Source organism: Brevibacillus sp. (assembly GCF_003521185.1).
Taxonomy (GTDB): Bacteria; Bacillota; Bacilli; order Brevibacillales; family Brevibacillaceae; genus Brevibacillus; species Brevibacillus parabrevis.
On sequence record NZ_DOTK01000045.1, the window covers coordinates 99442 to 156357 of the forward strand.

At 51.0% G+C, this 56916-nt stretch carries 56 protein-coding genes, 1 pseudogene and 2 riboswitches (1 of these 59 only partly in view); of the genes and pseudogenes, 18 read left to right on the forward strand and 39 right to left on the reverse strand.

What is annotated here, in order from left to right:
• Positions 1–110: 110 nt before the first annotated feature.
• Both DEP07_RS13780 and DEP07_RS13785 read right to left on the reverse strand, forming a co-directional pair.
• Positions 111–575: an NUDIX domain-containing protein gene (locus tag DEP07_RS13780; protein WP_122964461.1), complete on the reverse strand. Its 465-nt coding sequence runs from the start codon at positions 573–575 to the stop codon at positions 111–113.
• Positions 576–591: 16 nt separating this feature from the next.
• Positions 592–1128 (reverse strand): suppressor of fused domain protein, encoded by a 537-nt coding sequence (locus DEP07_RS13785; RefSeq protein ID WP_122964460.1) that lies wholly within the window; start codon positions 1126–1128, stop codon positions 592–594.
• A 292-nt stretch (positions 1129–1420) separates the two neighbouring features.
• On the opposite strand from DEP07_RS13785, the pseudogene DEP07_RS27810 reads away from it, so the two are divergent.
• Both DEP07_RS27810 and DEP07_RS27815 read left to right on the forward strand, forming a co-directional pair.
• Positions 1421–1870 (forward strand): annotated as a pseudogene (locus DEP07_RS27810) (protoglobin domain-containing protein); the annotation flags it as partial.
• A gap of 159 nt (positions 1871–2029) precedes the next feature.
• Complete coding sequence (locus DEP07_RS27815) at positions 2030–2392, forward strand: methyl-accepting chemotaxis protein (RefSeq protein ID WP_420840588.1); 363 nt, start codon at positions 2030–2032, stop codon at positions 2390–2392.
• 167 nt (positions 2393–2559) lie between these two features.
• Here DEP07_RS27815 and DEP07_RS13795 read toward each other — a convergent pair whose 3' ends face one another.
• The 3 genes from DEP07_RS13795 to DEP07_RS13805 all read right to left on the reverse strand — a co-directional run bounded on the left by DEP07_RS13795 (position 2560) and on the right by DEP07_RS13805 (position 5902).
• Positions 2560–3105 (reverse strand): hemoblobin-interacting domain-containing protein, encoded by a 546-nt coding sequence (locus tag DEP07_RS13795; RefSeq protein ID WP_173596723.1) that lies wholly within the window; start codon positions 3103–3105, stop codon positions 2560–2562.
• Positions 3106–3329: 224 nt separating this feature from the next.
• Positions 3330–5660: a M56 family metallopeptidase gene (locus tag DEP07_RS13800; protein WP_287102620.1), complete on the reverse strand. Its 2331-nt coding sequence runs from the start codon at positions 5658–5660 to the stop codon at positions 3330–3332.
• A 104-nt stretch (positions 5661–5764) separates the two neighbouring features.
• The gene (locus tag DEP07_RS13805; RefSeq protein WP_141254154.1) at positions 5765–5902 is read right to left on the reverse strand and encodes a BlaI/MecI/CopY family transcriptional regulator; all 138 of its coding nucleotides are present in this window, start codon (positions 5900–5902) and stop codon (positions 5765–5767) included.
• Positions 5903–6179: 277 nt separating this feature from the next.
• Here DEP07_RS13805 and DEP07_RS13810 point away from each other — a divergent pair, with 277 nt between their 5' ends.
• A complete protein-coding gene (locus DEP07_RS13810; protein ID WP_122964737.1) occupies positions 6180–7430 on the forward strand; it encodes a helix-turn-helix domain-containing protein in 1251 nt (416 codons plus the stop codon).
• Positions 7431–7453: 23 nt separating this feature from the next.
• Positions 7454–7576 carry a hypothetical protein gene (locus DEP07_RS13815; RefSeq protein WP_255679174.1) on the forward strand — a complete coding sequence of 41 codons (123 nt, stop codon included), beginning with the start codon at positions 7454–7456 and terminating at the stop codon, positions 7574–7576.
• Positions 7577–7847: 271 nt separating this feature from the next.
• On the opposite strand, the gene DEP07_RS13820 is transcribed toward DEP07_RS13815, so the two are convergent.
• The 3 genes from DEP07_RS13820 to DEP07_RS13830 form a co-directional block, all read right to left on the reverse strand.
• A complete protein-coding gene (locus DEP07_RS13820) occupies positions 7848–8447 on the reverse strand; it encodes a hypothetical protein (RefSeq protein WP_122964453.1) in 600 nt (199 codons plus the stop codon).
• A 34-nt stretch (positions 8448–8481) separates the two neighbouring features.
• Positions 8482–9078 (reverse strand): matrixin family metalloprotease, encoded by a 597-nt coding sequence (locus DEP07_RS13825; protein ID WP_280648572.1) that lies wholly within the window; start codon positions 9076–9078, stop codon positions 8482–8484.
• Positions 9079–9466: 388 nt separating this feature from the next.
• On the reverse strand, positions 9467–9763 hold the full coding sequence (locus DEP07_RS13830) for a hypothetical protein (RefSeq protein WP_281869648.1): 297 nt from the start codon (positions 9761–9763) through the stop codon (positions 9467–9469).
• A 260-nt stretch (positions 9764–10023) separates the two neighbouring features.
• On the opposite strand from DEP07_RS13830, the gene DEP07_RS13835 reads away from it, so the two are divergent.
• Positions 10024–10815, forward strand: coding sequence for a hypothetical protein (locus DEP07_RS13835; RefSeq protein ID WP_281869647.1), 792 nt, complete (start codon positions 10024–10026; stop codon positions 10813–10815).
• 295 nt (positions 10816–11110) lie between these two features.
• On the opposite strand, the gene sufB is transcribed toward DEP07_RS13835, so the two are convergent.
• The 10 genes from sufB to DEP07_RS13885 form a co-directional block, all read right to left on the reverse strand.
• Positions 11111–12508 (reverse strand): Fe-S cluster assembly protein SufB, encoded by a 1398-nt coding sequence (sufB, locus tag DEP07_RS13840; RefSeq protein ID WP_122964446.1) that lies wholly within the window; start codon positions 12506–12508, stop codon positions 11111–11113.
• Positions 12509–12547: 39 nt separating this feature from the next.
• Entirely contained in the window at positions 12548–12985 is a 438-nt protein-coding gene (sufU, locus tag DEP07_RS13845; RefSeq protein ID WP_122964445.1) for a Fe-S cluster assembly sulfur transfer protein SufU, read from the reverse strand.
• Positions 12972–14198 (reverse strand): cysteine desulfurase, encoded by a 1227-nt coding sequence (locus DEP07_RS13850; RefSeq protein ID WP_063227330.1) that lies wholly within the window; start codon positions 14196–14198, stop codon positions 12972–12974. Before DEP07_RS13850 ends, sufU begins: the two co-directional genes overlap by 14 nt.
• Positions 14198–15496: a Fe-S cluster assembly protein SufD gene (gene sufD / locus DEP07_RS13855; protein ID WP_280648575.1), complete on the reverse strand. Its 1299-nt coding sequence runs from the start codon at positions 15494–15496 to the stop codon at positions 14198–14200. Before sufD ends, DEP07_RS13850 begins: the two co-directional genes overlap by 1 nt.
• 21 nt (positions 15497–15517) lie before the next feature.
• Positions 15518–16306, reverse strand: coding sequence for a Fe-S cluster assembly ATPase SufC (gene sufC / locus DEP07_RS13860; RefSeq protein WP_122964443.1), 789 nt, complete (start codon positions 16304–16306; stop codon positions 15518–15520).
• Positions 16307–16736: 430 nt separating this feature from the next.
• Positions 16737–18317: a phosphoenolpyruvate carboxykinase (ATP) gene (gene pckA / locus DEP07_RS13865; RefSeq protein ID WP_122964442.1), complete on the reverse strand. Its 1581-nt coding sequence runs from the start codon at positions 18315–18317 to the stop codon at positions 16737–16739.
• A gap of 255 nt (positions 18318–18572) precedes the next feature.
• Positions 18573–19733, reverse strand: a complete 1161-nt coding sequence (locus tag DEP07_RS13870; protein ID WP_281869643.1) for a M20 peptidase aminoacylase family protein — start codon at positions 19731–19733, stop codon at positions 18573–18575.
• A gap of 89 nt (positions 19734–19822) precedes the next feature.
• Complete coding sequence (locus tag DEP07_RS13875; protein WP_229049746.1) at positions 19823–20302, reverse strand: SCP-2 sterol transfer family protein; 480 nt, start codon at positions 20300–20302, stop codon at positions 19823–19825.
• 47 nt (positions 20303–20349) lie between these two features.
• Positions 20350–20742: a VOC family protein gene (locus DEP07_RS13880; RefSeq protein WP_063227324.1), complete on the reverse strand. Its 393-nt coding sequence runs from the start codon at positions 20740–20742 to the stop codon at positions 20350–20352.
• 28 nt (positions 20743–20770) lie between these two features.
• Complete coding sequence (locus DEP07_RS13885; RefSeq protein WP_063227323.1) at positions 20771–21205, reverse strand: hypothetical protein; 435 nt, start codon at positions 21203–21205, stop codon at positions 20771–20773.
• A gap of 311 nt (positions 21206–21516) precedes the next feature.
• Here DEP07_RS13885 and DEP07_RS13890 point away from each other — a divergent pair, with 311 nt between their 5' ends.
• Entirely contained in the window at positions 21517–23571 is a 2055-nt protein-coding gene (locus DEP07_RS13890) for a methyl-accepting chemotaxis protein (protein WP_122964440.1), read from the forward strand.
• 443 nt (positions 23572–24014) lie between these two features.
• Here the strand turns inward: DEP07_RS13890 and gcvH are convergent, their stop codons facing one another.
• From gcvH to DEP07_RS13915, 5 genes are all read right to left on the reverse strand, one after another.
• Entirely contained in the window at positions 24015–24395 is a 381-nt protein-coding gene (gcvH, locus tag DEP07_RS13895) for a glycine cleavage system protein GcvH (protein ID WP_122964439.1), read from the reverse strand.
• 59 nt (positions 24396–24454) lie between these two features.
• A complete protein-coding gene (locus DEP07_RS13900; protein WP_063227320.1) occupies positions 24455–24907 on the reverse strand; it encodes a redoxin domain-containing protein in 453 nt (150 codons plus the stop codon).
• Positions 24908–25022: 115 nt separating this feature from the next.
• On the reverse strand, positions 25023–25571 hold the full coding sequence (locus DEP07_RS13905) for a peroxiredoxin (RefSeq protein WP_063227319.1): 549 nt from the start codon (positions 25569–25571) through the stop codon (positions 25023–25025).
• 168 nt (positions 25572–25739) lie between these two features.
• Entirely contained in the window at positions 25740–26927 is a 1188-nt protein-coding gene (locus DEP07_RS13910) for an aminotransferase class I/II-fold pyridoxal phosphate-dependent enzyme (protein ID WP_287102621.1), read from the reverse strand.
• Positions 26928–26930: 3 nt separating this feature from the next.
• Positions 26931–27293 carry an arsenate reductase family protein gene (locus tag DEP07_RS13915; protein WP_122964437.1) on the reverse strand — a complete coding sequence of 121 codons (363 nt, stop codon included), beginning with the start codon at positions 27291–27293 and terminating at the stop codon, positions 26931–26933.
• A 503-nt stretch (positions 27294–27796) separates the two neighbouring features.
• On the opposite strand from DEP07_RS13915, the gene DEP07_RS13920 reads away from it, so the two are divergent.
• Complete coding sequence (locus tag DEP07_RS13920) at positions 27797–28687, forward strand: GNAT family N-acetyltransferase (protein WP_287102622.1); 891 nt, start codon at positions 27797–27799, stop codon at positions 28685–28687.
• Positions 28688–28762: 75 nt separating this feature from the next.
• Here the strand turns inward: DEP07_RS13920 and DEP07_RS13925 are convergent, their stop codons facing one another.
• Both DEP07_RS13925 and DEP07_RS13930 read right to left on the reverse strand, forming a co-directional pair.
• Entirely contained in the window at positions 28763–28936 is a 174-nt protein-coding gene (locus DEP07_RS13925) for a hypothetical protein (RefSeq protein ID WP_173596716.1), read from the reverse strand.
• A 57-nt stretch (positions 28937–28993) separates the two neighbouring features.
• The gene (locus DEP07_RS13930; RefSeq protein ID WP_122964435.1) at positions 28994–29806 is read right to left on the reverse strand and encodes a DUF2797 domain-containing protein; all 813 of its coding nucleotides are present in this window, start codon (positions 29804–29806) and stop codon (positions 28994–28996) included.
• A gap of 141 nt (positions 29807–29947) precedes the next feature.
• Here DEP07_RS13930 and DEP07_RS13935 point away from each other — a divergent pair, with 141 nt between their 5' ends.
• A complete protein-coding gene (locus tag DEP07_RS13935; RefSeq protein ID WP_122964434.1) occupies positions 29948–30649 on the forward strand; it encodes a polysaccharide deacetylase family protein in 702 nt (233 codons plus the stop codon).
• Between the two features lie 48 nt (positions 30650–30697).
• Here the strand turns inward: DEP07_RS13935 and DEP07_RS13940 are convergent, their stop codons facing one another.
• Positions 30698–31426, reverse strand: a complete 729-nt coding sequence (locus DEP07_RS13940; RefSeq protein ID WP_083955624.1) for an amino acid ABC transporter ATP-binding protein — start codon at positions 31424–31426, stop codon at positions 30698–30700.
• A 184-nt stretch (positions 31427–31610) separates the two neighbouring features.
• Between DEP07_RS13940 and sppA the strand changes: the two genes are divergently transcribed.
• The 3 genes from sppA (at position 31611) to DEP07_RS13955 (ending at position 34211) form a co-directional block, all read left to right on the forward strand.
• Positions 31611–32582, forward strand: coding sequence for a signal peptide peptidase SppA (gene sppA / locus DEP07_RS13945; RefSeq protein WP_122964433.1), 972 nt, complete (start codon positions 31611–31613; stop codon positions 32580–32582).
• 16 nt (positions 32583–32598) lie between these two features.
• Positions 32599–33069 carry an RDD family protein gene (locus tag DEP07_RS13950; RefSeq protein WP_287102623.1) on the forward strand — a complete coding sequence of 157 codons (471 nt, stop codon included), beginning with the start codon at positions 32599–32601 and terminating at the stop codon, positions 33067–33069.
• 131 nt (positions 33070–33200) lie between these two features.
• A complete protein-coding gene (locus tag DEP07_RS13955; RefSeq protein ID WP_122964431.1) occupies positions 33201–34211 on the forward strand; it encodes a CAP domain-containing protein in 1011 nt (336 codons plus the stop codon).
• A gap of 151 nt (positions 34212–34362) precedes the next feature.
• Here DEP07_RS13955 and DEP07_RS13960 read toward each other — a convergent pair whose 3' ends face one another.
• The 9 genes from DEP07_RS13960 to DEP07_RS14000 all read right to left on the reverse strand — a co-directional run bounded on the left by DEP07_RS13960 (position 34363) and on the right by DEP07_RS14000 (position 44885).
• Positions 34363–34545, reverse strand: a complete 183-nt coding sequence (locus DEP07_RS13960) for a hypothetical protein (protein ID WP_122964430.1) — start codon at positions 34543–34545, stop codon at positions 34363–34365.
• 96 nt (positions 34546–34641) lie between these two features.
• Positions 34642–35862: an MFS transporter gene (locus DEP07_RS13965; RefSeq protein ID WP_255679265.1), complete on the reverse strand. Its 1221-nt coding sequence runs from the start codon at positions 35860–35862 to the stop codon at positions 34642–34644.
• Positions 35859–37955, reverse strand: a complete 2097-nt coding sequence (locus DEP07_RS13970) for an ABC transporter ATP-binding protein (RefSeq protein WP_280648580.1) — start codon at positions 37953–37955, stop codon at positions 35859–35861. Before DEP07_RS13970 ends, DEP07_RS13965 begins: the two co-directional genes overlap by 4 nt.
• Positions 37956–37983: 28 nt before the next feature.
• Positions 37984–39726, reverse strand: coding sequence for an ABC transporter ATP-binding protein (locus DEP07_RS13975; RefSeq protein ID WP_287102624.1), 1743 nt, complete (start codon positions 39724–39726; stop codon positions 37984–37986).
• Positions 39727–39823: 97 nt separating this feature from the next.
• Positions 39824–40387, reverse strand: a complete 564-nt coding sequence (locus tag DEP07_RS13980) for a GNAT family N-acetyltransferase (protein WP_122964426.1) — start codon at positions 40385–40387, stop codon at positions 39824–39826.
• Between the two features lie 153 nt (positions 40388–40540).
• On the reverse strand, positions 40541–41581 hold the full coding sequence (gene mtnA, locus DEP07_RS13985; protein WP_173596712.1) for an S-methyl-5-thioribose-1-phosphate isomerase: 1041 nt from the start codon (positions 41579–41581) through the stop codon (positions 40541–40543).
• On the reverse strand, positions 41578–42807 hold the full coding sequence (gene mtnK / locus DEP07_RS13990) for an S-methyl-5-thioribose kinase (RefSeq protein WP_122964424.1): 1230 nt from the start codon (positions 42805–42807) through the stop codon (positions 41578–41580). Before mtnK ends, mtnA begins: the two co-directional genes overlap by 4 nt.
• Before the next feature lie 149 nt (positions 42808–42956).
• Positions 42957–43102, reverse strand: a riboswitch (SAM riboswitch).
• 92 nt (positions 43103–43194) lie between these two features.
• On the reverse strand, positions 43195–44412 hold the full coding sequence (locus DEP07_RS13995; RefSeq protein ID WP_173596711.1) for an anti-sigma factor: 1218 nt from the start codon (positions 44410–44412) through the stop codon (positions 43195–43197).
• Entirely contained in the window at positions 44409–44885 is a 477-nt protein-coding gene (locus tag DEP07_RS14000) for a sigma-70 family RNA polymerase sigma factor (protein WP_287102635.1), read from the reverse strand. The genes DEP07_RS13995 and DEP07_RS14000 overlap by 4 nt, the downstream gene beginning before the upstream one ends.
• A gap of 200 nt (positions 44886–45085) precedes the next feature.
• Positions 45086–45187: riboswitch (SAM riboswitch) on the forward strand.
• Between the two features lie 168 nt (positions 45188–45355).
• Between DEP07_RS14000 and DEP07_RS14005 the strand changes: the two genes are divergently transcribed.
• Genes DEP07_RS14005 through DEP07_RS14020 form a run of 4 tightly spaced genes read left to right on the forward strand, consistent with a single transcriptional unit; the run spans position 45356 to position 48423 of the window.
• On the forward strand, positions 45356–46570 hold the full coding sequence (locus tag DEP07_RS14005) for a 2,3-diketo-5-methylthiopentyl-1-phosphate enolase (RefSeq protein WP_287102625.1): 1215 nt from the start codon (positions 45356–45358) through the stop codon (positions 46568–46570).
• A complete protein-coding gene (locus DEP07_RS14010) occupies positions 46567–47235 on the forward strand; it encodes a 2-hydroxy-3-keto-5-methylthiopentenyl-1-phosphate phosphatase (RefSeq protein WP_274874354.1) in 669 nt (222 codons plus the stop codon). Before DEP07_RS14005 ends, DEP07_RS14010 begins: the two co-directional genes overlap by 4 nt.
• Before the next feature lie 3 nt (positions 47236–47238).
• Positions 47239–47892, forward strand: a complete 654-nt coding sequence (locus DEP07_RS14015; RefSeq protein WP_122964420.1) for a methylthioribulose 1-phosphate dehydratase — start codon at positions 47239–47241, stop codon at positions 47890–47892.
• 18 nt (positions 47893–47910) lie between these two features.
• On the forward strand, positions 47911–48423 hold the full coding sequence (locus tag DEP07_RS14020; RefSeq protein WP_063227299.1) for a 1,2-dihydroxy-3-keto-5-methylthiopentene dioxygenase: 513 nt from the start codon (positions 47911–47913) through the stop codon (positions 48421–48423).
• A 72-nt stretch (positions 48424–48495) separates the two neighbouring features.
• Here DEP07_RS14020 and DEP07_RS14025 read toward each other — a convergent pair whose 3' ends face one another.
• Genes DEP07_RS14025 through DEP07_RS14035 form a run of 3 tightly spaced genes read right to left on the reverse strand, consistent with a single transcriptional unit; the run spans position 48496 to position 52252 of the window.
• Positions 48496–49611 (reverse strand): Ger(x)C family spore germination protein, encoded by a 1116-nt coding sequence (locus DEP07_RS14025; RefSeq protein WP_274874355.1) that lies wholly within the window; start codon positions 49609–49611, stop codon positions 48496–48498.
• Positions 49608–50708, reverse strand: a complete 1101-nt coding sequence (locus DEP07_RS14030) for a GerAB/ArcD/ProY family transporter (protein WP_122964418.1) — start codon at positions 50706–50708, stop codon at positions 49608–49610. The genes DEP07_RS14025 and DEP07_RS14030 overlap by 4 nt, the downstream gene beginning before the upstream one ends.
• Entirely contained in the window at positions 50705–52252 is a 1548-nt protein-coding gene (locus DEP07_RS14035; protein WP_122964417.1) for a spore germination protein, read from the reverse strand. Before DEP07_RS14035 ends, DEP07_RS14030 begins: the two co-directional genes overlap by 4 nt.
• A gap of 160 nt (positions 52253–52412) precedes the next feature.
• Between DEP07_RS14035 and DEP07_RS14040 the strand changes: the two genes are divergently transcribed.
• The 3 genes from DEP07_RS14040 to DEP07_RS14050 are packed head-to-tail and all read left to right on the forward strand — an operon-like array spanning position 52413 to position 56165.
• Positions 52413–53501: an endospore germination permease gene (locus DEP07_RS14040; protein ID WP_122964416.1), complete on the forward strand. Its 1089-nt coding sequence runs from the start codon at positions 52413–52415 to the stop codon at positions 53499–53501.
• A complete protein-coding gene (locus DEP07_RS14045) occupies positions 53488–55014 on the forward strand; it encodes a spore germination protein (protein ID WP_287102626.1) in 1527 nt (508 codons plus the stop codon). Before DEP07_RS14040 ends, DEP07_RS14045 begins: the two co-directional genes overlap by 14 nt.
• Positions 55011–56165 carry a Ger(x)C family spore germination protein gene (locus tag DEP07_RS14050; protein WP_229049748.1) on the forward strand — a complete coding sequence of 385 codons (1155 nt, stop codon included), beginning with the start codon at positions 55011–55013 and terminating at the stop codon, positions 56163–56165. Before DEP07_RS14045 ends, DEP07_RS14050 begins: the two co-directional genes overlap by 4 nt.
• Before the next feature lie 116 nt (positions 56166–56281).
• Here DEP07_RS14050 and DEP07_RS14055 read toward each other — a convergent pair whose 3' ends face one another.
• Positions 56282–56916 carry the end of an acyl-CoA dehydrogenase family protein gene (locus tag DEP07_RS14055; protein WP_122964414.1) on the reverse strand. 1144 nt of this gene lie beyond the right edge of the window, so 635 of the gene's 1779 nt are visible here — the last part of the coding sequence; the start codon falls outside the window, past its right edge; its stop codon occupies positions 56282–56284.

Here is a 56916-nt window from a genome sequence, read left to right on the forward strand (position 1 = left end):
GACTCCTTTCCACCAAGCTCACAGGCATCTTGTCTGCTGCGCATAAAAAAGCACCGCTCCCCGATGAAAAGGACGGTGCTTTTGCTGCTATCGTTCCATTAGCCAACTGGTCAATTCGTCTGATCCAGCATGTTTCCCATATATCCCGGGCGATAGACTGGATCGCTCAACGCTTGCAAAACCTGATCGGGCCGCGCGCTATGATACTGTGGCAACGTTCGCCACTCCTCCAGCGTCACCCAGCCTGCCCAATCGATCTCTTCGTCCTCCAGCCCGCCGGGAATCGGCGTCTTGTCCTCTCCCACCAGCTTGGCGAGGACAGCAATCCCCACCGTATGCTTGCCAGTGCCTTCCTGATCAATCCGGTCGTCCACCCAGAGCAGACGCTCCATTTCGACCAGCAGTCCGGTCTCTTCCCATACTTCCCGCCTCGTGGCGTCCGGGATGGCTTCCAAATACTCCACATTTCCACCCGGCAAGCTGTAACAGGTTCCGTTTTTGCCCTTTTCCCGAATCACCAGCACTTTTCCTTCGTGCCAGACCACTACTGTGACTCGCAAACGTATTTCTTTCATCCCGCTCGCTCCCTTCTCAGATGGCAGGGGTACGCATAACATGCAGGGAATCGACACCGGAGTGCGCAAAACATTCCTGCAAGGCATCCAGTCCAAAACGCTCGACATACCCGGCTTCCGATTCTGCGATCGCATGCAGCATCATGAAGCGGATGACGTCGGCGCCGTTCGTATAATATTCAAAGCCGACCTCTTCAAAATAGGCGGGGGTAAGCACGGCGTGATTCAGCACAGAGCCTTCGACAATCGCCTCTTCCAGCTTGAACAGCTCTCCTGCCTGCACGCGCTTCTGCTCCTGTTCCCACTGACGGATCACCGCCGACGCAATCGTCGCCAGATGCGCGATCATTCCTTTTTGAAACTGATAGGAATACAGCATGCATTCGCTCGCTCCGGTCTTGTGCAACTCCAGCGTCACGTATGTCCACCATCCGCGCCTGCGCGATGCCGGATAAACCGCAATCAGCACATCCGCCGCTTCGAGCTGATACAATTCTCCCCGACACCCGAAAAAACGCTCGCAATGATCGATCAGTTGCCCTGTTACTAGCATATGTATATCCTCGCTTCAACAAGAAAAAAATGTGCGGTTCACCCGAAAAAAGCATGCTCCGAATCGCAAGCATACTGAGCGTATCTTATTTCCGATCCAGCCCCTTGACCATACCTATTTATTTTATCATTGCCCCAAACGAATGTACATGTTCCCCAATTTCTTTCAGCAGCGGAACATTATGCAAAGTATTCACAAAATCATCGCATTTTCCTATAGATTTTCTGGTAAAATTTGAAAAGTGTTTTCTTAACCTATCAGACAATCAGACAAGAAAAAGGGGTCGGCAGCATTGATTGAAGTAGAAAAGAAGTGGAGAGAACTACTGGATTTTTACGCTTTGACGGAGGCGGATCTGGATTTGTTAGCTCGTCACAAAGAGTACGTCCAGACTCACCTGCACGAAATTGTTGACTGTTTTTACGAAGAACTGGAAAAGCATTCGCATCTGCGCAAGTTGATACAGGCGAATGCAGCGGTCGACAGACTGAAAAACATGCAGTATGACTACGTGGAATCGCTGACGAGCAATGTCATCGACGCCCACTACATCGCAAGTCGCCAACGGATCGGCTCCACTCATGCCAGAATCGGTTTGTCCGCTTCCTGGTTTTTGGGGGGCTATTCTCTTTATTTGCGGCTGTTTTCCCAAAGGCTGCACTCCCTCAGCGATCCGGATGCCTTTTACCAGGCGCTGTCCAAAAGGGTGTTCTTTGATTCCGCGATCATTCTGGAACAATACATAGGCGAAACTATGCGCGAAAATGCGATCTACCGCGAGAACATGGAGCAAATGGCTGCCGAGTTAAGCACGACTACCCAGGAAGCGTTGCGCATCTCCTCTGTGTTTGCCGAGTCTGCAACCAATCTTGCCGTATACAATGAAGAGATCGCCCAATCCATGCGCGTGCTCAAAGAGCAAAACGAAGAAATCGAGAAATTGAGCGGCTTCGTATCCGATGTGTCTGTGCAGACGAATTTGCTGGGCTTGAATGCAGCCATCGAAGCGGCACGGGCGGGAGAACACGGGCGCGGCTTTGGCGTCGTCGCCGATGAAGTGCGCAAGCTCGCGGACAAGTCAAACGCTTCTTCCAAAGAAATCAATCATTCGCTTGGCAGCATGGTTTCCCAACTGCAAAAAATCGAGCAACAGGTCACGCTTTCCGCGCAATCAGCCGATCAGCTCGACTCCACTTCCGAGCAATTATTATCGATTATCCAAGCCTTGGATGAGCTGTCTTGCCGATTGCAAAGCAGGCAATAGTCTTTTTCAGTCGACAGCCAAGCGGGGCGAACATGTCCCGACTGGCTGTTTTTTGCTCCCGGTGCGTCCCATTGCGGCTTTCATCGCAATCCCGGCAAGCCTTTTTCGGCAAAAGAAAACCCCCGGACTTTTCCCGGGGGCCGCTGATGGAGCTTTCATGCACAACATTATCGACGTTCTATGACCTCAAACTCCACGATGGCATTCGTGTATCCGTCTACCGTGATAGCAAATTCATACGTACCAGGCGCATAGTTTCTTCCCTGAACATTCATGATAACTTTTCCTGGCTGAGTGGTATCCAGCCGGAATCCGTCAATCCATCTTTCGTTCGAGCGATCCCATACTTTCGTGATGTGTTCGCGCCAGCTTGGATCGTCCGAAAACGTGATGTGAAATTCATGCTCACTCACGACCGTCCCTGTTAAGGCAGGGGGCGCCACTGGCGGAGCCACGTCAATCTCGACTGTCACATCCTGGTAGCCTGTTGCGGAAATGACAAATTCGTATCTCCCCGGCTCATAGACGTAGTTCGACTGATTCATCATGATTTTTCCGGCTTGTGTCGTATCGATGTCACTCTCAGCGATGATCCTGTTTTCTGTTTTGTTGCGGATACGGAAAATGTTCTCGCGCCAATTCAAGTTATCGGCAAACGCGATTTCAAACATGCCGTTGCTTTTGAGCACAACGTTCAAAGCAGGTGCCGGCAATCCGCTATTCTCGACTTGCTCCCATCTTTTGCGCGGGAGTTTTGTTCGAGCCTACACCGTGCGGGCGACTTTCATCGCACACGGCGTTCCATCAGCGGATAAGAAAAATTTTACAACGGGCACGATTATTGTAGGAGAAATCATCATTTCCCCTCCACTATCCAAGGTTAAGTGTTTGTTCATTGAAAAAGGAGCGTCCAGGTCGACGCCCCTTTTCTCCTGCCTTACTTCGGATCGGCGAGGTTCATCTTTTGTTGCTTCATCAAGTATTCCACCAACGCAGATTGATCGATATTCTTGTCCCAATCAGGATTGTTCTTCGATTTGACCAGGTTAAATCCGATTGCGTAGTATGCATTTTGCTCTGCCCAAGTGTAGCTGACATGAAGCATCTGTGGAGAGGCATTCTCCTGAAGCACTTCTGTTTTGATCACTTCTTTTCCAGCAATGGAGACAGAACTGGTTTTTCCTGTACGTTTCTCTGTGGAGCCGTCCAGGACCATTCCGGTTTTTTTGAACTGCTCCAACAAGTTAGCGTCTTTGAACTGCACAAACCAGAATTGGTAAATCCCTTCCTGGTTGATGTCCGCTCCCATGTACTCCATATTGAGCAGCTGGCTTTCACTTGCCTTGCCGTCCTTCTCCCCTAGATAAATTGCTGCTGGTTGAAGTTGAGCACGTTCGATCCGATACTTCCCGAGGGGCTGAACGGGAAATTTGGGTGCAAATCCGATCGCTTTTTGCACTTGCTGCAAATCGTCGGTGTCATAAATATCGCGGGACGCGCCTTTTCGTTGCACGGTGTATTGTTTGTAGGCCTGCTGATCAGGAGCTGTCATGCTAGTGATCATTTTGGCGAAATCGGCGTCTGGGATGTCTTTTCCAAGAACGCCATCCAGACGATTATGGATGCGATACTGTACGCCGTTATCCAGCCAGACGCTGTATTTGTCCACTTCCTTTTCCCTGTGGGCAGCCGCCTTTAGCACATTCACTCCTTGTACATTCAGCGTTTCCTTTTTCATCTCTTTGATGCTGCCGTCCCGGATGGGCCAGCCCAGCTCTTCTTCTTTGACAATTTCCGTGTAAGCGGCATCCAGCCCCACTCCGCCATGGATTGCGGTAATTTCCAGGCCGCCGTCAATGTAATCATGCTCTCCGTCATTTCCCATCTTTTGCAAATACATGCGAACCATTGTCCGTTTTTTGCCTGTATGTTTGTTCTCGTCTGATCCGTGCTTCATGACATCCTCAGGTCCTACATCGATGCCTAGCAACATATAGCCTTTTGGTAAAGCAGCGGGAACTTTAAACGGAAAATCCGCGACCTTGACTGCTCTCTCCAATTCCGTATAGCTTCGAATCGGCGCATCAACCAGCACTTCCTTTTTGTTCGCCGCCAAACTGCTCACAGCATGGCTCTCCTGTATGGTTCCTGCTCCCGGCTGGGCCGCATGGGTCAACGCCGCTGTCCCGATGCAAACGACGCACACGACAGCGATTGCCGACAAGCGGTAAGAGCCTTTTTTAAACGATTGGATCATCGTAATCCTCCTGAGAATTTCCTTTTTATCGTTCGATTCGAAAAAGAACAGCAACGGTTGCCGGCTCTGTTTCGTCGATGCATGCTTGAGAAACTCAATCATGGTCAGTCCATAAGGGATCGCCTCGGCTTCTCCCAACACTTCCAGCGCACATGCGTCACACGCAAGCTCTCCGTCTGTTTTCATCTTTTTCATGCACAACCAGACAAGCGGATTCATCCAGTGAATCGCCAGCGCCAAAACACTCAGCGTGTTCCACAGCGTATCCCGTCTTTTTACGTGCGCTACCTCATGCGCCAGAACGTGGGCGAGTTGAGCATGGTCCAACTCCTTTTCCATCGCTTGTGGCAAATACACCCGCGGAGTGACTATTCCGAAAACGTACGGGCCGATCAAATCGCTTCCCGTATACAAAGGAATCGGCTGCCTGATGCGGAACTTCCGGCGGCAATTGTTCATGACAGCCAGAGTCTGCTCGTCCGTAATCCGTTTGTATGTCCGAAACCGCCTCTTTATTTTTTGCGTATAGGCGAACAATGCGGCGATGATCGTCACGGAGCCGATCAGCCACACCAGCGAAATCAATTGCAAGGCAAGACCATGCCGGGATGCAGCAGGAGCTTGTTGCTGTTGAGCTTGTTCGGGAAGAACAGGCTTCGCGATCCCATGATTTTTCTCGTTCATCGTGGTAAAATGGTTTGGAGTAGATACATTTTCTTGGCTGTTTTGTGGTAATTCCTTGGACGTTTGCCCGTCCGCAAAAGGATTTAGCGCAAGAACAGCTCTTTTTATGTCGGAAGCATATGGCAGTCCGTGAAACATGCTGACAGGGCTGTCAGGGAAGTCAGGAAGCAGCAACCGAAGCAAGACGATCATCCACAGCAAATGGCGAAAGCGTGCACTCATGCGGCGATGAAACATTTTTTGCACAGCCATCACCAGCAAGGCAACAACGCTCGCGGTCAGTGTGGAATAAAAGAACCATAAAAAAACGTCAACTACCATATCCATGTCTTTTCCCTCTTTTTATAGTTTCCAGCCTTTGCTTAGGTCTGAGAACCGTTTCCTTTTTCTCTTTCTTCTCCTGTAGCACCTGTTGCAAAAGTTCGATCACCCTATCGAACCGCCTGGTCGCTCCACTCGCTGGAGTCGGACAAATAAATCGCAATCTGCTCAGCCGTGATCGGGCTTCTCTTCCAAATCTCTTTCATGTTTTCTGGTTCCGATTCAGATATTTTCGGCAATTCTCCCACGCATTCACTCCTTTAAATTTACAGTTGTAAACGATACGTTGATAATATTACATCTGTAAATTTAAATTGTCAATATGAGGAAATCGAAAATTTGCGAGTATAACCAACTTCAAAGTACAGTCCGCAAGGGAACAGCCGGGTGTCTTCTCAGCAAAGACTCCCTCCCCCTTTTTATTTTCTGATACGTTTGCCTATACTGGAAATTTATTGACCCGTCCAATTTATTTTGTGGTAAAGTGGGTATAGATACAGATAATGGAAAAGGAGGCTCGGTGTGGTGTCGCTTTCATTAGGTGAACTCATTAGCAGCCATCGTAGTCGACGCAATCTATCTCTTTCAGATCTCGCAGAAATGTCCGGGGTCAGCAAAAGTACCTTATCCTCCATTGAATCGGGGGAGACGAAGCGGCCCAGTTATACCACGTGGAAAAAAATAGCGGACGCTATGGATATAGCGCCTAGCACGATCATAAACGCTTTTGTAGACACGACCTATCATCCGAAAACGCTGGAAATTGTCCTGGCAGAGGTGATTCGGGAAGGCTGGGAAGCACTTGTCGCGAAAGTTGCCATTCGCTATTTGGAATCTCCCCGGATTGATACATTCAGAGCGTTGGATCATATCGACGGCACCGCCAGAGATACGGAGAACAAGCGAATCAAACGTATTTTATGCGATTCGATTATTACATTCACAAGAAGTCGGGGCATACCATCCTATCTCGCCAGCGCCCTGTATGAACGGTATTTGATCGAACGAGACGACTTCTCCCGTTTCGAGGAAACGTATCGTCGCGGGAAGGAGCTGCTCCTCTACACCGAGCATCTCTATACAGAAGATCGCATCGACTACTATTACAAAATGGGTGTTCACGCCAACATTCTGGGACTGCACGACGAAAGCATCGAGTTATGCAGGCTGGGCTTGCGCGAGGATCGGACGGATAGCAAGCAAAAAGCATCGGCCTACATCTCGCTGTTCAACTCATGTGTCTACTTCGGAGACATCCACGTCGCTGCCATCTACTTGAAAGAATACGAGAACAGCCAATACGCCGATTTTCGCAAAAATCATTTTCGCGCCACCCTCTTGGCGAAAAAAGGCCAGCACGAGGAGGCTATCGAGTTGTTCCGCGTCTGCTTGCAGGAGGCGAAAAAAGAAGGGCGGATATCCATCGTCGTCGACCTCATGGCATCTTACCTGGAGGCTGGAAAAACAGACGAGCTTTTGCGGCTGATCGAATCGGAAGATCAGTTTCTCCCGGAAGCCACGCCGCAACATCCTTATCGAATGAAAACATTGGCGCAATACTACAGGCGCAAGGCACTCTGCTTGATCTCGCTGGAGAAGTTCGATCAAGGATTTCACAGCCTGAGCGAAAGCATCAAATATTTCAAACAACTGGGCACAACCTCCGAGGTCATCGATGGCATCCGCCTGTTCCTCCGCCACCATCGCACAAACAACAAAAATCTATCTTTCAAAAATATGGAAATTCTTGAAGATATATGTGATAATATTATATAAACATAGAAAAGGAGGAAAGCTTCATGAAAAAGATTCTTTGGATTCTTGCTCTTGTCTTGTTCTTTTCCTCGCCCGTCGTATCAGAAGACGTCAGTGCCGCTGCAAAGCCAAAAGCGAAGCCTTATCTGGTGGAGCCGGATTGGTAATCGTTGTGAAAAGAGAGGCGATCATGCCTCTCTTTTTTTGTTTCGTGTCATTGTTATGTACGGGTTTGGTGGGGGTTTTGTCACGGGTGTTCTGGGTTTGTTGTTAGTTATGCTCTCACATGTATTTGTTTTTACGATATGAGTAATGCATCAAATCCAAGGAGTTCATAAAGAAAAGAGAATGACCTGTCGATATGAACTTTTGTAAAAAGAGAGTAACCCGCTAGTTAGATTCTCAACTAGCGGGTTACTCCTGTTAAAACGTCATGATTTACTGCTGCAAAGGATTTTTGTCATCTTTATGACTTTCAATTATGTCGACTATCTCATTTAATTGGAATTTCTCTCTTTTATTGTCAACTTTATCATTTTTAACTTTAAATTTTCCTTGGTAGGAACCCACTATTGCATAGTGATCAGTAGAGTTTGTTTTGTTCGCTGGTGAATCATCAACATTTAGAAATAGGAGGACTTTCTCGTTTTCAGTAAATTCTGGTGCATTTTCCATATCCATAATTACGTTTTCTGTTTCTCCACCGTAAACACGAACTACGACTTCGTCTAATTCCTTACCTTTATGCGTTTTGTTTACTTTTATTGTGATATCTCGATAAATTGCATCTGCATCCTCAATCACTTCTGGCTCATTTCCATCCTCTGTATTCCATTGTGGCTGTGTAATGTGATTAATTTTACCTTCAATGATTAAGGAACTTGCTGCAGCCAGTTCCTCAGGTGATAATTCGATTAACGTACCTTCAACACGAATTGTTGACTTGGTTACATTATATGTGTCGTAAACCACATAACCAAGGCCAAAAGCTAAAATCATAGAAGAAGCGATTATTCCGCTTTTAATGTTCATTTTCATTATTTTTACCTCCTGTTATTTTTAATCCTAGATGCTATTTAGAGTGGTTAATCACATAAGCATCTTTATCATATTTTGAGAGAGGAATTTTCACTTGATCCTTATCTAAAGTTGCATACATAACAGCCGGTTTATCTGCTAAATGACCAATCCCAAGTACATGTCCCATTTCGTGAGTCATGATGGTTCGTAGGTGGAATGTATTTGAATCAGGTTTAGATCCGGTCGAATAGGCAAAAGATTCGTTGACTACTATATCTGCTTCGATAACATAGTCATAACGGTTGATATAAGCTCTTGTTTCGGCAAGTTTACCACCAGTAGTCCCAAGAGAGGCTGTGTAGATTATGTTTATCGCATCTTTTTTTGACGAAGCAATGTCTGTTTTTACAGGACTTTCCTTTAGATAATAGACGGGATCATCAACATTGTTCCATTGGTTATCAGCTGTTATAATCGCAGTTCTCTCACTTTTAGTGATTGATTTATCCAATGTGTATTCATAATCCTTATTAGGGTCCCACTTTGCAAATGCAACATCAGCATTACTTGCTTCTGCAAAACCATAACCCAAAGCAAAAAAAGCTCCTAAACACGATGTTAACAAGATTGATTTCTTAAACAAATTCATGGTAACTCTCCTTTTTAATAATAATAAAAACAGCACAATTTAAAATATACCAACAAATACCAAATTTTGTAAGTATATGTTTTTTGCATTTTTCTACAATATATTACATATTATTCTTTTGGTTATTGTGTATCAATTAATGGGAAATCCGAAAAATCTATTCTTTAAAAAAAAATCGTGCCACTAGAATGCTTTTTAGTCTTGGATCATGCTACAATGCTGGATCAAGTAACAGAAAAAGCGACAACATAAGCGCGGAAGCCCTGCTTCGGATTTTGAGTCCAAGGTAGGGCTTTTCTATTATTCGGACAAATGTATGATTGTGAAAAAGTTAGGAGGAAATAAAAAAGCACCCTTTCAGGCGCTCTGAATTGAAACAAATTTTAGATTATTTTCGCAGTTCGTATTGCCATGACCCTTTGTCATACTTGATTTTGAAGGCCACCGTCTCTCCATCCTGTCTATTGAACATGAAATAGCCTTCTTTCAATGTCTCATCCAGAAGAATAGTCGGAATGGTATCGCAAGGTTTAGCGTACTCTTGCATAATTTCGTCCTGTACGCTAATAAACGGCCCAGCTACATCCTCCTCATATTTTTTCCTCATTTCTTCAATAAGTTTCGTACTTTTTGTAAATTCATTAAAGACCCATTCCTTGCCATTATCATCCGTTACCGTTTTCATAATGCCTAAATCTTTACTCAACTACTGAAGACCATTATTTAAAAATGACGTTTGAAACGTGGCTAGATAGATTAATTATTTCACAAGGTCCAAAGTTTTGGTTCTGGTAAAAAAATCGTCGGCACATCAAAATAACCTCAAAACTCTATCACTACAAACAGCCTCCTATTTATATCATTATAACAGTACAGGAAATTACTTATTGTGTAATAGATGGTATAATTAGGATTATTTCAAATAATTGGTAAAGAGGTGTTTTAATGTTTAAAAAAGTAGCGATACTTTCGTTAGTTGGAGTTGCATTATTTTCAGCAAGCAGTGCTTATGCTTACATCAAGAATTATTCTTCTTATATCTCCCTAGATAATCACACATCGACAAAATACTCAGTTCCATTCAAGGCAACCACCACAGCTTCTAAAACTTCATATTTAGTCAATGTTTCTAGCAACGTTTATTTTAATAGTGCCTATAAAACTAGTGACGACGCTAGTGGTAGTTTAACTGCAAAAGTCAATACAAGTACAACTGGGAAGTCTGGAACAAATGGAGAATGGGAGATTGAGTCATTCCATTACCAATGGTTGAGTGAAGATGATTTAGAAGATGCTCAGAATTCTACTGACTCAGTTTATTATGATAAAACTGATTGGGCATTGCTTAAATCTTCCAGTGACAAGGAAGCCAAAGCATTCACACAAAAAGTTGACAACGCGATTAATGAGTTTAAGGCGCAAACTGTGAAAAGTATTACAAATGATTTAAACCTTGATCTTACGGATTATAAAATAATTACTGTTCGAGATGCAATAGAACTAGATAAGACATTTACCTTGCTTAATGAGGTTAAGAAAGTGCTTGATAATCAAGAAGAAGGAGATATTAAACCTACGATTTACCTTCATGAATCAAAAGAAAAAGGCTATATCCTGCAAAAGAAGGCAAACGGAATAAGTAATGCTTTTGAATTAGTTAATGAAAACGGCAAATGGTACACAACCGATGAAAAAAGTAAGAAAGGAAAGAAATTGTTACTCCCAGAAATTGATTAAGATATATCCCCCTAACAAGGGGGATTTTTTATAGTGAAGTGCAAACTGTCATCGAAACGCACGCTTTAAGGCACTCCCGCGCGGGTCCATCTTCTCAAAACCGGCGCAAATATAAAATACGTGTCCGAGCGACTAGGACACGCACACAAGCGTCAAAGTCACAACGGACACGTATTTACACATCACTAATAAGATTGAGGACGAGTCGTTCGCCCTTTACGAGAGATACGCCCAAAATGGGGAAACCATGGGGCAACCAGCCCCGCAGGAGCAGGAAAAGCCTATAATATCAAGCTTAACCGATGCTTCCCTCCATCTCGAATTTTATCAATCGGTTCATCTCCACCGCATACTCCATCGGCAATTCTTTCGTGAATGGCTCGATGAAGCCCATGACGATCATTTCGGTTGCTTCTGCTTCCGACAGGCCGCGGCTTCGCAGGTAGAAAAGCTGATCCTCGGACACTTTGGATACAGTCGCTTCGTGCTCCAGCGTGATGTTGTCGTTCATGATCTCGTTGTACGGGATCGTGTCGGACGTGGACAGTTTATCGAGAATCAACGTGTCGCACTTGATGTTGGACTTGGAGCCTTCCGACTTGCGTCCAAACTGTGCCAGACCGCGATAGGTTACTTTTCCGCCGTCACGGGAGATCGATTTGGAAATGATTGTGGACGTGCAATCCGGTGCCAAGTGAATCATTTTGGCGCCTGCGTCCTGGTGCTGTCCTTTTCCTGCTACTGCGATGGAAAGAACCGTACCTTTGGCGCGTGGGCCTTTCATGATAACTGCCGGGTATTTCATCGTCAGCTTGGAACCGATGTTGCCATCGATCCATTCCATGTTTGCATCAGCGTAAGCAACCGCACGTTTGGTTACGAGGTTGTATACGTTGTTGGACCAGTTTTGGATCGTGGTGTAACGGCAACGCGCGCGCTCTTTGATGATGATTTCTACAACAGCGGAGTGCAAGGAATCCGTGCTGTAGATCGGAGCTGTACAGCCCTCTACGTAATGCACGAACGAATCTTCGTCCGCGATGATCAGCGTACGCTCGAATTGGCCCATGTTTTCCGAGTTGATACGGAAGTAGGCTTGCAGCGGAGTTTCCACTTTGATGCCTTTTGGCACGTAAATGAAGGAACCGCCGGACCATACTGCCGAGTTCAGTGCCGCAAACTTGTTGTCTGCTGGCGGGATTACGGTCGCGAAGTATTCCTTCACGATGTCAGGATACAGCTTTACTGCCGAATCCATGTCGCAGAAAAGAACGCCCAGTTTTTCCAGGTCTTCCTGCATGTTGTGGTAAACTACCTCGGATTCGTACTGAGCCGATACACCTGCGAGGAACTTTTGCTCCGCTTCCGGGATACCCAGCTTGTCAAAAGTTGCCTTGATTTCTTCCGGCACCTCATCCCAGCTGCGGCCTTGCTTTTCCGAAGGCTTTACATAGTAGGTGATGCTGTCGAAATCGAGGTCGTCCAGATCGCCGCCCCATTTTGGCATCGGCATGCTGTTGAAAATATCCAAAGCTTTCAAACGAAACTCCAGCATCCACGCCGGCTCGTCTTTGATCTTGGAAATTTCCTCGACGATCTCGCGGGTCAAACCCTTTTTCGTACGGAATACAGAAACGTCCTTATCGTGAAAGCCGTACTGGTAATCCTGTATCTCAGGGGCTTTTTTAGCCATCGTTGCTCACTCCTTCTTCATTCATGTCCTTACCTGATGCTATTTTTGCTCTGCCTGTTTGATGCCTTGCTCCAGCGCTTTCCAGGCCAGAGTGGCGCACTTGATCCGCGCAGGGAACTTGGCTACGCCTGACAAAGCTTCGATGTCACCCAAATCAATCGAGTCGTCGATTTCTTTGCCCTGCATCATCTCGGAGAACTTGTGCGCCAGTTCAAGTGCTTCCTCCACTGGCATGCCTTTGACCGCATCCGTCATCATCGAAGCCGATGACATGCTGATCGAACAGCCTTCGCCGAGAAACTTCGCATCTACCACCTTGCCCTCTTCCACTTTCAAAGAGAGCGAGATGCTGTCGCCACAAGTCGGGTTATTCAAATTAACAATGAGTCCGTCGGATTCTTCCAGCTTGCCGCGATTGCGCGGTTTCTGGTAGTGGTCCATGATCACGCGGCGGTATAAATCATCAAGAGAAGACATTGCCGAAATACTCCTTCGTCTTCTTCAATCCCGCTACCAGCACATCCACTTCTTCCTCTGTGTTGTACAGGTAGAAGCTTGCCCGAGCGGTAGCCGTCACATTCAGCCAGCGCATAAGCGGCTGTGCGCAGTGATGGCCTGCACGAACTGCGATCCCGTAGCTGTCCAGCACAGTAGCCAGGTCATGCGGATGCACCGTATCCAGATTGAATGTAATTAAACTGCTGCGGTCTTGCTGCGGTCCGTAAATTTTCAGTCCTTCGATCTCGCGCATTTGCTCCATGGCGTATTTCACCAGGTGCTTTTCATGACGCTCGATGTTTTCCATCCCGATTTCTTCCAGGAAGTCGATCGCAGCACCAAGTCCGATCGCGCCTGCGATGATCGGCGTTCCGCCCTCGAATTTCCACGGAAGCTCTTTCCACGTAGAATCGTACATATCCACGTAGTCGATCATTTCACCGCCAAATTCCATCGGCTCGACTTGCTCCAGCACCTCGCGCTTTCCGTACAAAACGCCGACTCCGGTAGGGCCAGCCATTTTGTGGGCAGAAAACGTGTAAAAATCGCAATCCAAATCCTGGACGTCGATTTTTTTGTGCGGAGCGCCCTGAGCGCCGTCCACGAACAAAAGGGCACCGTGCTGATGAGCAATCTGGGCAATTTCCTTGATCGGAGTAGTATCTCCAAGTACGTTGGAAATATGGTGAATGGCAACGATCTTGGTATTGTCTGTTACTGTTTCCTTGACCGCTTCGAGAGTGACGGTACCGTCCTCTGCCAGCGGAATGAACTTGAAGGTCGCTCCGGTAGCCTTGGCTGCCTGCTGCCACGGAATGAAATTGGCGTGGTGCTCGACTAGCGTGGTCACAATCTCATCCCCGGGCTTCAGAACCAGACGCGCGTAGCCGTAGGCAATCGTATTGATCGCCGACGTCGTACCGCGCGTAAAGACGATCTCCGCCGCTTCGCGGGCGTTGATGAAGGCGCGAACCTTCTCTCTCGCGCCCTCGTAGCCGTCTGTCGCCCGGTTGCCCAAGGTGTGCACGCCGCGGTGCACGTTGGAGTTGAACTCCTTGTAGTATTTATCCATCGCCTCAATTACCGGAAGCGGTTTTTGAGAGGTTGCTCCATTGTCTAGATAAACGAGCGGATGACCGTTTACCTCTTGGTGAAGGATGGGAAAATATTTCCGAAGCTCCTTGGCGTTCATTAGCCTAACTTCCTTTCAAGCGCCTGACGGAGTTTGTTTCTCACTTCTTCCACCGGAATCTCGGAAACGACCGGATCGAGGAAGCCGAGAATGATCAGACGTTCTGCGCCCTGACGGGAAATTCCACGCGACATCAAGTAGTAGATGGACTCTTCACTGAAGCGTCCTACCGAAGCAGCATGCCCCGCTTTGACGTCATCCTCATCGATCAAAAGGATCGGGTTGGCATCGCCACGAGCTTTTTCACTCAGCATCAGGATATTTTCCGCCTGCACACCGTTTGCCTTTTCAGCGCCTTTTTCGATTTTGGTGATACCGTTCAAAATGCTGACTGCTTCACCTGTCATAACAGCCTTGCTCACCATGTCAGACTCGGAGTGGGTTCCGATATGCTGCACCTGGGAAGTCAAGTTTTGACGCTGGGAACCTGTCCCTACCGAAATGGACTTGGTCAGTGCGTTCGAACCTGTTCCTTTGAGAACAGTAGTATTGTTGGCAACCGTGTTGCCATCGTTCATTTCGCCCAAAATCCATTCCATGTTTCCGTCACGATCAACGATTGCGCGACGGAAGCTGTAGTCGTGCACTTCTGTGGACAGGGAACGCACGGAAGCTACCTGCACGGATGCGCCAGCTCCTACGAACACTTCCGCAATGCTGTTCGCTACCATGCTTTTGCCTTCGCCAGATACGTATGTATCGACGTAGGTTACTTTGCTGTTCGCTTCTGCCACGATCAACACGTGAGGAGCCAACAGCGCATGGTCACCAGCGATTTCGTATACAACCTGAAGCGGTGCATCTACTTCTACATTTTTCGGAACGTAGAGGAAAACGCCGCCGTTTGCAACTGCGGCATGCAGCGCACTCAGTTTATGCTCGTCTTGCGCGATGACTTGATGCATGTATTTTTGAACGAGTTCGCCATGATTTTGCAAAGCGTCAGCCAGCGTTGTAAAAATCACGCCTTGTGCTTTCAGCTCGTCTGTCACGGCATGAAAAACGGTGGAGGCATTTTTTTGCACAACCAGGTTTTTCACGCTGTCCACATCTATTTGCCCTTTTACCAATTCGCTCAGCTCATTGGCCGACGCTACCTTGGCAGTGGTTTGAAACGGATCGAAATCAACAGTATTCCACTTGTCAATCTTCGTTTTCTCCAAAGCGGGAAGCGGAAGCTCTCCCGCCGCCTTCAGTCCGGCGAGGCGCTTTTCCAGGAACCAGGCAGGCTCCTGATTAGCTTTGGAGTACTCGGTGATCGCTTCGGAACCGAAGCGGAGCTGTACATCCACACTCATTTCACTGCTGCCTCCTTCTTCCTACACGTTGGCGTTTACGGTTTCGTCCTCGATGCCGAGCTCTTCTTTGATCCAGTCGTAGCCTTCTGCCTCCAGGCGCTCAGCCAATTCAGGACCACCGGACTTCACGATACGACCTTGCATCATGACGTGTACGAAGTCAGGCTTTACATAGTTCAGCAAACGTTGGTAGTGAGTGATGATCAAGAAACCGCGGTCAGCGGAACGCATTTCGTTTACACCATTGGCTACGATTTTCAGCGCGTCGATGTCCAGGCCGGAGTCAATCTCATCGAGGATACAGATGCTTGGCTCCAGGAGCATCATTTGCAAAATTTCATTGCGCTTTTTCTCCCCGCCGGAGAAACCTTCGTTCAGGTAGCGGTGAGCAAAAGAATCGTCCATTTCCAGCGTGTTCATTTTTTTGTCCATCTCGCGGATGAATTTCATCAGGGAGATTTCGTTGCCTTCGCCGCGACGCGCATTGATTGCGGAACGCAGGAAGTCAGAGTTCGTTACGCCACTGATTTCGGACGGGTATTGCATAGCCAGGAACAGACCTGCGCGTGCGCGCTCGTCTACTTCCATTTCCAAAAGGTCATCGCCATTGATCAGCACTTCGCCATCTGTTACCTCATATTTCGGGTGACCCATCAGCGTAGATGCCAGTGTCGATTTACCGGTACCATTCGGTCCCATGATCGCGTGCACTTCTCCGCCCTTGATTTCCAAATTCAGACCCTTGAGGATCTCTTTTTCTTCGATCTTGGCGCGAAGGTTTTTTATTTGCAAATGCGGTACTGCTGTCATCTGAATTCCCTCCATACACGTCAAAAGTGAGTTGGTAAATTCTCAATCCATTCTCAATAACTATCTTATAATAAGAATAATTATAAATCAAGGAATGAAACATATCTGTATTTTTTATATCATTATATATAGAAAGTACGCTTTTGCTTCCTATTTCCTTTCCAAATAGGGCACCCACCCAAGCATTTTTTCCCAGTTCGCTTCTTCCAATACCCTTTTCCAAATTCCTGAAAAAGTTTCTTGTCCTCAGTTGCCCGAGATTGTTCCCGAAATGGAAAAAGCCACACCCGATGGCTCGTGTAAAAGCCTGCCATTGGAAGCTTACCCGAGTGAATATCGCGCGTCAAATGGAAAAGCTGTGCCTGCCATAAAAAAACCCGTCAGCGGCAAACTGACGGGTTTCGCAATCAAGCTATAGGTATAGGTGCGCTTACGCTTTTGGACCTGCCGTAGCGATATCCGTTGCGTTCGGGAATTTCTTCTGGAAGTTCTCGATGAAACGTGCAGCCAAGTCAGCTGCCTGTTTGTCGTAGTCTTCCTTGTTTGCCCATGTGTTGCGCGGTTGCAGCACTTCTGCCGGCACGTTCGGGCAAGAAGTCGGCACGTGTACGCCAAAGATTGCATCTTGCACGTACTCTACTTTTTCCAGCTCGCCGTTCAAAGCTGCGGTAACCATTGCACGCGTGTAGGAAAGCTTCATGCGCTGTCCGACACCTACAGGGCCGCCAGTCCAGCCAGTGTTTACGAGGTAAACCTGAACATCGCGCTCATCGATCTTTTTACCGAGCATTTCGGCATAAACAACCGGATGCAGCGGCAGGAAAGGAGATCCAAAGCATGTAGAGAACTCGGTTTGCGGAGCCGTTACGCCGCGCTCTGTACCTGCCATTTTGCTTGTATAGCCGGACAGGAAGTGATACATCGCTTGCTCTTTGTTCAGCTTGGAGATTGGAGGCAGAACGCCAAACGAATCGGCAGTCAGGAAAATGATGACGTTTGGCTGGCCGCCCACTCCAGGAATCACTGCGCCGGAGATTGCCTCTACCGGGTAAGCTGCGCGCGTATTTTCCGTATATTTGGTGCTGTCGTAATCTGCTGCGTGAGTAACAGGGTCTACGTCTACGTTTTCCAGAACCGTGCCGAATTTGATGGCGTTCCAGATTTGCGGTTCGCCTTCTTCGGACAGCTTGACGCATTTTGCGTAGCATCCGCCCTCGATGTTGAATACGCCATTGTCGGACCAGCCGTGCTCGTCGTCACCGATCAAGAAGCGGTTCGGGTCAGCGGACAAAGTCGTTTTGCCTGTACCGGACAATCCGAAGAACAACGCTACGTCGCCGTCTTTGCCTACGTTTGCCGAGCAGTGCATGGACAGTACGTTGCGCTCAGGCAAGAGCATGTTCATGACGCTGAAAATCGATTTTTTCATCTCGCCCGCATACTCGGTGCCACCGATCAATACGGTTTTTTGCTCAAAGCTCATCACGATGAAAGTTTCGGAGTTGGTTCCGTGAACCGCCGGATTTGCTTTGAAGTTCGGCACGTAGATGACAGTAAACTCTGCTTCGTGCGCTGCCAGTTCGTCCGCAGAAGGACGGATGAACAGCTGATGCGCAAACAGGTTGTGCCAAGCGTATTCGTTTACGACGCGGATTGGCAGACGGTAAGTCGTGTCTGCACCAGCAAAACCGTCAAACACAAACAGCTCGTTTTTCGTTTGCAAGTAGTGAAGTACGTCCTGCTGGAGTACCTGGAATTTTTCCGGGGAAATCGGCTGGTTAACCGGCCCCCAGTTAATCTTATCGTGTACGGAAGCTTCGTCCACCACAAATTTGTCCTTTGGCGAACGGCCGGTAAACTTGCCTGTTAGCGCATTGAGCGCCCCCTTGTCGGTCAAAATCCCTTCGCCACGCTTTACTGCCATCTCAACGAGTCCAGCTACAGGCAGGTTGCGATGTACCTGAGTAGCTCCCAGAATGTCAGAAAGCTTGTGAACCGTATTGGTCTCCATGTGTGAACGATCTCCTTCCCAAAATGTATATCCAGTTAAGTTAACTTTTTCATTGTCGTTCGATTTGTAATTAGTATATCACATTTAATCAAATAAGCCACATAATTTTATAATCTGTTGTGGAGAATGTGTGAATAACCTCCCTTGTAGTTTTCCCATCCTACAGTATTTCAGTTCTTCCTCTTCATGTCCACCCCCTAGTGAAAGAATGGATGCAAAAAACCCGCTGCATCAGCGGGTTAGACAGTGCATTTTTTAGCCCAAAGTCTTGGCAGCAGCGTGCTCAAACGTGCGAACGATGACGCGGCTGAGGATTCCGACACCGTCTTTTAGAGCCGACTGCTCGAATTTCATCTGCGGGTGATGCAATCCGGGCTGCAAGTCGCAACCGAGAGCGAGCATGGTCGCTTTGATTCGCGGCCGCTCCACTGTGTAATAATGGAAGTCTTCCGCTCCCGGGCTGACTGGCGCAGGCTTCAGGTTGTCCGCTCCGAGCACGTCGACGATCGCCTGTTCCATCAATCCTTTCGCTTCCTCATCCACTTCCGCGGCAACCATTCGCGAGCCTTGTTCCAGCTTGATTTGCGCTTGATAAGACGCAGCAATTCCTTCTATCATCTGGCGGACGCGGGCAATCAGCTCGTCCATCGCCTGATTCGTTTGCGCGCGCAAATCGAGGGCGAATCTCGCTTTGTCGGGAATGATGTTGTAGCTCTCTCCTCCCGCTTGCAGCATCGTCATTTTGACAGTGGCCGGGACCATCGGATTCAAATGGATTTGACCGATTCCCGAGATGATCGCTCCTGCCACTTCGATCGCATTCACCCCGAGGTGAGGTCTGGCTCCATGCGCTGACACTCCCGTGATCTCTCCGTACAAAAACATCGCCCCGCCGTTGTAAATGGCTGGCCCTGCTGTGCCATTCGCCATTTCCTGAATCGGACGGAGATGGACGCCGTACAAATAGTCGATGTCGTCCACGACACCTTTTTCCACCAGCTTCAAAGCGCCTGTGCCTTTTTCTTCTGCCGGCTGGAACAAGATTTTCAGCTTTCCGGGCGGCTGGTAGCCGGATGCAATCAACGCCTCCACGGTTTCGACAATCATGGTCATGTGCGCATCGTGCCCGCAGGAATGATTGGCGCGCCACTCCCCGTCCACTTCTTGCCACAGTGCATCAATATCGGTTCGAAGTCCTACGACAGGCTTGCCTTCTCCCCATTCGGCGACAAGTCCCGTACAATCAGCAAAAGTGGTCACCTTAAGCCCAAGCGCCTGCATCCTTTCGACCAGATAGCGTGTCGTCTCGACCTCCTGCCAGCTGATTTCCGGATTCGCATGCAAATAACTGAATGTTTCGTCAATCGTTTGCCCACGCGAAACAATCGTCTCTTTCAACGCCAAGCTATTAGACATGATTGCGCCTCCCCCAATCGTTTCTTCCTCATTATACCACATTTTCGCTATTTATTCGGAATCGTTCGAAAGTGGGGGCGGCTGGCCGGCTACTTGCACGTCAGCCGCAAAATCGCATCGAGCTTCAACTGATCGCGCAGCGTGCCGACTATTTTCACCTGCTGCTTGGCTAGTGCATATACAAGCTCATCCCCGCCAAACAGCATCTCCATCTGATGTTCGCCTCCCCTGACGATCAGGTCGGCGGATTGCTCCTCCTCCCAAATGCCTGCCGAAACGCCGCCTTTTGATATCGTCAACTGCCAACGCGATGCCGTATCATCGATCACGATCCCGATCCGTTTTTCCCAGCCAGTCGTTACAAACCGCAGGTGCGTCTTCTTTTGCAGCCGTTCGCCAACCTCGTCAAGCAATTTGCCGATCCCGATCATAGGTACGCCCCCTCTCTTTTCCAATGGGTTCGTTTTTTGCTCCGTCGAATCCTTTGGCGAGGAATAAGAACCGTTGTCGGGTCTTGTCACGGCGGCTGCCTTTTTCTCGACACTGTTTTTTTCGCCTGTCGAAATCATAAAAAAAGCACCTGCGATTGCCGCAGATGCCTGTTTGCCTTTACCTGTTATTCATCAAATTCGTCCTTGTCCAGTCGAACCTCCAGATGATGGCCATCTGGCGTCTCAAAGTACAAGTTAAAACTCGTAGGCTGCGTGATCGGACCTCGGTAGCAAATGTTTTCTGCTTCCAGCTTGTCGACCAGATAGTCCAGCTCAGCACGGCTCGTTACGGAAAAGGCGAGGTGATCTACCTGCCCTACGCCACCCTTGCCTTCCGCCCCGCCATGCGGATGGAGACCGATCCGTGTGTATGTGCCAATTTGAAAGTAGACAGGTGCTCCTTCCACCATATTCTCTTCCGGGATGGGGACTTCCAAAATGTCCTTAAAAAACCGAGCTACCTTCACGACATCGCTGCAATTCAACGCGATGTGGTGAACGCCTTTCAAATGAAACATTCACACTGCCTCCCACGTCAACTAAAGGTCATGCGCTTTTTTGCGACACTTGCTTGCGTTTATTGTACTGCTTCAGTCGTTCGCTTAACCGTTTCAAGCGATTCATAAGGGCTTCGCGCCACTCGTCATCCTGCAACTCCTTCGCGACTCCGAGCAAATCCAAGGAAATATCGATCTGCTGCTTCAAAACTTCTGCGAAGCTTGCAGCTTCATCCGTCATGGTACAATTCTCAAACAACTCGGATGTATTGTCAACATTGACAAAATCAGCGAAATCGACTTCCGGCGCCTGATCTCCCTGAGCATATTCTACTAAAATTTCGTACTCTCCCTCAATAGCGGGATGAACCTCAATTCTGTCACATACAGGACAAAACATGATGGGGACATTGTGTACAAGCGTTTTATAATGACGGACTGAGCCTACGGAACCTACCATTCCAGCACCACAACAAAAACTCATAAATAGTCTCCCTCCTTGTTCTCCAGACTTCAGAACAACTGCGTCTGGCCGAAACTATCTGTCTGTATCCGCATTGTAACCCGTAATCCCATGAATGCTCTACCCGCAAAAAGATACCAATCGGTTTATGGTAAAACAATTAGTTATCCCATTGTACTCGATTTGCCACTGTTTGAACACCGTTTTCTGATTAATTTGAAACTTTTCCCGCATTCACCTAAATTTCATACAGATTTCATACAGAGAAGTTTGAATCAAACCGATATAGGGAATAGTTATTCAGCTAGTAAACGAAAAAGGAGAGCGGATGTATGTTTCGTTTTAAAAGCCTACGAGCCAGGACTCTTACCATTACCCTTCCTGTCATTGTCATTACCTTGGCACTTCTCATGGGCATGGCCTTTATGTTCTCCTACACGCTGTTGAACAAGGAACTGACGGACAAAATGAACTATCAGTTGGACGTGCTTAGCGGCAAAGTGGAGAAAGAACTGGAGACACACAGCAAAGTCACAGAGCACATGGCACGGACAATTGAAATGACTCCTCTTACGTATTCGCTGGAGCAACTAGATTCCCTGCTGAACAAAACAGTTCCCGTGAACCAGACCTCGGTCGGGATGGGAATTTTCATGGAGCCGTATGCCTTCGATCCGAGCAAACAGTTCGTTTCGACTTATGGCGCAAAAAAAGACGGCAAGGTGGACATTACGTATGAATACAGTACACCCGCCTACAACTACCCTAGTCAAGAATGGTACAAAATCGGAAAAGCAACATCAAAGGTGACCGATTACACGCCGCCTTACTATGATGAGGTTTCCAAAATTTCCATGATGACTGTGGTGGCTCCGTTTTACTCCCCCGACAAAAAGCTTTTGGGTGTAGCCACAGACGACATTACGCTCACAGACATTCAAACGATGGTTTCCGGCACGCAAGTAGGCAAGACTGGCTGGGCTTTCATGCTTGATCAGGACGGCAAATTCCTGTCTCATCCGCAAACGGACAAGCTGATGGTGCAATCCGTGCAAAGCGACAGCAACACGTCGCTTGCCGAAATTGGTCCGGCCATGCTTTCAGAAAAGGAAGGCGCGAAAACTTTTACCGATGAGAACGGGATCAATCGCTTGTACTTCCAAAAAATCGCTGGCACAAACTGGACAATTGCTCTCGTCATGCCGGAAAATGAATTTTTCGAGCCTTTGAGCATGCTGTTTTATCAGCTTTTGGCAGTCAGCCTGTTTGGGCTTTTGATTCTCATCGCCGTCATTTATTTCTTCAGCAAGTATTTGACCGGACAAATCAACAAGGCAAACCAGCTCTCGCAAGCATTGTCCGCTGGCGATTTCACCGCTTCGATGGATGTGAAAACGGCCGATGAGATGGGCGTCATGGCCAGCCGCTTCAATACGATGACCGCCAATCTGCGCGACACGCTTGGGCAGGTCAGCTATAACGCACAGCAGGTCGCCGCTACTTCCGAACAACTGATGGCTAGCGCCGAGCAGACGAGCAAAGCGACAGAGCAGATCGCCCAGTCTGTCCAGGAAATCGCCTACGGGACAGAACTGCAAGTGGACGCGACCAATCAGGGCAGCGATGTGATCAACGAAATTGCCCAACATATTTCTTTGATGGAAAAAGGAATCGAAGAAGTCAGCTCCTCCACTCGCGATGCAAACCGTCAGGCGACAGAAGGCAACCAGATGGCCGCCAAAACGGTAGAGCACATGACCGTGATTCACGACCAAATGAAGCAAACGGCAACGACTGTCAACGCACTGGGTCAACGCTCTCAGGAAATTGGACAGATGATCTCGCTCATCACTTCGATTGCCAACCAGACCAACCTGCTTGCCCTGAACGCCGCCATCGAAGCTGCCAGAGCAGGCGAACAAGGTCGCGGCTTCGCCGTAGTAGCCGACGAGGTGCGCAAACTGGCTGAACAGTCCAGCTCGGCGGCTGAACAAGTAAGCAACATCGTCGCCGACATTCAGCGCGATACGGAATCCGCCATCGCTGCCATGAGTCACGGCTCCGTCATCCTCGGAGAAGGCATGTCTTTGGTGAACTCGACGGGAACGGCATTCGAGCAAATTACTGACTCCACCTCGCTCCTGCTTACCCGCACAGACGAGGTATCGGCTGAAATGAGAAAAATCAGCCAGGAAATGCAAGCGATCGTCTCAGCCATCGACCACATTTCGCAAATCGCGATGCAATCCGCGGGCAATTCCCAAACCGTCGCAGCCGCAGCGGAAGAACAAAACGCTTCCATGGAAGAAATCTCGGCAGCAGCGACCATGCTGGCCAAAATGGCCGAAGAGTTGAACGACAACGTGCGTTCGTTCAAGCTCAGTTAGTTGGTTTACGGCTTCCGTTTTCGCAATAAAAGACTTCGCCACGTTTTGGTGGGCGAAGTCTTTTTGTTTTGGTGGTGAAGGCAATTGGGGAGTGACGCTTTGTAGATTACGTCATCGGCGCTTCAGGCGTGGCGAGGAAAGAGACGAATCGTTGGCCGAGGAAACAGGAGAAACAAGCGGCAGGGCTTTCGGACCTCCTACCAAGCCGGAGGCGAAAAAGGAAAATACGCCTTTAAGCGGCAACGTGATTCCACTTCTTCGAGCACACTGCTTTTGCCGCGGTTTTCCTTTTTCACCGCAGGCGGCCAGTCTCCGCTTCCCCGCAAGTGGCAAGGTGCCCTGCAGCGGTTTCTCCTGTTTCCTCCCTCCACCGAAGCCCCGAGCAGCAGCCATTTTCAAATGAAAAAAGCCAGAGCATGCGCCCCGGCTTTTTGTGTTTGCGACTATTCTTTTACCATTGCCTCGTATTTGTCGGCATCCATCAGCTTGTCAAGCTCAGCTTCGTCGGACAGCTCGACAGCGATCATCCAGGCTTGCTCGTATGGCGAGGAGTTAACCAGTTCAGGAGCATCTTCCAATTCGCCGTTTACTTCTACTACTTTTCCGGTTACAGGAGCGTACAGCTCGGAAACGGTTTTTACGGACTCAACGCTGCCAAATGGCTCATCTTGCTGGATTGTCGCGCCTACTTCTGGCAGCTCGACAAACACGATGTCACCCAGCTCTGATTGAGCAAAAGCGGTGATTCCGATGTACGCTTTGTTACCTTCTACTCGCACCCACTCATGCTCTTCACTGTAACGTAGATTTTTCGGGAATTCCATCGTTTACATATCCTCCTATCAGGTACAATCCATTACACATACATAATTAGACGAACATTCTAGGATTCCTCTTCGATCCCCAAAATTCTGAACAGACGTTTTTTTACCAGGTTGAGACCCTTCTCGCCAGCCTGGAAGTGACGCAGCTGGAGGTTCTCGTCAAACAGGTAAAAAGCAGGAACGTACTCGTTCTGGAAAGCATCAACCGTCTTCATGTCGTTGTCGATCGCAATCGGATGCGTCAGGTTGTGCTCGGCAATCGTCTGTTTGATCACTTCAATATCTGTATCTTTTTCCGAACGCGGCATATGAATACCTATGACTTTCAGGCCATTGGCAGCGTACTTGTCGCGCCATTCGTTAATGTTCGGCATTGACTCTTTACACATGTAGCAACTAACCGACCAAAAATGCACCAAAACAGGGCTGCCTGCCAGATCCGCTTTGCTTACTTGTCCGTTCACCCATTCGGTAATTCCTGGGAAATCCGGCAATTCTTCGCGCAAACGCATGGAAACTCATCCCCTTTTTACTCAGCTTCGTCTATCTAAAGTGGATTATATGCTAAAAAAAGGGTCTAACAGCAAGAAGTTAGACCCTTTTACAGCCTGTTCGTTCAGGCAAAAATTATTTCGCAGACAGTTGAGCTTGACCTGGGCGCCAGTTAGCTGGGCACAGACCGCCAGATTGCAGTGCTTGCAGCACGCGCAGTGTTTCGTCAACGGAACGACCTACGTTCAGGTCAGTTACTACTTGATATTTCAGGATGCCTTCTGGATCGATGATGAACAGGCCGCGGTGAGCTTGGCCGCCTTCTTCATCCAGTACGCCGTAGTCACGAGCTGTTGTTTTCAGGAAGTCAGCAGCCAGCGGGTAGTTCAAGCCACCCAGACCGTTTTGGTCGCGAGGAGTGTTGATCCAAGCGCGGTGGGAGTGAACGGAGTCTACGGATACACCGAGAATTTCTGCATCGAGGTCTTTGAAGTCTTCGATAGCATCGCTCATGGAGATGATTTCAGTTGGGCAAACGAATGTGAAATCGAGTGGATAGAAGAACAGTACCAGCCATTTTCCACGGTAGTCAGACAAGGAAACCTTGCCAAAATCTTTTCCGTTACCCAAAGCTGTTTCCAATGTAAAGTCAGGAGCCGGGAGTCCAATCAAACGTTGAGCCATTATGTAAAACCTCCTTAGGAATGTGTTCTTGCCTACCTATTTCATGATAACAAACGAGCCACTTTATAGTCAATACAATGTAGGAATGATTTCAACCTGTAATTGTTTTTCATTTATAGCTGTAACTTTTCCATGCCCAAAAACTAGATTAACCGTTTGACCTGCCGCTTATTCGCCCGCTTTTCTGCTCAAAATGCCTGAGTCGGCCACAGAGCGCGCAGCCTGGCGCAAAATTTCCGGTTCTTGTACAAGCGCGATCCTGACGTAGCCCTCGCCTTCGTCGCCAAAAGCACCGCCCGGGATCACGACCACGCCTGCCTCTTCCAGCAAGGCAATCGCAAACTCGCGTGATGTCCAGCCTGCAGGGACAGGAGCCCAGACGAACATGGTCGCTTTCGGCGGAGTGATGTTCCAGCCCGCTTCTGCCAGGGCAGCCAGCAGGACATCGCGGCGTTCCTCGTAAATCGGTCCGACTTGATTGGCGCCGCCTGACTCCCGATCCATCCGCAGCGCTTCCACCGCCATTTGCTGGACAGGCAAAAAGACGCCGTAGTCGACATTGGACTTGACGATCGCAAGCGGCTTGATGATCTCGCTGTTTCCGACTACATAAGCAACCCGGCAGCCTGCCATGTTGAAGCTTTTGGAAAACGAGTTGAACTCGATCCCGACCTCTTTGGCCCCCGCCGCCTGCAAAAAGCTCGGCGGCCGATAGCCGTCAAAAGCCATTTCCGAGTACGCCAAATCATGCACGACGATGATGTCGTGACGCTTGGCAAAGGCTACCACCTCTTCGAAAAAAGCGATCGTGGCGACAGCCGATACCGGATTGTTCGGATAGTTCAAAATCATGAACTTCGCCCTTGCCGCGATCTCCTCCGGGATATCGTCAAGCTTGGGCAAAAAGCCGTTTTCTGCGCGCAGCGGCATCCGGTACGGGATCGCCCCAGCCAAATGCACGCTTCCTTCGTAAATCGGATAGCCAGGGTCGGGCACGAGCACGATGTCGCCCGGATCGGTCCAGGCCAGAGCAAAGTGCGCCAGCCCATCCTGCGAGCCCATCAAGGAATGAATCTCTCCGTCCGGCGACAGCTCGACGCCGAAGCGGAATCGGTACCAGCGGGCCACCTCTTCGCGAAAAGCAGCTGTTCCTTCGCTCAAAGCGTAGCCAAACGCGCCCGGCTGCCGCGCAGCATCGAGAAGCGTATGCAGCAGCTGGTCCTCCGGCGCTTGGTCAGGACTGCCGATGCTCAAATCGTACACGGTCCGTTTTCGGGCAACTTCCTTTTTACGGGCAGCCATCTCCGAAAAAATAGCGGCAGACAACTTTTCCAGTCTCTTCGACGGTTGGCGCATTTCTTATTTGCCTCCCCAAGCCTTTTGCAACTCGTCTTCCTTGAAGCCCAATGTAACGGTGTTGTCGCTCGCGATCAGCGGGCGCTTGATCAGCTTGCCGTTTGAAGCCAGCAATTCAAGCATTTCCTCGTCCGTCATCGTCGGCAGCTTGTCCTTCAAGCCAAGCTCGCGGTATTGCACGCCGCTGACATTGAAAAACTTGCGCAGATCAAGCCCGCTCGTTTGCCAAATCTGGCGCAGCTCTTCTTTCGATGGCGGCGAGTCGACAATAGGCACTTCCTCGAAACTGACATTTTGCTCGGTGAGCCATTTTTTCGCTTTGCGGCATGTATCACATTTGCTGTACAAATAAGCTTTCGTCGTCATGGGCGTCTTCCTCGCTTTTCATTCATAATCGTCTTCCTATTTATTGTAAGAGAATACCAACAAAGAACACAACGTTTGCAAGCAACACCACCGATTAAATATGATTTTGCCATCAAATAAAATCAATGCTATAGTGAAGAGAAACTGTTAATTGTTAGGAAATGGGGTTTTGGCAGAATATGATGAAACTTATTAATCGCTAAATAAAATTCCAATGAATTTTATACGAAAAAGGTCAAATGAAGGGCATGCCCTCCGTTTCTTTTGTATTCCCTTTTTCCAACAGCGATTAAGAAGACATCTAATCTGATCAAGACCAGATTCCAGCGTTGTTCATCCGCCCTATTGTTTACTTTGGAGCAGGCGTTTGAAGTATACCTATATCTGGAAACGGGACCACGAGGAGATTTTTCTTCTTGTGGTCTTTTTTATGCAGCACTTGCTCTGGTGAAAGGAGGCGATGGCTACAAAACAGGGCTTGAGACAAAAAGGAGGACTGCAAAATGCGTGAGTATCAACTGATCAGTGACTACAAGCACAATCAAACCTATAAAGAAAGCTTTAACGAGCTGGCAAAGCAAGTATTCGAGCTTGATTTTCACGAATGGTACACGAGAGGCTGCTGGAATGACGATTACATCTGCTATTCCTACGTGGACGGAGAAAAAGTCATCGCGAATGTTTCCGTCAATAAAATGATCGTGACTTCCAACGGCAGAACTTATCAGGCACTGCAACTAGGGACGGTGATGACGCATCCCGATTACCGTCAGCAAGGGCTGGCAGCAAAGCTGACGAACCACGTCATTACCAAGTACGAACAGGACTATGATTTTCTGTACTTGTTCGCCAATCCGTCCGTGCTCGACTTTTATCCCAAGTTCGGTTTTCAAAAGGTTCAGGAAAGCCGGTTCAGCTTGCTGGCATCCCGCGTAAAAGCGACTGTCCCTTCCAAATCCGCTCTGCGCAAGCTTGATGTCGACAGTGCAGATGATTTTGCCTTAATGAAGGAATTTGCGGTCAGCCGCGTTCCGGTATCGACGCGCTGGGGTGTGCAAGCAAGCGAGCATTTGTCCCTGTTTTATTTTTTGCTCGTCTTTCCCGATTCGCTCTATTACATCGAGCAGGAAGACGTCATTGTCTTGTTCGAGCGCGAAGACGACCAGTTGCATGTCTTTGACATCGTAAGCAAAAGAGCAGTCGATCCAGAGCAGATCATCGGGCATTTGCTGACTAATGAAACGAACGTCATTCAGTTTCACTTCATGCCTGAGAGTGACAATGAACACATCCAGGCTGAGCTGATCACCGAGACGGATGACACCTTGTTCGTCCGACCATCGCTTCCAGAGCTACCGGAGCATTTCTTGTTCCCGCTGACATCGCATGCCTGAGCCTCCGTTTCGGGAGCAGATGCAAACAAACCTCCAACTCCACACGAGCTCGTGGGCTGGAGGCTTGTTTTTTGTTCATGAATAAGCATCTTCGCTCTCTTCATTTTCCACCGCTTCATTCCCGGGGTTTACCTGCCACATGTTGGCAAGCGGCGAATAAGGAACCCCCAGCTGCTTTGCATTCTGCGTTTCCACCGCTTCAGCCAACGTTCCGGTCAGCGGCTGCGTATACTCGATTTTCTGTTCCATGCCCGCTTCCTCCTCGCTCATCGGCTTGCTTTTTCAGTGTGAGGAGTTTGCGCGAACTTATGCAGAATGAGCCGTTTTGATTTCCACCTGATAGCCGGCGTGCTTTCTCACCTGGAACACGCCGTTTTCGAAAATCAGGTACTGCGCTTTAACGCCAATCAGTCGTCCGCCGAGCTGTTCTTCTTTGTCCAACGTTTTCGAGTTGATTTTGTCCAGCGATTCCAAAATCGGGTATGTAATGTCCACCCATTCGTCTTCTCTATATTGGAAAGCTTTGAACGGTTCGGGAAAATGGCTGTACACTTCATCGCGCATCGCAATCAGGTCGATTTCCTTGACGTCGCCCTTGAGCATTTTTCGCCAGTTGGTCTTGTCCGGCAAAAATTGGCTCAAGTGATACTCCAGCTCGCCTGCCATCCGGCGTGTCGGCACTTCCGCAATCGGAATCGCCCGAATCGCTCCCTGATCCACCCAACGCTTGAGCTGATTGTGCTTGCGCGTCAGCCCGACCTTGATGTCGCTGGAAACTGCCAGATAGACGTAGTGCGGGATCATGCAATACTGTTCGCCGAAGCTTTCATCCCGGCACGTTCCCTGGTCAAAATGACATTCGTGCGGCTTGACGATGCACAAGTCATTTTCCGGCAGTTTGGTAAAACAGGGGTAGCAGTACCCGCTGTTGAATGTTTTGTTCGTCTTCCGCCCACAGGCGATGCAATTTTTTTGCCCCAAAAAAGCAATGGACAGTTCACTGCCCAGCCATTCGTTCAAGGGCATGCGTTCTTCCCCGATGTTCAAATAATAGTCGACAGGCTTGTCTTTTCCATGATAGTCATGGGTCAGCCCATGCAGGATACCGCGGAGTTCCACTTCATTCTCTCCTCTCCCCATTACAGTTCTTTCATTTTACCATATTGTCTGTCCGCGCCGGGCGCTGTTTTCTTTTGGCAGCATGTTTTCTCCAGCATGGGTGAACCTAGAAGCATCTTCAGTAAAAAGGAGGCATCCGCCATGAGCCGCGGCTCGCTCGTTGCATTGCTGATCGTCTGCCTGCTCGGCTTCGGGAGCACTCCTGCTTTTGCGAAGGAACTGCTCCCTTCCTATGAGCCGATTCACCGCATCGACACGAACAAAAAGGTAGTCGCCCTGACCTTTGATGACGGCCCGGACGCTACCTATACTCCGAAAATTTTGGAAGTGCTCCACAAAAACGGGGTGCAAGCTACCTTTTTCGTCCTCGGCTCCCAGGTAGACAAGCATCCGAAAGTGCTCCAATGGATTTACAAAGCCGGACACGAAATCGGCAACCACGGCTATCATCATTTTGACCTGAATAAACTGACGGAGCACGAGGTGTACGAGGATCTCAAGCACGCTGAACGCTCCATCCTGAAAACTACTGGCATTCTCGCCCAATATTATCGTCCGGCTGGCGGCGTCATGACCCACGACGTCATGAACGCGGTTCAGGCAAGCGGCTACGACATCATCCACTGGTCTGTCGATCCCAGAGACTGGTCACTGGCCAGAACTGCCTCGGTCATTGCCAAAAGCGTGAAAAGCAACGTTTCGTCCGGCGATATCATTTTGTTTCACGATGGTGGCCTGAACCAAAAGCAGACGGTGGCTGCCCTGCAAGAATTGATCAGTGATCTGCGCGCGCAAGGCTATCGCTTTGTCACGGTCTCTCAGCTGCTCGACGCGTCCAAGTAAAAGGCACCGTCGCGATCGCTTGCGGCGATGCAGCAGGTGCTGTTTCTTTTAAGCAAGCACTTTTCCCAGGAAAGAACGCAGGCGTTCATGGCTGGTGTTGTCAAAAAACTCTTTGGGACTTCCTTCAGCCATGATAATGCCTTGATCCATGAAAATGATGCGGTCGCCCACTTCTTTGGCAAATCCCATTTCATGCGTGACCACCACCATGGTCATTCCTTCCTTGGCCAAGCTTTTCATCACGGCCAGCACTTCTCCTACCAGCTCCGGGTCAAGCGCGGAAGTCGGCTCGTCAAACAGCATCACTTTTGGATTCATCGCAAGCGCTCTGGCGATGGCGACCCGCTGCATCTGCCCCCCTGACAGCCGCTCCGGATAAACGTCTGCCTTGTCCTGCAGCCCCACCTTTTCCAACAATGCCAGCCCTTGCTTGCGAGCTTCCTCATGCGCGAGCTTTCTGACCTTGATCGGAGCGAGCATGACATTTTCCAAAACCGTTTTATGCGGAAACAGGTTAAAGCGCTGAAAAACCATGCCTACTTCTTCCCTGACTTTGTTGATGTCTGTCTTGGGGTCCGACAAGTCGTGACCGTTGATGACGACTCTTCCGCTGGTCAATGGCTCCAGCTGGTTCAGACAGCGCAAAAAGGTGCTTTTGCCCGACCCGGACGGCCCGATGATGCACACGACCTCCTTTTCCGCCACCTGTGTCGTAATTCCTTTCAAAACCTGAAGCTCTCCGTAGCTTTTGGTCAAATCAGTCACTTGTATGATCATTGTCATCCCCCTATTGCAGTTGCTGCGTTCGCTGTATTCCACAATCATATTGTACCGCAATATAGAAGCAATTGCATGAATACTCTTACTTCTTTTTGGTATTCCCGGCAATCCGCATTTTTCCAACGCCCGTCCCAGCGTAATGATTCCCTTCGCTGCTCATCCTAAAGGGGAGGTGGTTTTCATGCATCGTAAAAAATGGGTCGCCCTCCTGATCGTGCTGGTTGTCTTTTTCGCAGGCATTACCGTGGAAGGCTTGGCTGGAGGGTATGAAGAGCTGGCCGACAATCCCGGATTTGCCTGGGAAGAAAATATTGTGTACGGCTCAGGCAGCAGCAAGATCGTGCAGTTGTTCGTAAACGGCGTCATTTCCGGGGAGCCAAACGCAACCGGGATGCCCTCCATGGCGGAGCTGCTCGCCGAACAGTTGCGGAGAGTCGAGGAAGATGAGCTGGTCAAGGCGTTGGTGCTCAGGATCGACAGTCCCGGCGGCGAGGTTGTCGCTACCGATGAGCTGCACACCCGTCTTTTGCGGCTCAAACAGCTCCGCGATATTCCGATTGTCGTCAGCATGGGCTCCACGGCCGCGTCAGGCGGGTATTATTTGGCGACGGCTGGAGATTCGATTTTCGCCAATCCGAATACATTGACCGGAAGTCTAGGCGTCATCTTCTCGCTGGTGAACTACAGCGAAGCGGCTGCCAAGCTGGGAGTCAAGCAGTTTGCGATCAAAAGCGGGCGGTACAAGGATATCGGCAGTCCGGCGCGTCCTTTGACCGAGCCTGAGCGGCAAATTTTTCAGTCGCTGGTGAATGAAAGCTACGGCAAGTTCGTCGACGTGATTGCAAAAGGCCGCAATCTCTCGCGCCAACGCGTGCTGGAAATTGCCGATGGACGGGTGTATTCCGGCGAGCAAGCCAAAAAGCTCGGGCTGATCGATGAGTTCGGCGATTTGGAAGAAGCGACCCGGCACGCGCTCTCCCTCTCCGGGGAGCAAGACGCCATGGTCGTGCGCTACAGTGATCAGCTCTCCATCAGCAAGCTGCTGTTCAGCTTGAAGCAGCATTGGTCCAATCCAGACCCGCTTGGAATCGGGAACATTTTGCAGCGCCAAAGCTCTCCCCGACTGTTGTACCAATTTATCCCTTCGTTTTGATAAAGGAGTGAAACGAATGAGCGATCCAGATGCCATTCAAGCTTTGGAAAACAGTCAGGAGCCGCCGCGCGAGCATCAGTTTGCAGGCTTTTGGATTCGGGTAGCTGCTACTCTCTTGGACTCGCTGTTTTTGGTTGGCGTGAGCATGCTGTTTTTCAATCCGCTTCGCCGCAATCTCGGCGTATCCGGCGACTTTCTTTCGCTGATCGATCTGTTGGAAGCGCTGTTCGGTCTGCTTTATTTAGTTCTTTTGACATGGTGGACAGGTCAGACGCTGGGCAAGCAAATTATCGGCATCCGCGTCATCAGCGCCAGGCACGCTCGCGGCAGGCTGACTGGCGGACAAGTCATTTTGCGCGAGGTGCTTGGCAAGCTGCTTTCCTCGCTCGTCTTTTGCATCGGCTACATGTGGGTGGGCTGGAATCCGCAAAAGCAGGGCTGGCACGACTTGCTCGCCAAAACGTACGTCATATGGGATCGCAAATGACAAGCCTCCACTCTTGCAGTGGGGCTTGTTCCTTTTTTCGACATAAATTGCATCCTTAGCCTCTGTTTTTCGCCTGTGCATACACCGATACTTGTATCAACCAAAGCTTTTCCATCCGAGGAGGTAGACAGATGAACAAGAAAAAAGTAGCCAGCATCCTCGCCTTTGGCCTTTCCCTGGCGCTGTTGGGTCAGCTGCAGCCCACTTTTGTGACAGCGGCTTCCCCTGTCTCCACCCAGCAAGCTGCCGTCAAATCCGTGTCGACCTACGGGATTGCGCTCGGAATGACTGCCGCGCAAGTCGAGCAAAAGCTGGGCAAGCCAGCACGCAAAGACCCGAGCCACACAGGAGTGGAATGGTGGATTTACAATCGGGATTTGAACCATTACATACAAGTAGGCATCCAGAATGGCAAAGCCGTCACGCTGTTTTCCAACGGAGCGAATGTAAACGTCGGGGGAGTGACCATCGGTTCGACCACGAAAGCTTTGCAAGATGCGTGGGGAGCGCCGAAAAGCACTTTGCCGATCACGTCTGGCTTGCGCATTCAGGAAAATACGCTTAGCCATCCGACCTATATGCAAAACAATCAGGTATTCACCTTTTCCATCGACCAATTGGGCGGAAACAAGGTCGCAGGTGTCCGCATCTCTACGCCCGAGCACTTTGCCACTATTGCCATGGGCTTGATGTATCCGATTGTGTACACGGAATTGCCCGCTGCACCCAAGCTGACGGATGCGCAAATCAAGCAAGTGGCAATCGCCTATGAGAAAGAAAATTTTGACTTGCTGAACGTAGCGCGGCAGCGTGCCAAGCTGCCTGTCCTGACGTGGGACGAGCAGGTAGCAGTCGTCGCCCGTGCGCACAGCAACGACATGGCGCAGCATAATTATTTCAGCCACAATTCGCCGACGACCGGAAGCCCGTTTGACCGCCTGAAAAAAGCGGGCATTCGCTACAGCTATGCGGGAGAGAATATCGCCTACGGCCAGTTGGACGGCATTGAAGTCCACATGGGCTGGATGAACTCCTCCGGGCATCGCCAAAATCTTTTGAATCAAAACTACAAGCAATTGGGCGTCGGTGTCGTGATCAAAGCCGGTCAGCCGTTCTACACGCAAAACTTCGTCACCAAATAAACGCTATAGCCAAGAAAAACACGCCAAGGACTGACCTGGCGTGTTTTTTGTGGGCAAAACGTCGCGACGTCCTGCCCCAAAGTTCATGTAACCGAGCGTGTCTACAAGCATAGTCGCAGCTGTCTTTGCTGCACCAAATCGTTCCCCGCCATTACGGCTGGGCAGCAGCGTTCGCAGCAGGAGGATTCGCGGGCGGTGTCTGGCCCTCGTCAGAAAAGAACGGGATAACGACCAGACTGAGAACGAAAAACAAAATCCAGACGAGTCCCCGCTTGAATATGCACGGAGTCAGCATCGGGTCAACCCCTTCCACAAGCATTTCTACTTTATTCATACGCTTCCCTCCCCTGCGCCCGTTTATGCTTTTTTTCCGCAGAAAAAAACCATCCCTCGAACAAACACGAGAGATGGCGATCTGGCGTGCCCCCTGTCACCCTTGTTTTTGCAAAGGCAACGAGCATTGTGTATCTTGCGACTTGCTGTTTTTCGCAAACAGGCAGGCTGCGGCAAAAACAACCAGCAGCGCCCCCATTACCCAAAACATCGTCCACGGCTCCCACCACTCCATGAGCACGCCGTTGACATTCGGCGCGAGAATGCTCGCCACGCCGAAATTGATTCCGGCAATGATCCCTGCGGTTGGCACCATCGCCGCAGGCAAAATATCGGCGGAATAGGCCAAACCGAGCGAATAAAATGAACCGACTGCTGCTCCGGCAATCGCCAGCAAAAGCATCATCAGCCAAACGTTTTCCCCGGCGAGCGGGAACAGGAAAAAAGCAACTCCGCCGACGATGGCGCAAGCGAGCATAACTTGCCTGCGGCCGATCCGATCGCTCAAAGTGCCAAGCGGCATTTGCAAAATGATGCTGCCTACCACAAACGCCGGGAGAATAAGCGATACCCATTCAATCGACAGCCCGGTGCGCAGCGCGTAGACCGGGAAGCTGCCGTTCAAAGAAGTCTCCATGAATCCGTACAAGAAAGACGGAATCAGGGACAGCCAACCGATGCGCAAAACCGTAGCGTACTTGTTCTGTTTCTTTTCCGCCTGCACAATCGCTTCGGGAAACTCGTTTTGAATCCGCAAGATGAGCAAAAAAGCGATGGCGTACAAAAACAGCAGCACGCCAAAAGGCACCCACAGCCCCAGCGGCAACAAATTCAAGCCCAGCGGCCCGATACTGAAGCCCACTCCGTACGCCAAACCGTACAGGGACAAGTCGCGCCCGCGCGTCTGCGGCGAGGCGATCTTCGTTACCCACATTTGACTCGAATAGTGCAAGCTGGTATCCCCGATCCCCATCAGCATCCTGAGCACGAACCACACGGCCAGATGGCTGAACAGCGGAATCAGCCCTGTCGCGACGGTAAGCAGCAGCATCCCCCACAAAATCGTGGATCGGTAACCAATCCGCCGGAGCGGAATTTCCAGCAAGGGCGAAACCAATACCATCCCGATGTACAGGGCGGCGGCGTTCAGTCCGTTCATGACAGATGACACGCCCTGCTTTTCCAACAGCACAGCCAACAACGGAATGCTCAACCCTTGGCTCAGTCCCGCTATGGCTACCACCAAAATCAACACCCAGAAGGTGTAGCGCGATGAAGACATGGTGTTGAAGCTCCTTTCTCTCCAAAAAACCTCTATCCACCCAGTTTAACAGAAACACTGCCCTGTTGAAGCTGGTACATTTTTTGATACAGTCCATCCTGCGCCATCAGTTCCTCGTGATTGCCCCGCTCCACAATTTCTCCCCGGGAGAGGACGAGAATCTGGTCGGCATGCTGAATCGTCGAAAGCCGATGGGCAATGATAAACGTCGTACGTCCACGCGACAGGACGTGCAAAGCTTCCTGGATCGCCAGCTCTGTTTCGCTGTCGATACTGGCGGTCGCCTCGTCGAGAATCAGAATGGCCGGATCGGCAGCCAGCGCGCGGGCAAAAGAGATGAGTTGCCGCTGACCAGCTGACAGCGTCATCCCGCGCTCCACGACTGGTTCCTCGTAGCCGTTCGGCAGGCGGGTAATAAATTCGTCAGCCCGCACCGCCTTGGCTGCCTGCACGACATCTTCATCCGAGATCGTGTCGTCGTACATGCGAATATTGAAACCGATCGTACCCGTAAACAAAAACGGATCTTGCAGCACAAGCCCTACATGACTGCGCAACGAATGCGTATCGATCTCGCGCATGTTTTGCCCGTCAATCAAAATGCTTCCTTTTGTCACCGGATAAAAACCGAGCAGCAGGTTCATCAGCGAGCTTTTTCCCGATCCGGTATGACCGACTAGCGCAATCGTCTGACCAGGCTTTGCCGTGAACGAGACGTTTTTGAGCACGTAGTCATCCTCGTTGTAAGCGAAGGATACTTGGTCGAAAACGACTTCCCCGCGCGGCCGCTCGATTTGCTTGCCGGCCTGCTCCGTTTCCGGCGCCGTATCCAAAATATCGAACACGCGAGCCGCGGCGATCGTTGCCTGCTGCATTTGCGACAGACGATTCATGATCATGTTGATCGGCTCGAAAAAACGTCCCATGTAATCGACAAAGGCGAACAGCGCCCCAAACGAGATGACACTGTGAAAAGACGCGGAACCGTAATACCAGATGATCACCGTCAGGGCGATTTTCCAGATCAAGTCGACAGCAGGCCGCAGCAAAAGAGATTCCAGGTTGATCTCCTTCATCCGCATCTTGAAGTAGCTCTCATTCACCTGCGCGAACTCTTCCTGCACGCCTTTTTCGCGGCGAAACGCCTGGACAATCGTCATGTTTTGAATCATTTCATTAATAGTGGCATTCATGTCGCCCAGCTTCGCCCGAATCACCGCATAGTAGCGCGAGCTGTACTTTTGGTATACATAAATCAAAGCGACGAGCAGCGGAACCGTCAAACAGCAAAACAAAGCGAGCTGCGGCTGGAGCACGAACAGCGCGATCAAAATCCCGACCAAATAAATGCCGTTCTGGACAAAAGTAGCCAGCACACTCACGTAAAGCTCGCGGATCGCTTCGGTATCGTTGCTGACGCGGGAGACGAGCGAGCCGACAGGTGTCTTGTCAAAAAAGGACACCGGGAGCTTTTGCAAATGAACGAACAACTTCATCCGCATGCGCTGAATGATGCGCTGGGCGGTCGTCTGCAACCACAAAATCTGGATGTAGTTGAAACACGCCGACAGCAAAATCAGCGCCCCGTACCCGACTGACAGCCAGATGATCGGCTGCACGTCGTTTTGATACAGCGCCAGCACTTCGTCGGCTGTCAGCTTGATGCCCGTCAACGTCGTTTCCGTTCCGTCAGCAGTTTCCGTCGTTACCGCAAAGCGCTCCCGGCCATTTTCCGGCTCGACTGGCGCAAACTTCTTTTCCGTATTTTGGGCATTCTCACTGAGCTTGCCCTCCATTAAATAGTACGTAGCTCCTTCGGAAAGCACGGTCATTTCTGCGCCTCGGACGCTTTCCCGAGTCAACCCCGCCTCCTGGAGCGCATCTTCGCGCATATAATACCGATCCTGGATGGCGACCGCTTTTTCGGCTGACGCTTGCGGCCGTTCTTCCAGCTGATACCACGGCTTCTGGATCGCCAAAATGTGATTGTCGATCATCACCTTGGCGAGAAAAGGGCCTGCCAGCTCCGCGCTGGTTCCAAGTAAAAGCAGGAACAGCGCTCCCCATATTTGTTTCTGAAACGGCCGGGCAAATTCAACCAGCCGCTTCCAGCTTTTTTCTTTACTCACGAAACGCTCTCCCTCCCTCTATGCCGATTTATCCAGCAACGTCTTGCTCCATCTGCTGCCTGCGATACTGCTCGGCGTACCAGCCGTTTTGCTGCATCAGCTCAGCATGTGTTCCCCGCTCGACAATTCGCCCCTCATCGAGCACGAGAATCAGTTCGGCATGCTGGACGGCAGACAGGCGATGCGCCGTAATGATCGTCGTCTTGTTGGCACGCTCCTGGCGCAGATGGCGCAAAATCGCCTCCTCCGTGCGTGCGTCAACCGCCGACAAGGAATCGTCCAAGACGAGGATGCCCGCATCGAGCAGCAGGGCGCGGGCAATCGAGATTCGTTGCTTTTGTCCCCCGGAGAGCGTCACGCCTTTTTCCCCGACCATCGTTTTCAATCCTTCGCGGAATTGCATCAGGTCGCTCTCCATTTCCGCCAGCCGCATCGCGTGCAGCACTTCCGCCTCGCTCGCCCCCGGCTTGCCGAACGAGACGTTTTCCGCAATCGTGCGGGAGAACAGCAAGTGCTCCTGGGGCACATACGCGATCTTTTGCCGCAACGTATCAAAAGACAGCTCCTCAATCGGCACGCCTCCGACGAACAGCGTCTGACTTTTCATTTCATACTGGTGCAAAAGAGCGCGGCACAAGGTCGATTTCCCGCTCCCTGTCCGGCCGACAATGCCCAGCGTCTCCCCTTCGCCCAAAGAAAACGTAATGTCGGACAGCGCCAGCTTGTCACTGCCCGGGTAGGCAAACGAAAAGTGGCGAGCTTCTACTGTATGGGGTGTCTCTGCCGCAATCGGATGGTCAACCTCGTGCACATCGGGCTGCTCCACAAGCAGCTCGGACAGACGCTTGTGGGACGCGCCGCCACGCTGCAACACATTGACTAGCCAGCCAAAAGCGAACATCGGCCAGATCAACAGCCCGAGGTACAGGTTGAAGGCGACCAGTTCCCCCAAAGAAATCGCGCTCGTAAAGACAAGGTATGTTCCATAGCCAAGCCCGATCAAAAAGCTGAAACCTATAATGATGGCAATTGTCGGCTCGAACAGGGCGTCGATCCGCGACACGCTGACGTTTCGCTCCAGCGTTTTCTCGCTGACTCTTCTGTAGGCTTCAATATCTTCCTTTTCCTGCACAAACGCCCGCAGTACCCGCACGCCGGAAATCGACTGCTGGACGTGATCGTTCATCTCGCCGAACGCTTCCTGCGCCAAGTAAAAGCGCTCATGCAGCAAGCGGCCGTAATAGGCAGTCGACCAGGCCAGAAAAGGCATCGGAATCAAAGCGGCGAGCGTCAGCTTCCAGTCGATCGCGGTCACCATGACTCCGAGCGTCAAAAGCGTCATGAACAACGAATCGACCAGCGTGAGCACTCCGGTACTCGCCGTCTGCTCGATGGCGGGAATGTCGTTGGTTGCCACAGCCATCAAATCACCGCTACGCTTGCGATGGTAAAAAGACGGCGTCATCCGGGTCAAATGCCCGAAAAGCCGCTCTCGCAAAGTTCGCTCCAAAATCAACGCGCCGCCGTTCAGCAAATACCTCCAGGCAAAGCGCATCGCGTACAGCCCGACCCCAAGCGCGAGCAAAATCGTGACTGTCCGCGTCAAGTCTTGGGCAGTCAAAGAGCTGTTGCGCATCGCGTCGACAGTCTCGCCGATCAGCCGCGGCGGCCAGAGCATCAAAATGTCGATGAAAAACAAAAAGGCTATGCCGATCGTGTACCGCTTCCAGTGGGCACGAAAAAACCAGGATAGCTCCTTGAGTGTCTTCAAGCTAATCACCTCTTTTTATCGAGCAAAAAAGGGCGTGCGAATCGCGCAGCCCCTTTTTGCTTCCTTCATCGTAATTGACTGAATTTTCTTTGTCAATCTACCTTTTTTGTCTGGCTCTTTCCTGCCATTCTTCCTTCAACATGCTGTACACGGCATGGTCGACAAAATGGTCATACAAAAACTCATTGCGCCGCAGGATTCCCTCCAGTTGAAAGCCGAGTCTCTCGGGGATCGCTCTGCTTTTCGAATTGCCTGTCGCCGCCTGAATCGTGATTTTCTCCAAGTTCCATGAACCGAAAACAAGGTGATCCATATACGCCGCCACTGCTTTGGTCATCAGCCCCTTGCCCTGAAAGCCGGCGCCAAGCCAATAGCCCAGTGATGTCTTCTTGTTGATCCAGTCCAGATTGTGCACACCGAGAGTCCCGGCCATCCGACCGTTATACCAGATTCCGTAGTGAATCCCTTGATTGTCGTCATACTGTTGAATCGTTCTTTGGATGAAATAGCTCGTGTCATCCTCGCACTTCGTGTAATTCAGCCAAGGCAGCCACTCTTTGAGGTAGGATCGGTTCGTATCGGTGAGCCAAAACATTTCGCTGGCATCCGACAACTCCAACTGTTTGAGAAATGCTTCTTCGGAAATCGGGATCGTTCTCATGATAACCGCTCCTCCTTCTCATTCGCTTTCAACGGGCAAGCAACTTCTTACGCTCGATTATGCGGCTGGTTCCATAATTTAGCAAGAATCAGACGATCTATTCCTGAAAAAAAGCGCCCGCCATAAAAAGGCAGACGCTCCTGATACGACGGACTATTGTTTGCTTTTCGCGATCTCTTCCGGCTTGAAAATGCCCGTCTCTGTCACAATTGCGGTAATGTACTGGGCTGGCGTCACGTCAAACGCCGGATTGTACACCTTGATATCATCCGGTGCTACCTGTTTGCCCAAGCCGTGTGTGATCTCTTCTGCCGGACGTTCCTCAATCGGAATTTCCGCACCTGTCGCCGTCGCCAGATCGACAGAGGACAGCGGCGCCGCTACATAGAAAGGAATGCCATGCGCTTTTGCCAAAACGGCTACTCCATACGTGCCGATTTTGTTGGCGACGTCGCCGTTGGCCGCTACACGGTCTGTTCCCACGACAACGGCCTGCACTTTGCCTTGCGACATGACCATAGCTGCCATGTTGTCGCAAATCAAGGTGACGTCAATCCCAGCCTGCTGCAATTCATAGGCGGTCAGGCGAGCGCCTTGCAATACGGGGCGCGTCTCGTCGGCGTATACTTTCAAATCCCACCCGCGTTCTTTTGCCAAATAGAAAGGAGCGGTAGCCGTACCGTATGCAGCAGTAGCCAGCGCACCCGGATTACAGTGTGTAAGCACGCCCATGCCGTCTTGCAACAGCGTCAGCAAATGTTCGCCGATCGTGCGACATACTTCTGCGTCTTCTTTTTGAATCGCCAGTGCTTCGTCGAGCACAGCTTTTTTCAGCTCGTCAACGGGCAAGGCGGAGTTTTGTTGCACGCGTGCTTTGATCCGGTCAAGCGCCCAGAACAGATTCACAGCAGTTGGCCGGGACGTTCCCAAATAGTCTGCCTGGCTGTTCAGCTCTTGCCAAAACTGTTCATACGTTTGCGCTTCGCTGCCGCGGATTCCCAAATACAGTCCGTAGGCGGCGGCCATGCCGATTGCCGGTGCTCCGCGCACTTCCAGGCGGCGAATCGAGCCCCATACTTGTTCGGCGGTCGTCAGCTGCAAATAAATCGTTTCTACTGGCAAACGCGTCTGATCAAGCAAGACGAGTACGTCGTCTTCCCACTTGACTGGCGTTGTTTGTGTACTGGTTGTCATACTGTCGTTGCCTCCTGATAGTAGCGTGCGGTTACGTTGCGGACGATGTCCGTGATGTCTGTCGATTCCTCAATGTCGTTGCGTCCGAGAATCAGCGCTTCCCCGATCGCCAGCGCCAGTCGTTCTGCTTCGGCGCGTTTTTCGGCGTCTGCGATGGCATTCAGATCAGCCACTCCTGCCAGGCCGATCACACGGCGCAAAATTTTGCATCCGGCATAGCCTGCCGTATCCTGAATCAGTCGTTTCACGTAGCTTTGCCACAAGCCCTCGACATGAGCGCTGCGTTCTTTAGCCTGCTTGTGCCAGAGCTGGACAAACTGGGAAACAAATTCGTTCCAGACATCTTCAACCGTTTCCAGTAAGTATTCGCGGTAGGAGTCGCGTTCTCCTTGGTCATTTTGCAAGCCGTGCTGACCAGCGTAGTTGAGCAGCAGATTGGCGATAACGGCACCGATGTCAAAACCGATCGGCCCGTAGTAGGCAAATTCGGGGTCGATCGCTTTCAGGCTGCTCTCGGTGATGAAGATGCTGCCTGTGTGCAAATCGCCGTGCAAAAGTGCTTCTGCGCGAGTCAGGAAATCGAATTTCAGCTTGGCGATTTCCAGCTTGAGCGGCTTGTTGTTCCAGATGGCCTCTACTTCTTTGCGGATCAGCGGGTTAAAGTCGTTGGTCGGCGCATTTTCATACGGGTCGGTAAAGACGAGATCTTCTGTGATTTTGCATAATTCCGGATTTATGAATGTTCCGACTAGCGCTTTTTTGTCGTACGGATGCGCCCCCAAATCGGATGTGTAGAACAAGGTTTGCGCGAGAAAACGTCCGATCTGCTTCGGAAAAAGCGGGTAGCGCTTGCCCTCAATCAAGCCTTTGCGCATGATGACGTGGTCGCCTACGTTCTCCATCACCGTCAGCGCCAGCTCCTGATCGAAGTGGTATACTTCCGGCACCAGGTCAGGCACGTATTTGTGCTGGATGCGGAGCGCTTCACTCTCGATGCGGGCACGGTCAATCGTCAGCGGCCATGATTCTCCCACGACTCTCGCAAACGGCAACGCTTGCTTCACGATGACTTTTTTTCCGGTAGCCGGCTCCTGGATATCGAACACGAGGTTCAGATTCCCGTCACCGATTTCGCGGCTGGTCAGCTCTGCTCCTTCTGTAAACAGACCCGGCAAGCCTTTTACGTACTCTACTGCTTCCTGCTCAGTCAATGCGCGGTATGCCATGATTGATTACTCCCCTCACAAATCGTTTTTTTCTCTATTTCGAACGGAATGACAAAATGGTCAGGAATCCGTGTCCAAACGCACAAAAAAGACCTCTTTCCCGAAGAAAAGAGGTCGCTGTCGCCACGTATAATAAACGTGTCATGTCCCCCTTATCTTCCAGACCACTTTTGTTTCTGCAGGAATTAGCACCGTGCACGTCGCTTTTTGTTTCAGCCGCTGCTCGCGTTGAAATAGCGTCGTGTCGGTTGCCGGGTATCATCGGGCCAGTCCCTCCACCTTCTCTGGATAAGGTATCCAAACGTATGCGGTTTTGATTTAGTTTGAATCATACAACCTGCCGTTCCACGATGTCAACACCCTTTTTTCGCAAACCGCGCTTCTCTCCTACCAGACGTGCTGAGTGCCGGAAGCAGCCGGGCGATCCCAGTTCCACCAGTCAATTTGGCCGACAAAGGCAGCGGTAATCGACTTCTCATCCTTGAGTTTGAGCAGTTCCTTCGTCGGTCCGGTCAGGACTGCTCCGTAGAGGCGAACGCCTTTTTCCTGCAAGTAGCGATAGCGCTCCTCGACTTGCGGATCGCTTCGCGAGACCAAATATTGTCCCATGTCGCGCGCGAGGCTTTTTTGCTCGACAAGGTAGGCCATTTCCCCCAAAAAGGCTGCCATCCGTCGGCTTCCTTCTCCGTTGACCTGAATCGGAGCCGCTCCGTAATTCAGCTCGTGCTCCGCAAATCCCCATGCTTCTCCCGGCCCCAAGAGCAGGTAGCCGTCTTTTTGGTCTTCGTGCCTGGCTTCCACTCCGGTGTCCACTGCCAACCAGACCGTATCCTGGTTGGCGGAGCTGATGTAGCGGGAGATTCGCTCATAATACTGCTCGTACGTCAAAAAATCAGCAAAAGAGACAGCCAACTGGGCAACGGTTCCTTCGGGGAGCTTCTCCAAAGTCGTCCAGGCTGGCGTGCGCCAATGCGCCAGTTCGTCTGCGTCCGGTTTTTGCCCGCTTTGAAGCGGATAGCGGAAAAACAGCTTTTGCTCCCTCACTCCGTTGGTCCATTGCGGCTTGGCGTTGACGTTCCACAACACGTTGGTGCTTTCAAAGCGGCCTGCGTTTTTGATGTCCGCCCCTACTCGCTCGCGAAGCTCCATCTGGATGCTGCCGTACAGCAGTCCCACCTGCGCGCCGCTGCTGCCCACGCTGACACCCGGCTGCGTAAAATTGACCATGTCCTTCGCTACCCGGTGCAGATCATCGTGCATCGACGACCCTACCCATCCGTTGACGCCCAGAAATACCACGCCAATTACAAACGGGATGGCAAAAGCGTACACGGAACTGAGCAAGCGATTTTTCCATTTTCCCCGCCGGACAATCGCCCTCTGCTTCGCTTCGGAAAGCTGGCTGTGCCCGCCCTCGTCCAGCGCGTCGAGTTCCCGTGGTTGCTGCTCTCCTTCTTCGCCCAGCAAAAGCCGCTCCAGCCGCTCTGCGCATGCCTCATCGGCTGCCAGCTCCTCGCCAAGCCGCTTTGCTTCTTCCCCTGTCAGTTCCCCTCTCAAATAAGCGAGCAGCTTTTGCTCGCGATCATGACCGTTTTGGTGCGTCATGGCCCTTCCTCCTTCCACAGCTTCCGCATCTTTTGCCGACCGCGAAACAGCGAGCGTTTGACGTCCGCCAGTTCGATCTCCAACACCTCTGCCATTTCCGCGTAGGAAAATTGCATGGCTGACAGCAAAATGACCTGTCGTTGCTTGGGCGGCAATTGCTCCAGATGCGCATATGCCTCTTTCCACAATTCCTGAGCGACCAACAGTTCCGCCGGGTCGTTCGCGGATGCGTCCGGTCGTTCCGGCATCTTTTCCATGTAGTCGACCGGGCGGCGCTTTTGCTTGCGGTGCCAATCGATAAAAGCGTGGTAAGCGACCTTGAACAGCCATGGCCTGACCTTTTCGCCGCGGTAGTCTTCCAGAGAGGCATACGCCCGGAAAAAAACCTCCTGCGTCAAGTCCTCCGCATGCCTGGTATCGCGTGTCAGCCGGAAAAGGTAGCGGTATATGTCGTTTACGTGCATCTGGTACACATACTCCAAGCCTACTTTCCCAATGCCTCCACATCCCTTCTTTACGTACCACGCCCTCTAGCGAAAAAAGTTTCACTTCCGGCCGCTTTTTCCCTCTCTACAGAGAGCACATTCCGGCAAAAAACAAAGATTGACTACGGACAACAGAAGTCATATCATGGGTGTAGCACACACGGCTGACTGGCCTGTGAACCACATAACTCTTATCGCGAGCTGGCTGAGGGACTGGCCCTATGATGCCCGGCAACCGGCGCTATTTTTTTCTTGAATAGCGAAACGGTGCTAATTCCAACGGATAAGAGTCGGTACGAGAAGCGGCATTGTTGCGTCTTCTTTCCCGACTACTGACCCGAGAGATGAGAGGAGACGAGACGTTTTTATAGTCGACAACCGCCTCCCCGCTCTGGGGAGGCTTTTTTACATGCCCGAAAGCTTCACGAAACTTTTCAAGCTGCCCAAGGAGGACTAGCATGAGTGATCAACGCATCCTCGTCACTTATTTGACGCAAGCCAAAGACTTACACAAAAAAGCAGCCGCCATCGCCGTTGGCATGACGGTCGGCTCCTGGACGGATTTGCCCGCAGCGAAGCAAGCTGAGCTGGCCCCTTATCTCGGGGAAGCCGTGAGCGCTACGCCGCTTGAGACATTGGAAAACGGCGAGACGCGCGGACTGATCACCGTCAGTTACCCGACGCGCAATTTTACGCACGACATTCCTTCGCTTTTGACCGGAATCTTCGGGAAACTGTCCATGGACGGAAAAATCAAGCTGGTGGACATCACTTTCCCTGAGTCGTTTCTACAAGCTTTTCCCGGACCAAAGTTCGGCATTGACGGACTGCGCGGACGTTTGGATGCACAAAACCGCCCGCTGTTGATGAGCATTTTCAAATCTTGCCTCGGTCTTCCGTTCGAAGATTTGAAGACGCAATTCCGGGCACAGGCGCTCGGTGGCGTCGATCTGGTCAAAGATGACGAAATCTTCTTCGCAGACGATCGCGCGCCGTTTTTGGAGCGTATCCGCGCCTTCAAGGAGATCGCGCAGGAGACAGAAGCGCAAACTGGCAAGCCTGTCCTCTACGCGGCCAACCTGACTGGCCCGATCAACGAGCTGAACGAAAAAGCAAAGCGTGCCGTGGAAGCTGGCGCAGATTGCCTGCTGTTCAACGTCCTCGCTTTTGGCTTCGATGCCTTGCACCGCCTGGCAGCCGATCCGGACGTCAACATCCCGATCATGGCCCACCCCGCTCTCGCTGGCGCTTACTATCCGTCGCCTGATTACGGGATCGCCACTCCGCTTTTGCTCGGCACCCTGATGCGAATTGCCGGAGCAGACCTGGTGCTGTTCCCGTCGCCATACGGCAACGTCGCCCTGGACAAAACAGAAGCGCTGCAACTGGCGACCAACTTGACCACTCCGCTGGAAGGCGTGCGCCGCTCGTTCCCGGTTCCATCAGCCGGCATCCATCCGGGACTCGTCCCGCAGCTTTATGCGGATTTCGGTCTGGACCAAATCGTCAATGCTGGCGGCGGCATTCACGGACATCCGGGCGGCGCTACCGCAGGAGCCAAAGCGTTCGTCGATGCAATCGCAGCAGTCACGGCTGGACACACCCTGGAAGAAGCGGCGAACCAATCGCCTGAACTGGCGGCAGCCCTGGAGAAATGGGGTGGCGCACGATGAGCAAAAAGCTCGTGCTGTTCTGCGATTTTGACGGAACCATTACGGAAAAAGACAACATCGTCGCGATTGTAAAAAAATTCGCTCCCCCTGAGTGGGAAGCTCTTACCGAACAAATTTTGTCGCAAAAAATCAGCGTACAGGAAGGCGTCGGCAAGCTGTTTCAGCTCTTGCCCTCCTCCCTGCGCCAGAACATTGTGGACTACATCGTGAACGAAGCGACCATTCGCCCCGGCTTTGCCGATTTTGTCCGCTTTTGCCGCGAGGAAGGCATCGAGCTGCTGATCACGAGCGGCGGCATCGACTTTTTCGTAAAGCCGATCCTCGCCCCGTTTGATTTGGATCATGTCCCGATTTACTGCAACGGCAGCGACTTCTCCGGAGAGAACATCACGATTACGTGGCCGCATTCCTGCGACGAGCATTGCACAAACGGCTGTGGCATGTGCAAGACAACCATTATTCGCCGCTACGATCCCGCCACTCACTATCGTGTCGTCATTGGTGATTCCATCACTGACCTGGCTGGCGCCAAAATTGCCGATTTCGTGATCGCCCGCTCCTTCCTCGCGCAAAAAGCCAAGGAGCTACAGTTGTCACACAGCACTTTCGCCACCTTCCACGACGTGATCGCCACACTTACGCAACTGAAACAGGAGGTTGTCTGACACATGACCGCAACACTCGAACAGCGTCTGGACGCGTTTCGTCGTCTCGATGACGCCAAGCTGACATTTGCCCGCCGGGACTGGTTTCCCGGCACAAGCGGCAATCTCTCCATCAAGATTCAAGACGAGCCGCTGCAATTTGCCGTGACGGCAAGCGGCAAGGACAAGACGAAGCTGTCGCCGGAAGACTATCTGGTGGTCGATCAAGACTCCCGTCCCGTGGAAGCAACCTCGCTCAAGCCGTCCGCCGAAACGTTGATCCACGCAGTCGTCTATCAAAAGTTTGCCAAAGCAGGTGCCTGCTTCCACGTCCATACGGTCTGGAACAATCTCATCTCCGAGCTGTACTTCGGCCAACGGGCTTTCACCATTCAAGGCCAGGAGCTGATCAAGGGCCTTGGGATTTGGGAGGAAAATGCGCGGATCACTGTTCCGATTGTTGAGAACTTTGCCGATATTCCGACCCTCGCAGCCGCGATCGAAAAAGTCATCACCCCAGAAATTCCGGGTGTTCTGATCCGTAACCACGGCATTTACGCCTGGGGCGGCAACGACTTTGAAGCGAAGCGCCACCTGGAAGCATTTGAATTTCTGTTTGAGTACCACGCCCGCTGGCTGCAACTGCGCCAAGCTGTCGTGTCCACTACATCCAACTAATCAAGGGAGGCAAGCATCATGGCACAAATTCGTTTCCACGACAACAACGAGTACATTTCCGCTCCGGAGGAAGTCATTTCCTTCCTGGACACCCAAGAAATCATTTATGAAAAATGGGATGTAGCTCGCCTCGATCCGAAGCACCGCGACAACTACAGCCCGACAGACGAAGAAAAGCAAGAAATTCTCGACACCTTCAAGCCGGAAATCGATGCGATCAGCCAACGCCGCGGCTACTTGACTGCCGATATTATCGTCCTCTCCGACAAAACGCCGAACCTCGACGAGCTGTTGGTAAAATTCAAAGGCGAGCATCACCACACAGATGATGAGTGCCGCTTCTGCGTAGACGGGCACGGCATTTTCGCGATCAAAGGAAAAGACGGACGTTACTTCGACGTTGAGCTTTCCCCTGGCGATCTGATTTCGGTACCGCCGAACTTCCGCCACTACTTCACGCTGATGGATGACCGCAAAATCAAAGCGATCCGCCTGTTTGTCACACCTGCTGGCTGGGAAGCTATCTACTAATACAAAGTGCGGAATGCGAAACACCCTGGAGCGAATGCTGCACCAGGGTGTTCTTGTTTCTTTTAACGTATTTTAGCGAATGACGCCGTTGCCCTTGATCGACAGCTCCGGCACGAACTTCACTTCCGCCTGGGCAAAAGCTTTGGGCCAATTATCTTGCACCTTTTTCCACTCCTGATACGCATGCGCTCGCGCGTACAACCCGAATCCGAATGGATCGACTTCATTTTGCTGGCACTTCACGACCAGTTTCCCAAATTCTTTGCGCAGCTCCGCATTAACCATCTGCTCCATGTCCTTATAATCCTTTTCCATGTCAAAAGGGAACAATCTCTCCGAAATACCGCCGCCGAACTTCATCTTTACTTCAAAATGAAACTTGCCGTCCCGAAAGGTCGTCTTCACTTTTTTGGATGCTTGCTTTGCGATGAGGCTGACTCTGTGCTTGATCATCTTTTTGCTGTCATTGGGCGCAGGGATCGGCACCGTAAAGGTCACTTCGCCCTCTTTTCCGTGCAGAAACAACTGGAGCAGCATCGTTTCCTGACTTTGCAGCAGCTCGACATACGTGCCCTCCTTGCTCAGCACCGCTGTTCCCAAAATCTTGATCGCTTTTTCTTTGCCCACAGCCGTGATGGTTGGATTAATCCCTTTTTCAAACATTTGCCGATGAAAATCTTGCGCCCTCGTCCGCACGGTCAAATTCCGCTGATTAGCGGTATCGATCAGCTTGGTCAGATGCAGGGACAGCCTCGGCTTGTCTGGCGGTTGAAAGTGAAACAAGTCACCTACCTCGCCGTCAAAATAGACCATCCGGGCGTTGACCGTAAAGCGCGCATCGCGGAAAATGACGTCGAGAATCTTGAACCAGTCAGGGTGCTCCAAAAGTCGCTTTCCCAGCACGATCGCCTGGATTTTCCCTGAAAGAGTAAGCCCCGTCACCATCTCGTCCAATCGTGCCCGCGCCTGTCGGAAAGACTCCGCTTTTACGCCAAATTCTTCGCTTTTTTTCTTCGCTTCTCGGCTGAAAACCGGACTGGACAAATAAAACAGCAGCTCATCCTTCTCATTCACGTCAACTCCGGCCATCAGCGTAATCGTCGCATCTTCCAAATCGATTCGATCCATGCAGCCCGACAAAAAGAAAAACAGCGCCGAGATCAACAGCAGCTTTCCGGCTTTGCTCATCCCTTTTGTCCCCCTTTTCCGCGCCGAAACAACTGGATCGCCAGCCACCAGATCACGGGGATGATGTATCCGCCAACCATTCCAGTCATGCTCCACACCTCGCTCCACTTTTTCAGATCGATGAACGTGGGCGTATACAGCCAGGCTCCCACGACGATCAGGATCATCAGAATGAACAAGTGCTTGCGATGATCGGCTGACCCGACCATTTGGCTCGTCGTGAACACCGTAAAATACATGTACGGCAGCGTGGTCGTCGACAAAAAGAACAAGTAGAACGCAAGAAAAATGATGTCGATTCGCTCCAGAAAGCGATACTCGATTACTTTCCACAAATTGAGTGTCGGCCACGTATATTGCGTGATTTCATCCGGACTAAAAAAGGAAAAGCTGAACACAGTAATATGCATAAAAATCAGCATGGACAATGTGTTTGCCACCACAATTCCCAGCGAGGCATACTGTTTTCGCTGCAAAAACGGGTACAGAAAAAACGCCAGCTCAAACCCGAGAAAGGACAAAATCGTCGATTTGGTTGCGGAGAAAACCGGCATCCACCCGTCTTTTAGCACAGGCAGCAAGTGAAGCCAATTGGAATACGGCAAGATGGAAAAGACAACGATCGGCATCCACAGCGTCAAGTAAAAAATCAACTCGGCATACCGTCCCAGCACCCGCAGCCCGCCCTGCACAACCATATAGGTAGGGATCACCGTCAATATCGCCAAAACGTATCCTGGCGTCTGGGACAAAATCCACACGTTCACAATCCCGATCCCGTTGGCGATTACCGTCATGGCGGCAAGGGCGCAATAACAGGCGACAAGCGCGGAAACGACCATTCCCAGCCATTTGCCAAAAAAGACGGGAATCAAATCGACGATCGTTTTGCCCGGATAGCGCTTCATGATGTTCACAATGAGGAGGCTTGCCACAGTAGCGCATACCCAGCCAATGAGAATGGAAATCCATCCGTCCGTTCCCGCTTCCTCGGCCAACTCTCGCGGCATGGACAAGACTCCGATCCCCACTTGTGTTCCATGAATAAAAAATACGTACTGGAGGACAGTCAGCTCGTTAAATGCGTATTTTTTCATTCGCCATCCCCCCGAGGACGGTTATCCCCCTGACGCTTGGACTGGACGACGCGGGCGCTGGCCGGACGATTTTTCATGCTCCACAACGGCAAGCGCAGAAACAAGTCCTTCCAGTCTGAAAATCGTACGGGTGCCAGCGGACTTCCGTAAGGCACGCCCAAAGATTCCAGCGAGATCAAATGACCGATCAGCCCCATCATCCCGATCACAATGCCAATAATCCCGAACATCGCAGCCAGTCCCATCATCAAAAACCGCAGCAGCCGCACTGCTGACGCCATGTCGTAGTTCGGGATGATAAAGGAAGAGATCGCGGTAAAAGCGACTACAATCACCATGATGTTGCTGACGATCCCGGCCTGTACAACCGCCTGTCCGATAACGATACCGCCGACGATGCCCACCGTCTGTCCGATCGGCGCAGGCAGCCTCACCCCGGCTTCCCGCAACATTTCCAGCGTCAGTTCCATGATCATCGCTTCCAGCAAGGGAGGAAACGGCACTCTCTCCCGCGACTCTCCCACTGACAAAATCAAGTCGAGCGGAATGACCTCGTAGTTAAAAGAGATCACCGCGATGTAGACGGCTGGCAAAAAGGTAGCCACCAGAAACGCCATAAAGCGCAACAGCCGGATAAAAGTGGCGACCAGCCAGCGGGTACTGTAGTCGTCCACATTTTGAAAAAACGAGGCAAAAGTCGCAGGGCCGATCAAAACGCTGGGAGAGCGATCGACGACAACGGCAACCTTTCCCTGCAAAATGTGCGAAGCAACCGAGTCCGGCCGTTCTGTCATCATGAATTGCGGAAAAGGCGAGTACGGGTTGTCCTCCACCAACTCCTCCAGCTCTCCCGTGTTCAAAATCGAATCGATCCGAATCAGCTTGATTCGATCCTCAAACTCTTGCAGCACCTCGGGATGAACCACATCTGCCAAAAACAGCAGCGACACTCTTGTCGGCGCCCTGTCCCCCACCCAATACTCCTTGATCTTCATCTCCCGATTGGGAAGATAGCGGCGGATCAAGGCGATGTTTTGCATCCCTGTCTCGACGAAGCCTTGATGCGCTCCCTTCAAGGACGCTTCAAGCTGAGGGTCCTCGATGGCGCGCTGCGGCCAGCCATGTGTCTCGACAGCGAGCGCTTCTTTGCGCCCCTCGATAAACAGCAAGCTGCTGCCATCGAGAATCTGCCTTTCGACCTCGTGAAAATCGTATATATTAAACACTTTTCCTACGGACAAAAGATCGTAGATGCTGGCAGGCCCTTCGCTTTGCTGGGAAAGAAGCGGCCGAAGCACATTGTTGTTCACCGAGCTTTTGTCTACCAAACCCGTCAAATAGACCAGCGCGACGCTTCCCTCGACAAACTTGCTCTCGAACGTACGGATTACTAGATCGGGCGTCAGGGTAAACATCGTGCGCAACTCTGTGATGTTATCGCTTAAACTGTCACTGATCTCACGCGCAGGCACCGGGACAGAAGAGTGACTGAATCTGTCTTTTGCCGATGCCCTTCTTCGTCTCAGCCATCCTCTCATCCCCATCTGTTTTGGTTCCCATCCTCTGCGTAGTTTGTTGTATTAGCGTTCGTGACTGATTCCAAAAATATGCATTCAACTTCTCACAAGCGAACGCGAAAATCGCATAAATCCAAACGACCTGCAAATACTGACAGGAGAACTGGAACAGTTTGGCGGGAGACTCATGAAAAATGGACTAGCCTTTACCCAAATCGTAGTGATGCTGATGCTGACAAATGGACTGATGAATCACGTTCTGGTCATCCCCATGATGTTGGACTCGGCCAAAAGAGATTCCTGGATATCCGTCCTGTTTGCAGGCGTCTTATACCTTATCTGGACGGCTCTGCTCTATTTCATTTACCGCAAAACAGGCAGCGAGCCGCTCCTGCAATGGATGAAGCAGCGCTATGGCCCGGCTGTCGCTTACTTTCTGGCCATCTTGATCTCGCTCTATTGCTTTGTCATCGCCACGACCACCTTGACGGATACGGTCACGTGGATCAATTTATCTTTTGCCCCGCAAACCCCGCTCTCTGTCCATGCAGGTCTGTTCGCCCTGCTTTGCCTGGGAAATGCTTTGCTCGGCATCCGGTCGATTGCCGTGACTTCGACCGTTTTATTGCCCTTTGTCGTAGTGCTCGGATTTTTCGTGATGGCGACCAATTTCCAAAACAAAGACTACAGTCTGCTGCTCCCGATCATGGAAGATGGCCTGGCGCCTGTAGCCAAAGGCATGGTGTACGCAGGGGCAGGCTTTACCGAGATGATCTTGTTTTTGCTAATCAAACATCACTTGCGAGCTCCAATGCCTTACTATCAAATTTTTTTGCTTGCTGTCATCTTCATCGGTTTGACCATCGGACCGACCATTGGCGCCATCGTGGAGTTCGGGCCGCTGGAGGCGACCAAGCTGCGCTATCCGGCTTACGAGGAATGGCGGCTGGCCAACATTGGCCTGTACATTGAGCATCTGGACTTTTTAAGCATCTACCAGTGGTTTAGCGGAGCGTTCACACGCGTCTCCCTATCCCTGCTCCTCATTGTCGATGTATTTTTAATTCCAAAAGGACGCTCGCGCTTCTGGTGGCTGCTCGGACTTTGTTTCCTCGCGACCGTGCTTTCGCTCTATCCGATCAGTACGATTGAATTTTACAGTTTACTGTCCAAGCTGATTCTGCCTGCCATGCTCGTCCTGGCTGTATCGCTTTCCCTTTTGCTAGCGCTCCTGACAGCCTTTGCCCCAAGGAGGAAGCCACATGAAAAATCGTAGGTTTGCCAAGGTGAAGCAGGTACTGGAACACTCTACTGCCACAGCGGACCATGTAGAGCTTTCCTCCCTTAGCATGCGGTCTTTTCATGAGCTGTTTACGGACTGCAATGACGTTTGCATCGAGGAACATACATTGATCCCTGGCCCCGAGCCCTGCTATGTCTCCTTCGTATACTCCGACTGCATTTGTGACCTGGACCGGATCAGCGAATATTTGATGCCGCAGCTGACCCGGCTGTTTTCCGACGAGGAGATCAGGAGCGCAGATGATTTGCGCGAGAAAAAGCTGTTTTTCATGAACGAGTTGACGTACCCGACCGATATTGACTGGATTTGCAGGCACGTCTTTAGCGGAAACCTGCTCATGGTGTTCGAGGAGTTTCAAATCGCTTTTTACGTCGAGACAGGCAATCCGCCCAAGCGCGATCCCGAAGAGTCCAATACCGATGTGTCCATCCGCGGACCTCGGGATGGGTTCACGGAGGAGATCAGTACGAATCTGGCTTTGATTCGCAAAAGAATGCGGACACACCAGTTGAAGTATCTCCCATACATCCTGGGCAGCCACACCCACACACGAGTCGGTCTCTTGTACCTGAAAGACCAGATCGCGCCGGAGCTGGAACGCGAGATATGCTCGCGCCTGGATAAGTTGGGCAGCAAGGGCATCATCAGCGGGTTGCAAGTAGAAGAGAATTTGTCCCACACCCCACTGACACTGCTCCCGGAGTACCAATACTCGGGAAGACCTGACTACGTGACCAACGCTTTGTTAAAAGGACGTTTTGCCATTTTAGTTGACGGTTCCCCGACCGCCTTGATCGGCCCTGTCAACTTTTCCATGCTGCTGAACGCCGCAGAAGATGCCAGCTCCTCTGTCTTCTCGATCGCCTTTGTCCGGTTTCTGCGGATTTTCTGCGTGCTGATCGCCCTGTTTTTGCCCGGCTTTTGGGTCGCCCTGATCACTTATCATCAGGAACAGCTGCCCTACACATTGATCGCCACCATCGTAAAATCTCGGCAAGGAGTGCCGTTGCCTGCTGCCCTCGAAGTGTTGCTCATGGTGCTGCTGTTTGAGCTGTTCAAGGAGGCTGGCCTGCGTCTGCCCATGGCGATCGGCCAAACGCTTTCGGTCGTCGGCGGATTGATCGTCGGACAAGCTGCGATTTCAGCCGGACTGACCTCTACAGGCAGCCTTGTAATTGTGGCGCTTTCTGTCATGGCAACGTTCACCCTGACGAACCAGCACATTGTCGGAACGATCACCTTGCTCCGGCTTGGCATCAGCGTAGTCTGCTCGCTTTTGGGGATGTTCGGTTTTATGATCTCGGCTCTGGCGACGCTTTTGTACTTTGCCAACATGCGTTCCTTTGGCTTGTATTACTTGTCTCCGCTCGCACCGACTTTCTGGCCCGATTTGTACAAAACCGTGTTTCGCACGCCATGGCGCAAAGCCGAACGAAGTCCCGAGTTCCTGCACGACCCTTCGGAAAAGGGGGAGGGCCAACGATGATGCCCCACCTTCGAGCGATTGCGATCACACTCGTTTTCCCTGTTTTGCTCTGCGGTTGCTGGAACGCGCGGGAAATTGAAAATTTGCTTTACGTCAACGCCCTCGGCATCGATTACGTTAACGATGAGTTTGTCGTGTACGCGCAAATCTTGAGCTTTTCCAGCATCGCCAAAACAGAAGCTGGCGGCGCGCGCTCCACCAGTGGATCGGCTGTGGCCAAAGGAACTGGCAAAACGTTCGTAAACGCGCTGTTCAACATTTATCCCACCAGCCAAAAGCAAATGACCTGGAGCCATATCCGCTCCATCGTCTTTAGTGAAAGCGCCTTGGAAAAGAAACATATGGAGGAGATTTTGGACGAGCTGGACCGTTTTTACGAGTTTCGCTACACGCTCTGGACGTTTGCCACCAAAGACCCGATTATCGACATTTTCAATGCAAAGCAGGTGTTCGATTTGCCTGTGATTTACTCGCAACTGGCGAATCCATCCGATCTGTATGAGCAAAACTCTGTGCTGCGTCCGATGAAGCTGTTTCAATTCATCGCGAGAAGAGATGAACCGAACCTCGTTGTCTACGTCCCGATTCTTTCGATCAACCGAAACAGCTGGAGCGAAGACAAGAAAGCGTTGCCCAAATTAAAGATGATCGGCGCATGCCTGCTGCAAAACTTGGAGTCCCGAGGCTGCTGGCCGCGCTCAGACTTGCTGGGGCTGCGCTGGCTCGATGAACACACCGTCCGGACACTGCTAGGGATCAGCAAAGGAGGGCAACTGCTGGCGATGACCATCCTCGAAAAGCCCAAAGTGAAAATCGAGCCACGATTGCAAAACGGCACCGTAACCTTCGCCATCGACATTCACGCCACTGGCTATATCACGCAGGTAGTGACAGTCGGGCCGATCAATGAAATCGAAAAGGAAGCAGCGAAAAAAATCGAGGCGGAAGTACGGGCGCTTTTTGCAAAGGGCCGAAAACATAACATCGACACCTTGCAGCTGGGACACGCTCTCTATCGCAAATACCCGCAAGAGTGGAAACGATTGCAGAAAAACAACGCGCTCCCGCTTTCGCAAGAATCGCTGTCTGCCGTCAACGTTCAGGTGAAGCTAAACAACGGGGGCATCTCGAAAGTGAAGCAAGCCAACTGAGGCAATCCGTCGACTGCAAGCAAACATCTCCCGTATCAGAAAAGTCGGCGGGACATTTTTCGCACACAAAAAAGAGCAGAGATATGTCCCTGCTCTTTTTTCGTGCCTGTTTTAGCTTATACGACGTAGCCGCCTGCTTCGATCACGCGATCAGCAATAGCCCGCTTCAATCCAACGGTGTTGATCGGTGTGCGGCGAGTCAATTTTTTCAAAATGGAGAGACGCAGGCGCAGTTCATCGCCTTCTTCCATCGCAGCGAGCGCTTCTTTGGCCCACGCCTCAACGCGGTCAAACGCTTCATGCACATACACTGCTGTCAGCGCGAGCTTGTGCTGCTCGGCTTCCAGTCCGTTTGCGGCAACCGCTTTTTCCGTACGCTTCACGATGCTGTCCATCGCGTACAGCTCGATCAGCATGTCGGCAGCAAAAGCGAGCAGCTCCTGTTCTTTGGAGATCGCTTGCTGGTATTTCATCAGCGCAGAGCCTGCGACCATCAAAATGATTTTGCGAGTCATGCCGAGCAGATGCTTTTCGACAGCAAGCGGCGCATCCTCGATTTCCTCCGGGTAGTAGCTCATCAGCTCGGCTTGCAAGCTCGTCGCTGCTTGCATGAGAGGCAGTTCGCCTTTCATCGCCTTTTTCACCAGCGTATCCGGGATGAGCAAGCGGTTGATTTCATTCGTCCCTTCAAAAATCCGGTTGATCCGCGAGTCGCGGTACATGTTCTCAATCTCGTATTCCGACATGAAGC

What these genes read in the sequence shown, in the direction of transcription:
- DEP07_RS13780 (WP_122964461.1), bottom strand. Translation starts at nt 575, where the DNA reads ATGAAAGAAATACGTTTGCGAGTCACAGTAGTGGTCTGGCACGAAGGA.
- DEP07_RS13785 (WP_122964460.1), bottom strand. Translation starts at nt 1,128, where the DNA reads ATGCTAGTAACAGGGCAACTGATCGATCATTGCGAGCGTTTTTTCGGG.
- DEP07_RS27815 (WP_420840588.1), top strand. Translation starts at nt 2,030, where the DNA reads ATGCGCGTGCTCAAAGAGCAAAACGAAGAAATCGAGAAATTGAGCGGC.
- DEP07_RS13800 (WP_287102620.1), bottom strand. Translation starts at nt 5,660, where the DNA reads ATGGATATGGTAGTTGACGTTTTTTTATGGTTCTTTTATTCCACACTG.
- DEP07_RS13815 (WP_255679174.1), top strand. Translation starts at nt 7,454, where the DNA reads ATGAAAAAGATTCTTTGGATTCTTGCTCTTGTCTTGTTCTTTTCCTCG.
- DEP07_RS13820 (WP_122964453.1), bottom strand. Translation starts at nt 8,447, where the DNA reads ATGAAAATGAACATTAAAAGCGGAATAATCGCTTCTTCTATGATTTTA.
- DEP07_RS13825 (WP_280648572.1), bottom strand. Translation starts at nt 9,078, where the DNA reads ATGAATTTGTTTAAGAAATCAATCTTGTTAACATCGTGTTTAGGAGCT.
- DEP07_RS13830 (WP_281869648.1), bottom strand. Translation starts at nt 9,763, where the DNA reads ATGAAAACGGTAACGGATGATAATGGCAAGGAATGGGTCTTTAATGAA.
- DEP07_RS13835 (WP_281869647.1), top strand. Translation starts at nt 10,024, where the DNA reads ATGTTTAAAAAAGTAGCGATACTTTCGTTAGTTGGAGTTGCATTATTT.
- sufB (WP_122964446.1), bottom strand. Translation starts at nt 12,508, where the DNA reads ATGGCTAAAAAAGCCCCTGAGATACAGGATTACCAGTACGGCTTTCAC.
- sufU (WP_122964445.1), bottom strand. Translation starts at nt 12,985, where the DNA reads ATGTCTTCTCTTGATGATTTATACCGCCGCGTGATCATGGACCACTAC.
- DEP07_RS13850 (WP_063227330.1), bottom strand. Translation starts at nt 14,198, where the DNA reads ATGAACGCCAAGGAGCTTCGGAAATATTTTCCCATCCTTCACCAAGAG.
- sufD (WP_280648575.1), bottom strand. Translation starts at nt 15,496, where the DNA reads ATGAGTGTGGATGTACAGCTCCGCTTCGGTTCCGAAGCGATCACCGAG.
- sufC (WP_122964443.1), bottom strand. Translation starts at nt 16,306, where the DNA reads ATGACAGCAGTACCGCATTTGCAAATAAAAAACCTTCGCGCCAAGATC.
- pckA (WP_122964442.1), bottom strand. Translation starts at nt 18,317, where the DNA reads ATGGAGACCAATACGGTTCACAAGCTTTCTGACATTCTGGGAGCTACT.
- DEP07_RS13870 (WP_281869643.1), bottom strand. Translation starts at nt 19,733, where the DNA reads ATGTCTAATAGCTTGGCGTTGAAAGAGACGATTGTTTCGCGTGGGCAA.
- DEP07_RS13875 (WP_229049746.1), bottom strand. Translation starts at nt 20,302, where the DNA reads ATGATTTCGACAGGCGAAAAAAACAGTGTCGAGAAAAAGGCAGCCGCC.
- DEP07_RS13880 (WP_063227324.1), bottom strand. Translation starts at nt 20,742, where the DNA reads ATGTTTCATTTGAAAGGCGTTCACCACATCGCGTTGAATTGCAGCGAT.
- DEP07_RS13885 (WP_063227323.1), bottom strand. Translation starts at nt 21,205, where the DNA reads ATGAGTTTTTGTTGTGGTGCTGGAATGGTAGGTTCCGTAGGCTCAGTC.
- DEP07_RS13890 (WP_122964440.1), top strand. Translation starts at nt 21,517, where the DNA reads ATGTTTCGTTTTAAAAGCCTACGAGCCAGGACTCTTACCATTACCCTT.
- gcvH (WP_122964439.1), bottom strand. Translation starts at nt 24,395, where the DNA reads ATGGAATTCCCGAAAAATCTACGTTACAGTGAAGAGCATGAGTGGGTG.
- DEP07_RS13900 (WP_063227320.1), bottom strand. Translation starts at nt 24,907, where the DNA reads ATGCGTTTGCGCGAAGAATTGCCGGATTTCCCAGGAATTACCGAATGG.
- DEP07_RS13905 (WP_063227319.1), bottom strand. Translation starts at nt 25,571, where the DNA reads ATGGCTCAACGTTTGATTGGACTCCCGGCTCCTGACTTTACATTGGAA.
- DEP07_RS13910 (WP_287102621.1), bottom strand. Translation starts at nt 26,927, where the DNA reads ATGCGCCAACCGTCGAAGAGACTGGAAAAGTTGTCTGCCGCTATTTTT.
- DEP07_RS13915 (WP_122964437.1), bottom strand. Translation starts at nt 27,293, where the DNA reads ATGACGACGAAAGCTTATTTGTACAGCAAATGTGATACATGCCGCAAA.
- DEP07_RS13920 (WP_287102622.1), top strand. Translation starts at nt 27,797, where the DNA reads ATGCGTGAGTATCAACTGATCAGTGACTACAAGCACAATCAAACCTAT.
- DEP07_RS13925 (WP_173596716.1), bottom strand. Translation starts at nt 28,936, where the DNA reads ATGGAACAGAAAATCGAGTATACGCAGCCGCTGACCGGAACGTTGGCT.
- DEP07_RS13935 (WP_122964434.1), top strand. Translation starts at nt 29,948, where the DNA reads ATGAGCCGCGGCTCGCTCGTTGCATTGCTGATCGTCTGCCTGCTCGGC.
- DEP07_RS13940 (WP_083955624.1), bottom strand. Translation starts at nt 31,426, where the DNA reads ATGATCATACAAGTGACTGATTTGACCAAAAGCTACGGAGAGCTTCAG.
- sppA (WP_122964433.1), top strand. Translation starts at nt 31,611, where the DNA reads ATGCATCGTAAAAAATGGGTCGCCCTCCTGATCGTGCTGGTTGTCTTT.
- DEP07_RS13950 (WP_287102623.1), top strand. Translation starts at nt 32,599, where the DNA reads ATGAGCGATCCAGATGCCATTCAAGCTTTGGAAAACAGTCAGGAGCCG.
- DEP07_RS13955 (WP_122964431.1), top strand. Translation starts at nt 33,201, where the DNA reads ATGAACAAGAAAAAAGTAGCCAGCATCCTCGCCTTTGGCCTTTCCCTG.
- DEP07_RS13960 (WP_122964430.1), bottom strand. Translation starts at nt 34,545, where the DNA reads ATGAATAAAGTAGAAATGCTTGTGGAAGGGGTTGACCCGATGCTGACT.
- DEP07_RS13980 (WP_122964426.1), bottom strand. Translation starts at nt 40,387, where the DNA reads ATGAGAACGATCCCGATTTCCGAAGAAGCATTTCTCAAACAGTTGGAG.
- mtnA (WP_173596712.1), bottom strand. Translation starts at nt 41,581, where the DNA reads ATGACAACCAGTACACAAACAACGCCAGTCAAGTGGGAAGACGACGTA.
- mtnK (WP_122964424.1), bottom strand. Translation starts at nt 42,807, where the DNA reads ATGGCATACCGCGCATTGACTGAGCAGGAAGCAGTAGAGTACGTAAAA.
- DEP07_RS13995 (WP_173596711.1), bottom strand. Translation starts at nt 44,412, where the DNA reads ATGACGCACCAAAACGGTCATGATCGCGAGCAAAAGCTGCTCGCTTAT.
- DEP07_RS14005 (WP_287102625.1), top strand. Translation starts at nt 45,356, where the DNA reads ATGAGTGATCAACGCATCCTCGTCACTTATTTGACGCAAGCCAAAGAC.
- DEP07_RS14010 (WP_274874354.1), top strand. Translation starts at nt 46,567, where the DNA reads ATGAGCAAAAAGCTCGTGCTGTTCTGCGATTTTGACGGAACCATTACG.
- DEP07_RS14015 (WP_122964420.1), top strand. Translation starts at nt 47,239, where the DNA reads ATGACCGCAACACTCGAACAGCGTCTGGACGCGTTTCGTCGTCTCGAT.
- DEP07_RS14020 (WP_063227299.1), top strand. Translation starts at nt 47,911, where the DNA reads ATGGCACAAATTCGTTTCCACGACAACAACGAGTACATTTCCGCTCCG.
- DEP07_RS14025 (WP_274874355.1), bottom strand. Translation starts at nt 49,611, where the DNA reads ATGAGCAAAGCCGGAAAGCTGCTGTTGATCTCGGCGCTGTTTTTCTTT.
- DEP07_RS14030 (WP_122964418.1), bottom strand. Translation starts at nt 50,708, where the DNA reads ATGAAAAAATACGCATTTAACGAGCTGACTGTCCTCCAGTACGTATTT.
- DEP07_RS14035 (WP_122964417.1), bottom strand. Translation starts at nt 52,252, where the DNA reads ATGGGGATGAGAGGATGGCTGAGACGAAGAAGGGCATCGGCAAAAGAC.
- DEP07_RS14040 (WP_122964416.1), top strand. Translation starts at nt 52,413, where the DNA reads ATGAAAAATGGACTAGCCTTTACCCAAATCGTAGTGATGCTGATGCTG.
- DEP07_RS14045 (WP_287102626.1), top strand. Translation starts at nt 53,488, where the DNA reads ATGAAAAATCGTAGGTTTGCCAAGGTGAAGCAGGTACTGGAACACTCT.
- DEP07_RS14050 (WP_229049748.1), top strand. Translation starts at nt 55,011, where the DNA reads ATGATGCCCCACCTTCGAGCGATTGCGATCACACTCGTTTTCCCTGTT.